This window comes from Xanthomonas albilineans, from assembly GCF_002939705.1.
Taxonomy (GTDB): Bacteria; Pseudomonadota; Gammaproteobacteria; order Xanthomonadales; family Xanthomonadaceae; genus Xanthomonas_A; species Xanthomonas_A albilineans.
Genome location: NZ_MDCB01000004.1, coordinates 111652 through 167093, shown reverse-complemented (window position 1 = coordinate 167093; position 55442 = coordinate 111652). Strand labels below are relative to the sequence as shown.

General features: G+C 63.9%; 52 protein-coding genes, 1 tRNA gene, 2 other RNA genes, 3 pseudogenes and 1 riboswitch (2 of these 59 only partly in view). Of the genes and pseudogenes, 38 read left to right on the top strand and 20 right to left on the bottom strand.

The window, feature by feature from the left end:
• The 4 genes from XalbCFBP2523_RS05445 to XalbCFBP2523_RS05430 form a co-directional block, all read left to right on the top strand.
• Positions 1–4: the 3' end of a thioredoxin family protein gene (locus XalbCFBP2523_RS05445; protein WP_012914727.1), read on the top strand. 329 nt of this gene lie to the left of the window's left edge; 4 of the gene's 333 nt are visible here — the last part of the coding sequence; the start codon falls outside the window, past its left edge; the stop codon is at positions 2–4.
• 445 nt (positions 5–449) lie between these two features.
• A complete protein-coding gene (locus XalbCFBP2523_RS05440) occupies positions 450–1313 on the top strand; it encodes an NAD-dependent protein deacetylase (RefSeq protein WP_045765103.1) in 864 nt (287 codons plus the stop codon).
• Positions 1314–1433: 120 nt separating this feature from the next.
• Complete coding sequence (locus XalbCFBP2523_RS05435) at positions 1434–2531, top strand: NADH:flavin oxidoreductase/NADH oxidase (RefSeq protein WP_045766588.1); 1098 nt, start codon at positions 1434–1436, stop codon at positions 2529–2531.
• A gap of 61 nt (positions 2532–2592) precedes the next feature.
• Positions 2593–3468, top strand: coding sequence for an NAD(P)-dependent oxidoreductase (locus tag XalbCFBP2523_RS05430; RefSeq protein WP_045766589.1), 876 nt, complete (start codon positions 2593–2595; stop codon positions 3466–3468).
• A gap of 226 nt (positions 3469–3694) precedes the next feature.
• Here XalbCFBP2523_RS05430 and XalbCFBP2523_RS05425 read toward each other — a convergent pair whose 3' ends face one another.
• Together XalbCFBP2523_RS05425 and metE are read right to left on the bottom strand one after the other, a co-directional pair.
• Entirely contained in the window at positions 3695–5668 is a 1974-nt protein-coding gene (locus XalbCFBP2523_RS05425; RefSeq protein WP_045765104.1) for a choice-of-anchor X domain-containing protein, read from the bottom strand.
• 227 nt (positions 5669–5895) lie between these two features.
• Positions 5896–8187, bottom strand: coding sequence for a 5-methyltetrahydropteroyltriglutamate--homocysteine S-methyltransferase (gene metE, locus XalbCFBP2523_RS05420; protein WP_045765105.1), 2292 nt, complete (start codon positions 8185–8187; stop codon positions 5896–5898).
• Between the two features lie 211 nt (positions 8188–8398).
• Positions 8399–8652, bottom strand: a riboswitch (cobalamin riboswitch).
• Positions 8653–9067: 415 nt separating this feature from the next.
• Here metE and XalbCFBP2523_RS05415 point away from each other — a divergent pair.
• The 8 genes from XalbCFBP2523_RS05415 to XalbCFBP2523_RS05380 all read left to right on the top strand — a co-directional run bounded on the left by XalbCFBP2523_RS05415 (position 9068) and on the right by XalbCFBP2523_RS05380 (position 17307).
• Complete coding sequence (locus XalbCFBP2523_RS05415; protein WP_045765107.1) at positions 9068–10018, top strand: hypothetical protein; 951 nt, start codon at positions 9068–9070, stop codon at positions 10016–10018.
• A gap of 162 nt (positions 10019–10180) precedes the next feature.
• Positions 10181–11200 carry a tRNA dihydrouridine(20/20a) synthase DusA gene (gene dusA / locus XalbCFBP2523_RS05410; RefSeq protein WP_045766590.1) on the top strand — a complete coding sequence of 340 codons (1020 nt, stop codon included), beginning with the start codon at positions 10181–10183 and terminating at the stop codon, positions 11198–11200.
• Between the two features lie 407 nt (positions 11201–11607).
• Positions 11608–11991: a hypothetical protein gene (locus XalbCFBP2523_RS05405; RefSeq protein ID WP_407070998.1), complete on the top strand. Its 384-nt coding sequence runs from the start codon at positions 11608–11610 to the stop codon at positions 11989–11991.
• A gap of 74 nt (positions 11992–12065) precedes the next feature.
• Positions 12066–12749, top strand: a complete 684-nt coding sequence (locus XalbCFBP2523_RS05400; protein WP_003469280.1) for a response regulator transcription factor — start codon at positions 12066–12068, stop codon at positions 12747–12749.
• 82 nt (positions 12750–12831) lie between these two features.
• Complete coding sequence (locus XalbCFBP2523_RS05395) at positions 12832–14202, top strand: ATP-binding protein (RefSeq protein ID WP_196296891.1); 1371 nt, start codon at positions 12832–12834, stop codon at positions 14200–14202.
• A 139-nt stretch (positions 14203–14341) separates the two neighbouring features.
• Positions 14342–15925 carry a DUF1800 domain-containing protein gene (locus XalbCFBP2523_RS05390; protein ID WP_045765110.1) on the top strand — a complete coding sequence of 528 codons (1584 nt, stop codon included), beginning with the start codon at positions 14342–14344 and terminating at the stop codon, positions 15923–15925.
• Positions 15926–15955: 30 nt separating this feature from the next.
• Complete coding sequence (locus XalbCFBP2523_RS05385) at positions 15956–17146, top strand: DUF1501 domain-containing protein (protein ID WP_045765111.1); 1191 nt, start codon at positions 15956–15958, stop codon at positions 17144–17146.
• A gap of 82 nt (positions 17147–17228) precedes the next feature.
• Positions 17229–17307, top strand: a non-coding RNA gene (locus XalbCFBP2523_RS05380) — sX9 sRNA.
• A gap of 8 nt (positions 17308–17315) precedes the next feature.
• Here XalbCFBP2523_RS05380 and XalbCFBP2523_RS05375 read toward each other — a convergent pair.
• A complete protein-coding gene (locus XalbCFBP2523_RS05375) occupies positions 17316–18104 on the bottom strand; it encodes a M90 family metallopeptidase (RefSeq protein WP_045765112.1) in 789 nt (262 codons plus the stop codon).
• Entirely contained in the window at positions 18071–18337 is a 267-nt protein-coding gene (locus XalbCFBP2523_RS05370) for a hypothetical protein (RefSeq protein ID WP_327196718.1), read from the bottom strand. Before XalbCFBP2523_RS05370 ends, XalbCFBP2523_RS05375 begins: the two co-directional genes overlap by 34 nt.
• A 140-nt stretch (positions 18338–18477) precedes the next feature.
• On the opposite strand from XalbCFBP2523_RS05370, the gene birA reads away from it, so the two are divergent.
• The 10 genes and pseudogenes from birA (at position 18478) to XalbCFBP2523_RS05320 (ending at position 26633) form a co-directional block, all read left to right on the top strand.
• Positions 18478–19455: a bifunctional biotin--[acetyl-CoA-carboxylase] ligase/biotin operon repressor BirA gene (gene birA / locus XalbCFBP2523_RS05365; RefSeq protein ID WP_104629909.1), complete on the top strand. Its 978-nt coding sequence runs from the start codon at positions 18478–18480 to the stop codon at positions 19453–19455.
• The gene (locus XalbCFBP2523_RS05360; RefSeq protein WP_045765113.1) at positions 19452–20192 is read left to right on the top strand and encodes a type III pantothenate kinase; all 741 of its coding nucleotides are present in this window, start codon (positions 19452–19454) and stop codon (positions 20190–20192) included. The genes birA and XalbCFBP2523_RS05360 overlap by 4 nt, the downstream gene beginning before the upstream one ends.
• A 9-nt stretch (positions 20193–20201) precedes the next feature.
• A complete protein-coding gene (locus tag XalbCFBP2523_RS05355; protein WP_045757578.1) occupies positions 20202–21005 on the top strand; it encodes a hypothetical protein in 804 nt (267 codons plus the stop codon).
• Between the two features lie 74 nt (positions 21006–21079).
• Positions 21080–21155 (top strand) — tRNA-Thr (locus XalbCFBP2523_RS05350).
• Between the two features lie 707 nt (positions 21156–21862).
• Positions 21863–21994 (top strand): annotated as a pseudogene (locus XalbCFBP2523_RS17050) (IS1595 family transposase); the annotation flags it as partial.
• A gap of 59 nt (positions 21995–22053) precedes the next feature.
• Entirely contained in the window at positions 22054–23019 is a 966-nt protein-coding gene (locus XalbCFBP2523_RS16285) for a hypothetical protein (protein ID WP_155394537.1), read from the top strand.
• Positions 23020–23657: 638 nt separating this feature from the next.
• Positions 23658–23810: an entericidin A/B family lipoprotein gene (locus XalbCFBP2523_RS05335; RefSeq protein ID WP_012914816.1), complete on the top strand. Its 153-nt coding sequence runs from the start codon at positions 23658–23660 to the stop codon at positions 23808–23810.
• A gap of 122 nt (positions 23811–23932) precedes the next feature.
• Positions 23933–24052 carry an entericidin A/B family lipoprotein gene (locus XalbCFBP2523_RS05330; protein WP_407070999.1) on the top strand — a complete coding sequence of 40 codons (120 nt, stop codon included), beginning with the start codon at positions 23933–23935 and terminating at the stop codon, positions 24050–24052.
• Between the two features lie 199 nt (positions 24053–24251).
• On the top strand, positions 24252–25541 hold the full coding sequence (locus XalbCFBP2523_RS05325; protein WP_045765114.1) for a tryptophan--tRNA ligase: 1290 nt from the start codon (positions 24252–24254) through the stop codon (positions 25539–25541).
• Between the two features lie 159 nt (positions 25542–25700).
• Positions 25701–26633: an MBL fold metallo-hydrolase gene (locus XalbCFBP2523_RS05320; protein WP_045765115.1), complete on the top strand. Its 933-nt coding sequence runs from the start codon at positions 25701–25703 to the stop codon at positions 26631–26633.
• Between the two features lie 391 nt (positions 26634–27024).
• Here the strand turns inward: XalbCFBP2523_RS05320 and XalbCFBP2523_RS05310 are convergent, their stop codons facing one another.
• Entirely contained in the window at positions 27025–27519 is a 495-nt protein-coding gene (locus XalbCFBP2523_RS05310; RefSeq protein WP_045765116.1) for a hypothetical protein, read from the bottom strand.
• 551 nt (positions 27520–28070) lie between these two features.
• Between XalbCFBP2523_RS05310 and rarD the strand changes: the two genes are divergently transcribed.
• The gene (gene rarD / locus XalbCFBP2523_RS05305; protein WP_045765117.1) at positions 28071–28982 is read left to right on the top strand and encodes an EamA family transporter RarD; all 912 of its coding nucleotides are present in this window, start codon (positions 28071–28073) and stop codon (positions 28980–28982) included.
• Between the two features lie 38 nt (positions 28983–29020).
• On the opposite strand, the gene XalbCFBP2523_RS05300 is transcribed toward rarD, so the two are convergent.
• Positions 29021–30163 carry an alpha/beta hydrolase family protein gene (locus XalbCFBP2523_RS05300; RefSeq protein ID WP_045765118.1) on the bottom strand — a complete coding sequence of 381 codons (1143 nt, stop codon included), beginning with the start codon at positions 30161–30163 and terminating at the stop codon, positions 29021–29023.
• A 383-nt stretch (positions 30164–30546) separates the two neighbouring features.
• On the opposite strand from XalbCFBP2523_RS05300, the pseudogene XalbCFBP2523_RS05290 reads away from it, so the two are divergent.
• Together XalbCFBP2523_RS05290 and XalbCFBP2523_RS05285 are read left to right on the top strand one after the other, a co-directional pair.
• A pseudogene (locus XalbCFBP2523_RS05290) lies at positions 30547–31081 on the top strand (DNA-binding response regulator).
• 43 nt (positions 31082–31124) lie between these two features.
• Positions 31125–32912 carry a GGDEF domain-containing protein gene (locus XalbCFBP2523_RS05285; protein WP_230599009.1) on the top strand — a complete coding sequence of 596 codons (1788 nt, stop codon included), beginning with the start codon at positions 31125–31127 and terminating at the stop codon, positions 32910–32912.
• 21 nt (positions 32913–32933) lie between these two features.
• On the opposite strand, the gene XalbCFBP2523_RS05280 is transcribed toward XalbCFBP2523_RS05285, so the two are convergent.
• The 8 genes from XalbCFBP2523_RS05280 to XalbCFBP2523_RS05245 all read right to left on the bottom strand — a co-directional run bounded on the left by XalbCFBP2523_RS05280 (position 32934) and on the right by XalbCFBP2523_RS05245 (position 40858).
• A complete protein-coding gene (locus XalbCFBP2523_RS05280) occupies positions 32934–33509 on the bottom strand; it encodes a cytochrome b (RefSeq protein ID WP_045765121.1) in 576 nt (191 codons plus the stop codon).
• Positions 33506–34597, bottom strand: coding sequence for a catalase family peroxidase (locus XalbCFBP2523_RS05275; protein ID WP_012914826.1), 1092 nt, complete (start codon positions 34595–34597; stop codon positions 33506–33508). The genes XalbCFBP2523_RS05280 and XalbCFBP2523_RS05275 overlap by 4 nt, the downstream gene beginning before the upstream one ends.
• Before the next feature lie 339 nt (positions 34598–34936).
• Positions 34937–35320, bottom strand: a complete 384-nt coding sequence (locus XalbCFBP2523_RS05270; protein WP_045765122.1) for a Na+/H+ antiporter subunit G — start codon at positions 35318–35320, stop codon at positions 34937–34939.
• Positions 35317–35601: a K+/H+ antiporter subunit F gene (locus tag XalbCFBP2523_RS05265; RefSeq protein WP_012914828.1), complete on the bottom strand. Its 285-nt coding sequence runs from the start codon at positions 35599–35601 to the stop codon at positions 35317–35319. The genes XalbCFBP2523_RS05270 and XalbCFBP2523_RS05265 overlap by 4 nt, the downstream gene beginning before the upstream one ends.
• Positions 35598–36101 (bottom strand): Na+/H+ antiporter subunit E, encoded by a 504-nt coding sequence (locus XalbCFBP2523_RS05260; protein WP_045765123.1) that lies wholly within the window; start codon positions 36099–36101, stop codon positions 35598–35600. The genes XalbCFBP2523_RS05265 and XalbCFBP2523_RS05260 overlap by 4 nt, the downstream gene beginning before the upstream one ends.
• A 1-nt stretch (position 36102) precedes the next feature.
• Positions 36103–37671 (bottom strand): monovalent cation/H+ antiporter subunit D, encoded by a 1569-nt coding sequence (locus tag XalbCFBP2523_RS05255; RefSeq protein ID WP_045765124.1) that lies wholly within the window; start codon positions 37669–37671, stop codon positions 36103–36105.
• A complete protein-coding gene (locus tag XalbCFBP2523_RS05250) occupies positions 37668–38027 on the bottom strand; it encodes a Na+/H+ antiporter subunit C (RefSeq protein WP_045765125.1) in 360 nt (119 codons plus the stop codon). Before XalbCFBP2523_RS05250 ends, XalbCFBP2523_RS05255 begins: the two co-directional genes overlap by 4 nt.
• On the bottom strand, positions 38027–40858 hold the full coding sequence (locus tag XalbCFBP2523_RS05245; RefSeq protein ID WP_080928028.1) for a monovalent cation/H+ antiporter subunit A: 2832 nt from the start codon (positions 40856–40858) through the stop codon (positions 38027–38029). Before XalbCFBP2523_RS05245 ends, XalbCFBP2523_RS05250 begins: the two co-directional genes overlap by 1 nt.
• A gap of 212 nt (positions 40859–41070) precedes the next feature.
• Between XalbCFBP2523_RS05245 and XalbCFBP2523_RS05240 the strand changes: the two genes are divergently transcribed.
• A complete protein-coding gene (locus tag XalbCFBP2523_RS05240; protein ID WP_045766593.1) occupies positions 41071–41973 on the top strand; it encodes an SDR family oxidoreductase in 903 nt (300 codons plus the stop codon).
• On the opposite strand, the gene XalbCFBP2523_RS05235 is transcribed toward XalbCFBP2523_RS05240, so the two are convergent.
• Both XalbCFBP2523_RS05235 and XalbCFBP2523_RS05230 read right to left on the bottom strand, forming a co-directional pair.
• Positions 41967–42449: an Mpo1 family 2-hydroxy fatty acid dioxygenase gene (locus tag XalbCFBP2523_RS05235; RefSeq protein WP_045757586.1), complete on the bottom strand. Its 483-nt coding sequence runs from the start codon at positions 42447–42449 to the stop codon at positions 41967–41969. The genes XalbCFBP2523_RS05240 and XalbCFBP2523_RS05235 overlap by 7 nt on opposite strands.
• 315 nt (positions 42450–42764) lie before the next feature.
• Positions 42765–43691: a phosphoribosylaminoimidazolesuccinocarboxamide synthase gene (locus XalbCFBP2523_RS05230; RefSeq protein ID WP_045765126.1), complete on the bottom strand. Its 927-nt coding sequence runs from the start codon at positions 43689–43691 to the stop codon at positions 42765–42767.
• A gap of 137 nt (positions 43692–43828) precedes the next feature.
• On the opposite strand from XalbCFBP2523_RS05230, the gene XalbCFBP2523_RS05225 reads away from it, so the two are divergent.
• The 10 genes from XalbCFBP2523_RS05225 (at position 43829) to XalbCFBP2523_RS05180 (ending at position 51795) form a co-directional block, all read left to right on the top strand.
• On the top strand, positions 43829–44167 hold the full coding sequence (locus XalbCFBP2523_RS05225; protein ID WP_045765127.1) for a J domain-containing protein: 339 nt from the start codon (positions 43829–43831) through the stop codon (positions 44165–44167).
• 9 nt (positions 44168–44176) lie between these two features.
• A complete protein-coding gene (gene rpe / locus XalbCFBP2523_RS05220) occupies positions 44177–44845 on the top strand; it encodes a ribulose-phosphate 3-epimerase (protein WP_012914837.1) in 669 nt (222 codons plus the stop codon).
• 1 nt (position 44846) lies between these two features.
• The gene (locus XalbCFBP2523_RS05215; protein WP_045765128.1) at positions 44847–45329 is read left to right on the top strand and encodes a GNAT family N-acetyltransferase; all 483 of its coding nucleotides are present in this window, start codon (positions 44847–44849) and stop codon (positions 45327–45329) included.
• Positions 45330–45767: 438 nt separating this feature from the next.
• Positions 45768–45845: non-coding RNA, sX9 sRNA (locus XalbCFBP2523_RS05210), on the top strand.
• Between the two features lie 205 nt (positions 45846–46050).
• On the top strand, positions 46051–47526 hold the full coding sequence (gene trpE, locus XalbCFBP2523_RS05205; protein WP_045765129.1) for an anthranilate synthase component I: 1476 nt from the start codon (positions 46051–46053) through the stop codon (positions 47524–47526).
• 209 nt (positions 47527–47735) lie between these two features.
• Positions 47736–48314: an aminodeoxychorismate/anthranilate synthase component II gene (locus XalbCFBP2523_RS05200; RefSeq protein WP_012914841.1), complete on the top strand. Its 579-nt coding sequence runs from the start codon at positions 47736–47738 to the stop codon at positions 48312–48314.
• Between the two features lie 50 nt (positions 48315–48364).
• Positions 48365–49003, top strand: coding sequence for a flavin reductase family protein (locus tag XalbCFBP2523_RS05195; RefSeq protein WP_012914842.1), 639 nt, complete (start codon positions 48365–48367; stop codon positions 49001–49003).
• A 50-nt stretch (positions 49004–49053) separates the two neighbouring features.
• Positions 49054–50112 (top strand): anthranilate phosphoribosyltransferase, encoded by a 1059-nt coding sequence (gene trpD / locus XalbCFBP2523_RS05190; RefSeq protein ID WP_045757590.1) that lies wholly within the window; start codon positions 49054–49056, stop codon positions 50110–50112.
• A 169-nt stretch (positions 50113–50281) separates the two neighbouring features.
• Positions 50282–51076, top strand: a complete 795-nt coding sequence (gene trpC, locus XalbCFBP2523_RS05185; protein WP_045765130.1) for an indole-3-glycerol phosphate synthase TrpC — start codon at positions 50282–50284, stop codon at positions 51074–51076.
• Positions 51073–51795, top strand: a complete 723-nt coding sequence (locus XalbCFBP2523_RS05180; RefSeq protein WP_045765131.1) for a haloacid dehalogenase-like hydrolase — start codon at positions 51073–51075, stop codon at positions 51793–51795. Before trpC ends, XalbCFBP2523_RS05180 begins: the two co-directional genes overlap by 4 nt.
• A 38-nt stretch (positions 51796–51833) precedes the next feature.
• Here XalbCFBP2523_RS05180 and XalbCFBP2523_RS05175 read toward each other — a convergent pair whose 3' ends face one another.
• Entirely contained in the window at positions 51834–51989 is a 156-nt protein-coding gene (locus tag XalbCFBP2523_RS05175) for a hypothetical protein (protein WP_249027712.1), read from the bottom strand.
• Between XalbCFBP2523_RS05175 and XalbCFBP2523_RS16760 the strand changes: the two genes are divergently transcribed.
• Positions 51982–52221 (top strand): hypothetical protein, encoded by a 240-nt coding sequence (locus XalbCFBP2523_RS16760; RefSeq protein ID WP_170064223.1) that lies wholly within the window; start codon positions 51982–51984, stop codon positions 52219–52221. The two genes, XalbCFBP2523_RS05175 and XalbCFBP2523_RS16760, sit on opposite strands and share 8 nt — an antisense overlap.
• Positions 52222–52611: 390 nt before the next feature.
• Here XalbCFBP2523_RS16760 and XalbCFBP2523_RS05165 read toward each other — a convergent pair.
• Positions 52612–52815, bottom strand: a pseudogene (locus XalbCFBP2523_RS05165) (transcriptional regulator Crp); the annotation flags it as partial.
• Positions 52816–52957: 142 nt separating this feature from the next.
• On the opposite strand from XalbCFBP2523_RS05165, the gene speD reads away from it, so the two are divergent.
• Positions 52958–53752, top strand: a complete 795-nt coding sequence (gene speD, locus XalbCFBP2523_RS05160; protein WP_012914848.1) for an adenosylmethionine decarboxylase — start codon at positions 52958–52960, stop codon at positions 53750–53752.
• 422 nt (positions 53753–54174) lie between these two features.
• Here speD and XalbCFBP2523_RS05155 read toward each other — a convergent pair whose 3' ends face one another.
• The gene (locus tag XalbCFBP2523_RS05155) at positions 54175–54687 is read right to left on the bottom strand and encodes a hypothetical protein (protein WP_012914849.1); all 513 of its coding nucleotides are present in this window, start codon (positions 54685–54687) and stop codon (positions 54175–54177) included.
• A gap of 193 nt (positions 54688–54880) precedes the next feature.
• Positions 54881–55442 carry the 3' portion of a 2-polyprenyl-3-methyl-6-methoxy-1,4-benzoquinone monooxygenase gene (coq7, locus tag XalbCFBP2523_RS05150; RefSeq protein WP_045765133.1) on the bottom strand. 80 nt of this gene lie beyond the right edge of the window, so the window shows 562 of its 642 coding nt (coding positions 81–642); the start codon falls outside the window, past its right edge — the gene reads right to left on this strand; the stop codon is at positions 54881–54883.

Genomic DNA, 55442 nt, shown 5'->3' with positions numbered 1-55442 from the left:
GTGAGTCTGCCGCGCGTGCGCGCTGCCGCTGGTCGTTAACGGCCTGGTCTGTCGTGCAAGCAGCGCTGCTGCTGTGAAGTGTCGCCACCGTTTCAGTAGGTGTCCGGACCGCAGCGCATCCTGCAACTGGTCTGGCACGATGTCGCATTGAAGGTGCGCTCATGCCGGCGTCAACGTTTGTCAATGCTCGCGTCGGATCGCTGTTCAGCGCGATGCACCGACAGCCTCACGTCGGCACGCCGCCGCTGGCCCCGGTGCGGTTGCGCAGGCCCAGTGACGGGGTGGGATCGTCTGGCGCCGCAGCGCAACGCTGCATCGCGCGCGTCTGCGGCGATGGCGAGGGGACTTGCGTTTGCGCGTCGCATGCTAAAGATAGAGACGGGCGTAGCGTCGTCGATCGGCTCGGCTGACGCCTTGCAGCGCCCCATACCATTCCCGGGAGCTGCACCATGCCCCAGTTGCTGCAGGATCCGTCCGACCCCACGCATGCGGTGACCACCGCGCTGGAGGCGTTCGTTGTGCGCCACCGTCGCCTGTTCGTACTCACTGGCGCCGGCTGCAGCACCGATTCTGGCATTCCCGATTACCGCGACGTCGCCGGGGAGTGGAAGCGCACGCCACCGGTCACCTATCAGGCGTTCATGGGCGAGCTGGCGACGCGGCAGCGCTATTGGGCGCGTAGCCTGATCGGCTGGCCGCGCTTCGGCTATGCCCAGCCCAACGCGACGCACGCCGCATTGGCGCACCTGGAGGCGCGCGGGCAGGTCGCGCTGCTGCTGACTCAGAACGTGGATGGCTTGCACCAGGCCGCCGGCAGCCGCGCGGTCATCGACCTGCACGGCCGTCTTGATGTGGTGCGTTGCATGCAGTGCGAGCGGCGCATGCCGCGCGAAACGTTCCAGCAGCAGTTGCTGCAGCACAATCCGCATTGGGCGACGCTGCAGGCCGGGCAGGCGCCCGATGGCGATGCCGATCTGGATGGCGTGGACTTCGCCGCGTTCGTGGTGCCGGCGTGTCCGCACTGCGGCGGCATGCTCAAGCCGGACGTGGTGTTCTTTGGCGAAAATGTCCCGCGCGAGCGGGTGACCAGCGCATTCGCGCACCTACAGCAGGCCGACGCCATGTTGGTGGTGGGTTCGTCGTTGATGGTCTATTCCGGCTTCCGCTTCGTGCAGGCTGCGGCCAAGGCGGGCGTACCGATTGCCGCGATCAATCTGGGCCGTACCCGCGCTGACGATCTGCTGGATCTGAAGGTGAACCAGCCGTGCGCGCAGGCGCTGGCGTTCCTGTATCCGGCTGCTGGCTTGGCGTAGCCCGATGTGTTGCGAATCCAAGCACGAACTGATCCATCGGCAGTGGTTGATCGGTCGCCGTTGTAGGCGTGCAATAGCTGTTTGCCCGGATCGTGCGGGCGCCTTTTGCGGAATGCCATCGTGAGCCTGTTGTTTTCGCCCCTCGCACTGGGGCCGTTGTCGCTGTCCAATCGCATCGTGATCGCGCCGATGTGCCAGTACGCCGCCGATGCCGGCCGTGCCAATGACTGGCATCTTCAACATCTGGGGCAACTGGCGCAGTCCGGTGCCGGATTGCTGATCCTGGAGGCCACGGCGGTGGAGCCGTGCGGGCGCATCACGCCGGCCGATCTGGGGCTGTGGGACGACGCCACCGAGGCGGCGTTACGCGAGGTGTTGACGTCCGTGCGGCGTTGGTCGCCGATGCCGCTGGGGATCCAGCTCGCTCATGCCGGGCGTAAGGCCTCCACGCACAGGCCCTGGGACGGCGGCGCTGCGATCGCGCCGACCGAGCCGAATGGCTGGCAGACCGTGGCGCCATCGCCGCAGCCCTTCGCTGCCGATGACGCGCCGCCGCAGGCGCTGGACCTGGCGGCTATCGAGGCGATCGTCGCCGCGTTCGTTGCTGCGGCGCGGCGCGCCGAGCGACTCGGTTTCGCGCTGATCGAATTGCATGCTGCGCATGGCTACCTGCTGCACCAGTTCCTCTCGCCACTGAGTAATCTGCGCGAAGACACCTACGGCGGCAGTTTGGACAACCGCATGCGCCTATTGCTGCGCGTGCATGCAGCGGTGCGTGCGGCGGTATCGTCCACGATTGCGGTGGGCGTGCGCATCTCGGCCACCGATTGGGTCGAAGGCGGCTGGGACGTCGCTCAAAGCGTGGTACTGGCGCAGGCGTTGCAGGCGCAGGGCTGCGATTATTTGCATGTGTCCAGTGGCGGACTGGACCGTCGCCAGCGGATTCCGGTCGCGCCCGGCTACCAAGTGCCGTTGGCCGAGACGTTGCATCGCGCTGTGGACATGCCGGTGATCGCGGTGGGTCTGATTACCGAACCGCAGCAGGCCGAAGCCATCCTGGCCGAAGGCCGCGCCGATGCGATCGCGTTGGCCCGCGGCATTCTCTACGACCCGCGCTGGCCCTGGCATGCCGCTGCGGCGCTGGGCGCCACCTTGCGTCCGGCACCGCAGTACATGCGTTGCGCGCCTTATGCGGCGCGCAGCCTGTTCGATGCATGATGCGCTTGGGCTGGGCCATGCCAGTCGTGGTCAGCCTCTGGATTCCTTCAAGGAGCATGCAATGAATATTGGGTTTCTCGGCCTGGGAACGATGGGTCAGCCGATTGCGCACAATCTGTTGCGCGCCGGGCATCCGTTGACCGTCTGGAACCGCAGTGCGGGCGCGGCGCAGCCGTTGGTCGAGGCTGGCGCGCAACTGGTCGCGCGACCGGCCGAAGCCGTGTGCCGGCCGGTGTTGTTCTCGATGTTGGCCGACGATGCGGCGGTGCGCGAGACGCTGCTCGAACGCGGCGCACTGGATGCACTGACCGCCGGCAGCGTCCACGTCAACATGGCCACGATTTCGGTTGCGCTGGCGCGCGAACTTAGCGCGCTGCATGCCGAGCGCGGTGTCGCGTACCTGGCGGTGCCGGTGCTGGGGCGTCCTGAGGTCGCCGCGGCCGGCCAGCTCAATTTACTCGCTGCCGGCGATGCCGACGCGCTGGCGCGGGTGCAGCCGCTGCTGGACGTGGTTGGACGCAAGACATGGTACTTCGGTGCGGCGCCGGAGCAGGCCAACGTGGTCAAGCTGGCCGCCAACCTGTGTCTGGCCAGCGCGATCGGCACCATGGCCGAAGCGGCGGCGCTGGTGCGCGGGCATGGCGTGGAGGCGGCCGAATTCCTGGGCATGTTGAGCGGCAGCGTGTTCGCCGCGCCGGCTTACCAGATCTATGGCGACATGATTGCGCAGCAGCGTTACAGTCCGGCCGGCTTCAAGGCCACGCTGGGGTTGAAGGACGTGCGTTTGGCCTTGAGTGCGGGCGAGACTGGACATGTGCCGATGCCGTTGGCCGCGGTATTGCGCGATCAGTTCATCGAGGCGATCGCGCATGGCGATGGCGACTTGGATTGGTCGGCGTTGGCCAAAGTGGCTGCGCGTCGTGCTGGGCAGGCGTAAAGACCGATTTTCAGTATGTCTTGGCGACGTAGAACACATCATGTTCGCGTCGAGTGGCAAGCACGGTGGTTGGCGCTGATCGAGCCCGAACGCAGCGAGGCATGGTGCGCCGCTATGTCGAACAGCCGCATCCTGCTTAATGGTCAGCGCCCGGTGGTGGTGTGCCGGGCGCTGGACCGGGGAATCGGAATGCGCCAGCGTGGCGCACTCCGATTCCGCCCGACGGTCAGCGTGCCGCGCTGGCGTTCATCGTCGCGTTGCGGCTGGCATCCAGTGACTGTGCTGGATAGTTCATGCCGGTGGTATGGCATTCGCCGGTGGTGTGGCCCATGTTGACGCCACCGGGCAACTGTCCGTTGACTTTTTCGACGACGCCGTCATTCGGATCGCTCAGTACCATTTCCGTGCTCTTGTCGCAGTAGCTGTCGTACCACCGCTTCTTGGTGAACGAGGTTGTGTAGTAGTTCACTTTCGCACGTGCCGAATTGGGAATGCCGGCCAGCCATGCCTTGGCGCCATCGTATGTCATGTCCCTGTTGGAACCGCAACCCTGGCCGAAGTACTTGCCTCCTGCGGCCAGGATGCCGGCCAGATTCGTGCCCTGGTAAGGCGTGCCCACAGATTGCATCAGCAGGCCGTCGCTGGCGTTGTCCAGGCCGCTCCAGTAATAGGCGTACAGATGCAGCGCGGCCATGCCGCCCTGGCTATGCGCGATGGTGCCGAAGGAATGCCATTGGCTACCGAACTGCCCAAGGAGCTGCGCGAATTGGTCGTTGCTGCGATTCTGGTTGATGTCCAAAAACAGCGCCGCATTAGTGAACTGCTCCAGCGGCCATACCTTGCCGTCCGAGCAGTAGCCGTGTACCAGCACCAACTTCTGCCCGGTTCCCTGCGGTTCCGTACTGGCAACTGTGCGCAGGGTCGCCGGGCGTTCGCCCATGCGCATGCTCTCGTCGATCGCACCACCGCGGGCGATGCTGTCGCTGCGCAATGCCGGCAGTGTCAGCGCCAGCGTGTCATGCGTGGCCAGAGGCACGAAATTGTCCGGATCCTCGACACGCAGATTGCGCAGGGTGAATGGCCCGCGCGCGTCGGCACGCACGATCCAGCGTTCGTCCACGCTCAATGGCAAGCGTCCGTCCTGCGGTGCGATCATGCCACCGAGCCAGGCGACCGGCACCGCCTTGCCGTTGCGGCCGGTGCCCCACAGTTCGCCGAGCACGCGATAGTGCGTCGGCGTTTGAGCGCCTCCGATCCGCACCGGAATCGGCAGGGTTAGCCGTGTGCCGGGCTGTGCGCTGGCGACCACCGCATCGGTTGCGATGCGCAGGGTCGTGTCCAGCACCGGCAGTACATGCTCGCTGGTGCGGACGAAGGCCTGGCCGCTGGCGTCGTGGCCGTGTACCACCACCTGCGCGATGTAAGTGCCGCTTGCCGTCGCCGGGAAATCACCGGCATACACGCCGTCGCTGGCGGCACCATCGCCATGGCGGCCGTCGTCGGCCATCGGCCACTGACTGACCGTGCCATCGGGCGCGATCACCCGCAGTTGCGCGTTGTCGATGCGTCCTGCGCTGGTGCTGTTGCCGAGCGCGATGGCGCCTTGTGCGTCGATGCCGCTGAGCAAAGCCGTTATGCCGATGCGCTGACCGCGCTGCAGTTGCCGGCGGTCGCTCGGATACGAGGCCAGTTGGGTGCGTGCGTCGCCTTCCAGCAGCACGTAGCCGCGTTGCGCGGTGTTGCTGTCCGCTTGCAGGGTCAAAGTCCAGTCGCCATTGGCTGCGCTGTCCACGTGGTAATCGCGCGTTTGCACAGTGGCGTTGCCAGTGCCCAGGCGACTCGTCTGCGCGCTGGGAGTCAGCACGGCGTTGGTCGCGTTGGTCGCCGTTGGCGCGATCAGGCGGGGCTGCCAATCGTGTCCGTCGGAGAGGACGAGAAAATGTAATTGGCCGTTCTCCACCGGCAGCGTGGCATGCCACTGCGCGGGGCTGCCGCTATGCGCAGGGGAGAATTCCACTGGCAGTAGCGCGCTTCTGGATAGGATTGCGGTTTCTGCCGGCGCTGGCGCGCGCATCTGCGCGAACTCTTCCGGCGGGCCGGCCAATTGTTTCGGGACCAGTTCGGCCGCCTGCAGCGCGGTGGCGGGAATGATGAGACACAGGATGCAAGCAGCGGATAGTTTTGGACGTTTTACTAGCATGATGTTCTCTCCAGGTGAGGGGGAGAATCACATGTGGATGCAGGAAATACGGCATGTCGCCACCGTCGGCACGGCTCCGGGCACGCTATATGCTCATCGCTCCGTGATTCGGCCTCGTTATAACAGGCCGATTGTGATGGGCAAAAGATGTAGCGTCGTCATCGTTCTGTGTGCAGACAGGGCTGTTCGATGATGCCCGGCGCAGTGCTGCGCCGGGCATCGTCACCTCACGCTGCCTGGGCGTGTTGCGTGCGCAATTGCTGCGCCGCCTCCACCATCGCCTTGAGCGCACTGCGCGTCTCCGGCCAGCCGCGGGTCTTTAGGCCGCAGTCGGGGTTGACCCAGATGTGCTGCGGGTCCAATACCGCGCGGGCTTTGTCCAGCAGTTCCACCATTTCCCGGGTGCTGGGGACGCGCGGGGAATGGATGTCGTAGACGCCCGGGCCAATCGCATTCGGATAGCTGTAGCGCACGAACGCATCGAGCAACTCCATGCGCGAGCGCGAGGTCTCGATCGAGATCACATCGGCATCCAACGCTGCCACCGATTCGATGATGTCGTTGAATTCGGAGTAGCACATGTGGGTGTGGATCTGAGTCGTATCGCGCACGCCGGCCGCGCTGATGCGGAAGCACTGCACTGCCCAGTCCAGATACGCCTGCCAGTCCGCACTGCGTAGCGGCAGGCCCTCGCGGAACGCGGGTTCGTCGATCTGAATCACGCCGATGCCGGCGGCTTCCAGGTCGCGAACCTCATCGCTTAACGCCAGTGCGATCTGCCGGCAGGTTTGTGCGCGTTCCTGGTCGTCGCGCACGAACGACCACTGCAGCATCGTCACCGGGCCGGTCAGCATGCCCTTCATCGGCCGATCGGTCAGTGACTGCGCATACTGCGACCAGCGCACCGTCATTGGCGCAGGACGTTGCACGTCGCCGTAGATGACCGGTGGTTTCACGCAGCGCGAACCGTAGCTCTGTACCCAGCCATATTGGGTGAAGGCGAAGCCGTCGAGTTGTTCGCCGAAGTATTCGACCATGTCGTTGCGCTCGAACTCGCCATGCACCAGCACGTCTAAACCGAGTTGTTCCTGGATACGGACGCAACGCTCGGTTTCCGCGGCGATGAAAGCATCGTACTCGGCATCGCTGAGCTTGCCCGCCTTGTGCTGCGCACGCGCCTGGCGCACCTGCTCGGTCTGTGGGAACGAGCCGATGGTGGTGGTCGGATAGGCCGGAAGTTGCAGTGCAGCCTGCTGCGCCTGCTTGCGTTTTGGATACGGCGTTTGACGGTGTCCGGCATCCTCGTTCAGCGCGGCCAGGCGCTGTGCCACGTCGGGGCGGTGTACGCGCGTGGAGGCGCGCCGCGCTGCCAGGGCATCGCGCGCGGCGGCGAGCGCCGTCTGTGCCTGCGGCAGGTCGTCCAGCGCATCGGCCAGCGTGCGCAGTTCCTGCAGTTTTTGTTTGGCGAACGCCATCCAGGTGAACAGATCCGGATCCAGGCGGGTTTCTTGCTGCAGATCCACAGGGACATGCAGCAGCGAGCACGATGGTGCCAGCCACAGTCGTTCGCGCCCGAGATGGCCGGCGGCATAGCGTGCCAGGGTCAGCGCGTTGTCCAGCGGCGTGCGCCACACATTACGGCCGTTGACCAATCCGGCGGACAGGATGCGGTCAGCCGGCAGCGCCTTCAGCACGGCATCCAACTGCGCCACGCCGCGCACCAGATCCACATGGATGCCGTCCACCGGCAGCCCTATTGCCAACTCGAGGTTGTCGCCAAGCTCGCCGAAATAGGTCGTCAACAGCAGCTTTGGTCGCGGCTTCCCCGCCAGGAACGCATAAGCACGGCGGTAGGCATCGTGTGTAGCCTCGTCCAGGTCCAGCACCAGGGCGGGCTCGTCGATCTGCACCCATTCCGCGCCGGCCGCTTGCAGCTTCTGCAGCAGTTCGGCATAGACCGGCAGCAGGCTATCCAACAGCGCCCAGCGGTCGCTACCGTCCACTGTCTTGGACAGCGCCAGGAACGTCACCGGCCCGATCAGCACCGGCCGGGTGAGGATGCCCTGTGCCTTGGCTTCCAGGAAGTCGCCCAGCGGCTTGTCGCCGCGCAGACGGAAATGCTGATTGCGCGCCAGCTCCGGTACCAGATAGTGGTAGTTGGTGTCGAACCACTTGGTCATTTCCAGCGCGTGCAGATCCAGGCCGTTTTCCTGTGTGCCGCGCGCCATTGCGAAGTAGCCGGCCAGCGGGTCGGCGTCTGCGAGCGCGCGATAGCGCTGCGGGATCGCATCGAACAAGAATGCGGTGTCCAGCATCGTGTCGTACAGGCTGAAGTCGTTGCTGGGTGGTACGTCCACTCCGACATCGCGTTGCAGTTGCCAGTGACGCTGGCGCAGTTCGCGCGCGGTGTCCTGCAGTTGCGCGCTGTCGGTTTCGCGGCGCCAGTAGCGTTCCAGCGCGCGTTTGAGCTCGCGCCGCGCACCGATGCGCGGGAAGCCGAGATTGGTCACGATCGTCATGTTGCGTTTCCTCATTGCATTCATTGGCATTGAGGAACGAAGGAACCGCGCGTCGCGCGTCCGCTTACACGAAACGCTCGCCACACCAGCGACCTTCGCCCCCGCGGGCGAACCGGTACCATGCGGGAAGGAGGAAGACGCGGCGCGGCGCGGGGCCACGTCACGGTTCCAGCCGCCTCCCCGCGGAGGTGCCAGGTCGAATCGGAGGACGCATTGTCCTCCGGCCGGGGCCGGTATTCGGGCTGATGGACGTGCGCACCGTACCGGCTGCGCGCCTACTGTCCGTCGCTTCCCAGGCCGGCATGCGCCGGCCCAGTGCCATTGACGGAGGTCGTTTCCATTCACCGCTGCGGGGCAGCTCCGGAATGGGCGGGCGCTTGCGGCGCCCGCTTTCACCGGATTCCCGTTTAAATCCATCCCTTCATCCGAATGAAGCGATGGATACCTTCGGCGAGCGCACCATAGGCCGAATTTGGCCGGCGGTCAAGCGCCATCGCCGTGGTGCCTGCCGTGGTGGTGAGCGTCGGTCCGGCAACGCACGCACCGACCGACCCGCTCGTGCGCCATTGCGCCGCGGTTGCCGGCAGCATGCGTTTGTTCAAGTTTGAAGAATTGGTTGAGAGTTGGCGGAGGAAAAACACCCCGGGTCAAACGCGATGTCTCTGCAATCGGGCAGTCTGTTGCACTGTTATGCGCATGGAATGGCAGTGAAAAGGCCTGAGACGATAGGTCGATTGGCACAGGGCGGCCTGCATTGCATCGGATATGTTGGCAGTGCTGCGATGGGCGCACGCACGCACGGATGGGTGCTGTCTTGGTCGGCAACTTACATGACTTGTCACGTCGGGTGGGTGCGTCTTTCCAACACAGGTAACCTTTCATGCTCAATGCGCTTTTTCTCCGTTCCGGCGTGTGTGTGTCTCTTCTCGTTGCGGCCATCACCGCAGGTGCCACGACGGCTGATCCGGCCGCGGACAAGTCGGCGACGGTGCCATTCGTGTACCGCAAACTCGGTGGCGCCACGCGCCCGGTTATCAACGTGCAGTTGAACGGGCATCCTTACCAGATGATGGTGCATTCGAATGCGTCGTTTTACATGCAGTTGGTCCATCGCGTCGCTAAAGAGGTAGGAGTCGGGGATCTGCAACATCGGGGGACTTACGGAATTCAGGAGCCGGGCAAGCTCAGTCCGCTCGGACTCGACGGCGGTAGATTGAACCTGCTCACGATGGGCAAGGCCAACGCTGTGAACGTGCCGGTGTCTGTTTTCGAGACGCCAGAGCCTAAAAACGGCGTGGGAATGCTGGGGATCAAATGGATCGCCGCAAATCGCGTGGTGCTGGATTATCCCGGCAAGCGTGTGTTGGTGAGTCCCGAGGCCATGCAGACGTCGACCCTGCGTGCAAGCTTGCTGACCAAGGGATATGTGGCCGTGCCCATGCAGTTCGACAAGGAGCAAGAGCGTTATACCGTCAGAGCGGCGCTTGGCTCGGTGGAGCGGTCGATGACCGTCAGCACGGTCGGGGAAGTCGACATCGACCCGGAATTCGCGAGTCAGGCCGGTGTGGAAAAGTCCGAGGAGAGCAAGCTAATGTCGGGCCCCAAGGGGGCGCAAAATTACGCTTATCTGACCAAGCATCCGGTTGTTGTGCGGATTGGGGACTGGTCGTCCAAGCCCACGCAGGATGCATGGATCGAGGATCAGTATGCGTATATGAGCCAGCCTCGCCCAACTGGGGAGGCGCTGGGCGGGATGCTGGGAGCGGATTTCCTAGTAAACGCGGGGGCGGTCATCGATTTTGGAAACAAGACGCTCTACCTGCGCAATTAGCCGTGGGAGCGGCGAAAGCCGCAGTCGATCCGGCTGCGGCAATCTCCGGCGGGAATGCGCGCTCACCCCGCCGGCGTTCATGGCGAAGGTGTAAGCTATTGATCCCAAAGTCAATGATTCAGCGTTGCGGCGTGCCGCCGACAACACCGCCCCGCCGTGCCGATCACGCTCCCGTCCCCAACCCTTGACCTGCCCGCGCGCTACGCCGCATCGCTGCGCCTGTCGGTTGCCCCGATGATGGATTGGACCGACCGCCACTGTCGGGTATTCCACCGGCTGCTGGCGCCGTCGGCGCGGCTGTACACCGAGATGGTGCATGCCAATGCGGTGGTGCTGGGCGATCGCGCACGGCTGCTGGATTACGATGCCGCCGAACACCCGCTGGCGTTGCAGTTGGGTGGCAGCGATCCTGCGTTGCTGGCGCAGGCCGCGCGGATCGGTCAGGACTGGGGCTACGACGAGATCAATTTGAATTGCGGCTGCCCGTCCGACCGGGTCCAGGCCGGGCGCTTCGGCGCCTGCCTGATGCGTGAGCCGGGCTTGGTGGCCGAGTGCGTGGCGGCAATGGCGGCGGCGGTGGACGTGCCGGTGACGGTGAAGTGTCGGCTGGGGGTGGATCAGGACAACGACGAGGCTGCATTCCTGGCGTTTGTCGATCACGTGGCGGCGGCGGGATGCCGCCATTTCGTCGTACATGCGCGCAACGCCTGGCTGCAGGGCCTGTCGCCCAAGGAAAACCGCGAAGTGCCGCCGTTGCGCTACGACTGGGTCTATCGGCTCAAGCGCGAACGTCCGCAATTGCATGTAGTGCTGAACGGCGGTCTGGCCGACGTGGAAACGGCGCAGGCGCAGTTCGCGGCGGTCGATGGGGTCATGCTGGGGCGGGCGGCCTATCACGACCCTTACGTGTTGCATCGGCTGGACGCCGCCCTGACCGGCGCGGCGCTACGACCACGCGCGGAATTGCTCCGTGCACTGCGGCCCTACGTGGAGGCGCGTTTGGCCGAGGGGCTGGCGCTCAAGTACATCGCTCGGCACCTGCTCGGGCTGTTCCATGGCCAGCCTGGTGGCCGTGCCTTCCGCCAGGTACTCAGTGAGGGCGCACATCGGTCTGGTGCGGACTGGGCGCTGCTGGAGCAGGCGCTGCCGGTCACCGAAGGCGTGCGTTGCGTGGCGGCCTGATCGTAGGCGCTAAACCCACCGTTTGTTCGGGGCCTGGTGGGCTGATGGTGTATTCACGGGCTGTCGTGGCTGTGTTCCGCACGCCACTGGCACGCGCGACCTGTGCGCTCTTTCCCCCTCTATTCCGTTGCTGCGTTCAGGTTGCTGCGTTCTCCGGCGATCCCGTGCTCTGTGCCCGCAAACCCCTGCACAGAGGGGCACTGGCGGCGTGACGGTGCTCTTCAGTTGTGACGACGGGAATTCATTTCACTGAACCAGTTGGAGGTGTGATGGGAAAGTTCAGACCGGATTCACCCCGAAAAATCAAGAATTTGCCTCAGATTTGACGACACCATCGCTTTCCTGAAAGGTGCCAGATTTCACAAATTTTGAACGTCCCCGATCAGTCCGTTAGGATGCCCGTCGTGATCTTCTCCGTTCTACGCCATTGCCGTTTCGCCGCCGTGATTGCGCTTGCGCTCGCGTCGGCTGCTGCTGGTCACGACCGGGGGCCGCAGCAGTCCACTCCAGGGGCGGTCATTCCCTCGGAGCCGGATCCGGCGCGGGGTCGCGAATCGGCAGGCAGTTCGTTGTCCGATGCGGTGCGTCGGGTGCAACGGTCCACTGGCGGACAGATACAGATCCTGGGGGCGGAGCGTGTGCCGTTCGATGGCCACGACATCAACCGGGTCAAGTACATGGATGGACGAGGACGTGTGCGCTATATGGACGACCCGCAGCCCGCTCGCGCGCCGCCGCAGGCAACCAGACCCAGCGAGCCGGACCAACCACCACACGACGATCACCCGTGAGTGTGGATAGTCTGTTCAGCCTGTTTACACCCCGTTCCGGCCATCGGCCATCTGTCAGTCACTAGGGAGAGTTCATGCGTATCCTTCTGGTCGAAGACGAAGCTCCGTTGCGAGAGACCCTGGCCGCTCGCCTGAAGCGCGAAGGCTTTGCGGTGGATGCTGCGCAGGATGGCGAGGAAGGCCTGTACATGGGCCGCGAGGTGCCCTTTGATGTGGGCATCATCGACCTCGGTTTGCCGAAGATGTCGGGCATGGAGCTGATCAAGGCCTTGCGCGACGAAGGCAAGAAGTTCCCGGTGTTGATCCTCACCGCGCGTTCCAGCTGGCAGGACAAGGTCGAAGGGCTCAAGCAGGGCGCGGACGATTATCTGGTCAAGCCGTTCCACGTCGAAGAGTTGCTGGCGCGGGTCAACGCGCTGCTACGCCGTGCCGCCGGCTGGAGCAAGCCGACCCTGGAATGCGGCCCGGTCGCGCTGGATCTGGCGGCGCAAACGGTCAGCGTCAGCGGCAGCAATGTCGACCTGACCAGCTACGAGTACAAGGTACTCGAGTACTTGATGATGCACGCCGGCGAACTGGTCTCCAAGGCCGATTTGACCGAGCACATCTACCAGCAGGATTTCGATCGCGACTCCAACGTGTTGGAGGTGTTCATCGGGCGCTTGCGCAAGAAGCTGGATCCGGACGGCGAACTGAAGCCGATCGAGACCGTGCGCGGTCGCGGTTATCGGTTCGCGATTCCGCGCACCGAAGGCTGATTGCAGCCGCCTGCGAGCAAGCCAGGGAAGCGACCGCGTGGCGCCACGATCCAGTTGGTACAAGCGCTGGCGCCCACGTTCGTTGCAGGCGCGCCAGCTGCTCGCCGCCAGCCTCAGTCTGGTGGCGTTCCTGGCGGCTGCGGGCTACGCGCTGGATCAGGCCTTTGCCGACACTGCATTGAGCAACCTGCGCGAGCGCCTGAAAAACTACGCCACCGCCTACGCCAACAACATCGACGTGGCCCGCGACGGGTCGCTGTACATCAATAACGACAAGCCGCCGCCCGATCCGCACTTTGATCGCCCCGGTAGCGGACTGTATGCGCAGATCGTAATGCCCAACGAGCGCTGGATTTCGATGTCCAGCGAAGGCCCGCTGCCGCCGCGTGGTGGCATGCTCGAACCGCGCCAGGAAACCTTCGACGGCCCCTGGCAGATGACCCAGATCGATGGCAGCGTAGGCGAGGTGTATCGCTACGGTATCGGCCTGGCTTACGTGCGTCGCGACAAGGAAACGCCGGTCACCATCTACATTATGGAGGACACGCGCGCGCTGGGTGCGCAGTTGCGTGTGTTCCGCGGTCGGGTGTGGTTCAACCTCGGTGGTGCCGGCTTGATCCTGCTTGTGTTGCAAGCCTTTATCTTGCAGTGGAGCTTGCGGCCGCTGCGGCGGGTGATCAACGAACTGACCAAAGTGCAGCGCGGTGAGGCAGTACGCATGGGCGATCGCCACCCGCGCGAACTGGAGCCGCTGACCGACAGCATCAATGCCTTCATCGAGAGCGAGCGCGAGAATCTGGATCGCCAGCGCAACACCCTGGCCGATCTGGCACATAGCCTGAAGACCCCGCTGGCGGTGCTGCGCACACAACTCGACAGTGGTACGCAAGGTGAGGAACTACGCGAGGAACTGGATGCGCAACTGCGGCGGATGAATAACCTGGTTTCCTATCAGCTCGCCCGTGCCGCTTCCAGCGGCCACAAACTGTTCTCCGCGCCATTGCCGATCGAGCCCAGTGCCGAGGAAATCGTGCGTGGGCTGGAAAAGGTCTACGCCGCCAAGGGCGTGCTGTGCGAGTTCGACATCGAGCCGAGCGCACGGTTCCATGGCGAACCTGGCGACTTGCAGGAATTGCTTGGCAATCTGCTGGAGAACGCGTTCAAGTGGGCGCGCCGACGGGTGCTATTGACTGTGCGCCCGGCGCCAGCCGCCGGCAGCCGCCGTGCCGGTCTGGTGATTGCGGTGGAGGACGATGGTCCCGGTATCGCTCCGGAAGAAGTGGTACATATCCTGCAGCGCGGTGTGCGTGGCGATGAACGCGTGCATGGCCACGGCATTGGTCTGGCGATCGTCCAGGATCTGGTCAAGGGTTACCGTGGCGAGCTGCAGGTGAGTCGCTCCGAGGAATTGGGCGGCGCCAGTTTTCTGGCGACCCTGCCGCCTGGTTTGTAGCCGCGCAGACCTTGGGTCCTGTCTAGGTGAATCCCGTGGAAATGAATGCGAAATTTCCGACAGCGACTTAACCCAGCAACCTTGCAGGCGCGGATACTGCGCCGACTTTCAACCCGTTTTCCCGACTAGGAGCATCCACATGCCCGAGTTTCGGCATCGTCCTGTCGCATCGCGCTTGCGCGTGCATGGTCGACGTGTATTGCGTAAGACCCAGCGATTGGTGCTATCGCTGCTGCTGGTGCTGTTTACGGTGGGTGCCATCGCGGCCAGCCAAAAGTTACTTGAGCGCGATGATGCGCGTTGGCTGCAATCGATGACCAACGGCCTGGACGGCCCCAGCGTGGCACAGTTCCAGCGCGATGGACGCAAGCGCTTCCTGCGCGCGCAATTACAGGCGCCCGATGGCGATGCGACGTTGCCTGAGCCGGTGCGCGCGGAACTGGACGGCTACGAGGCATTGCACACGCCGGTGCAGGAGTTGCTTCGGCAGCAGGCCGCCGCCCAGGAGGCGATTAAGGCGATGCCCGACGGCGATGCCAAGGTCGCGGCGAAGAAAGCGACTCAGCATCACGCCGATTTGCTACTGATGCAGACACGGCAGGCGCAAGTGCTGCGCGCGGTGTATGCGACTGACCAATTGCGCGAACAGATGGTGTGGTTCTGGCTCAACCATTTCAGTGTGTTCGCCAACAAGGGCCGGTTGCGCTGGACGGTGGCCGACTATGCCGACAACGCAATCCGTCCGCATGCGTTGGGCAAGTTCTCCGATCTGCTGCTGGCAACGTTACAGAGCCCAGCGATGCTGGAATATCTGGATAACGCCCAGAACGCCAAAGGCCGGGTCAACGAGAACTATGCCCGCGAGTTGATGGAGTTGCATACGCTGGGCGTGAACGGTGGCTACACCCAGCATGACGTGCAGCAACTGGCGCTGATCCTCACCGGCGTCGGCATCGTTCCCCCCGACCGTGCTGCACCGCCGAAGCTGCCGCCGCCGCTACAGTCGCAGTACCTGCGCCGCGGTGCATTCGAATTCAATCCGGCGCGACACCAGCCAGGCGATAAAACGCTGCTCGGTCAACGCATCGCCGGTGGTGGTTTCGATGAGGTCGAACATGCGGTGCAACTGATTGTGCGTCAGCCTGCGTGCGCGCAGTTCGTGTCGCGACGCTTGGCCGAATCTTTCGTCGCCGACGATCCGCCGCCGGCGCTGGTACAGAAAATGGCGCGGACCTTCCAACATCGCGATGGCGATATCGCAGCGGTGCTGCAGGTCATGTTCACCGCGCCAGAGATGACAGCCGGATCGCCACACAAATTCAAGGATCCATATCGCTTCCTGGTGTCCGCGCTGCGCCTGGCCTACGACGGGCAGATCATCGTCAATCCGCAGCCGTTGCTGGGATGGTTGAATCAGATGGGCGAGCCGAGTTTCGGACGCGTTACTCCCGATGGCTGGCCATTGCAGTCCAGTGCATGGAACAGTTCGGGGCAGCTGGCGCAGCGCTTCGAGATCGCACGCGCGATCGGTAACGGCAACACCCAGTTGTTCACTCGCGATGGACAGCAGGGGGGTGGCTTTCCGCAACTGAGTTCGCCGCTGTACTACCAGGCGATCGAGCCGCAATTGAGCACTGCCACGCGCCAGGCATTGGCACAGGCGCGTTCCCCGCAGGAATGGAATGAGTACCTGCTGGCTTCACCCGATTTCAATTACCGTTGATTTGCGACTAACGTTGTCCGGAGATTCGTCATGCATCGCCGCCATTTCCTGCTCGCGTCTGCTTCCGTCGCGGCCAGCTTGCCGTTCGCCGGGCGTCTGTTCGCTGCGCCAGCACCCTCGCCACGTCTACTGGTCGTGTTCCTGCGTGGCGGCTACGACAGCAACAACCTGCTGGTGCCGTATGCCAGCGACTTCTACTACGCTTCGCGACCGAGCCTGGCGATCGCGCGTCCAGACCCTGCCAACCTGCAAAGCGCCATTGCATTGGATACGCAATGGGGCTTGAATCCACGCTTGCGCGACACCTTGCTGCCGCTGTGGAACGATAAGCACTTGGCATTCGTGCCGTTTGCCGGCACCGACGATCTGTCGCGCAGCCATTTCGAAACCCAGGACAGCATCGAGGCCGGGCAACCGGCGGGACGGCGCAGCGACTACCGGACCGGATTTCTGGCGCGTCTGTCGCAGGTAGCCACCGGCATGCCGTCGATCGCCTTCACCGATTCCCTCCCGCTGAGTTTCCAGGGCGGTCGCGATATTCCCAATCTCTCGCTCAAGCGTAATCCGACGCCTGCTTTCGACCAGCGTCAGGCCGACATCCTGGCCGGGATGTACCACGGCACACCGCTGGCCAGCGCCGCGCACGATGGCCTGGTGCTGCGTCAGCAGGTTTCGCAGGCACTGCGCGACGAGATGCAGCAAGCCAACCGCGGTGCCGCCAGTGCGCGCACCTTCGCCGAGGAGACCCGCCGTATCGCCACGCTGATGCGCGAGCGCTATCGGCTCGGCTTCGTCGACGTCGGCGGTTGGGACACGCATGTCAACCAGGGCAGTACCGATGGCGCGCTGGCCGACAACCTGACCAACCTGTCCGAAGGTTTGACCGCCTACGCCGATACGCTCGGCCCGGAATGGCGCAACACCGTGGTGGTGGTGCTGTCAGAGTTCGGCCGTACTTTCCGCGAGAACGGCAACAAGGGGACCGATCATGGCCACGGCACCACCTATTGGGTGATGGGCGGTGCGATCAATGGCGGTCGCATCGCTGGCGAACAGGTGGCGGTGAGCAAGGACAGTTTGTTCCAGGATCGCGACTATCCGGTGTTGACCAATTATCGTGATCTGTTCGCCGGACTGCTTGGGCGCATGTGGGGGCTGTCGCTGACACAACTGCAGACGGTGTTCCCGCAGGCGCATGCACGGGATCTGGCGCTGGTTTGATCGATGCAGGCCGTCCGCTTAGAGTCGCTAATAAAACGACGGCGTCGCCGCCGGACGGGCGCGGGCACTGCTCGGAATCCTCATGCACCACCTGTACGCTACTACGGCTCCTGCGCGCTGTCCGCGCCCACCCGACAGCGACTGGCGACGTTTTGTTAGCTTCTCTTAGTTAGTCGGTGGCGAACGGTGAGGGGCCATAGAACCGTTGCAGGTGCGCGGCCACATCGGGCATCGCGCGCTGCAACCGTTGCGGTGCGCAGAAGTGGTATTCGCTGACCACGGCAAAGAATTCTTCCGGCGCCTCGGCGGCGTAGGCGTCGATTTCGCTCGCGCGACCGCGGTCCACACGTTTGCAGAAGGCGTCGTAGTTGCGTTGAAAATCCGCTGCCCACTGTCGCTGCCATGTGCGCGGCAACAGGGGCGTGCCATCCAGTACGCCGTCGAGCGCATCGAGCTTGTGGGCCATCTCGTGCACCGCCACGCAGTAGCCGGCACGCGGATCGTCCAGGTCGGCTTGCACGTCTGCCCAAGACAGGATCAGTGGACCGTTATCCCAGGATTCGCCGATCAATTCGTCTTCCCATTCGTGTAGCACCCCTGCGGCATCGACGTGGCTGCGTTGCACCCGGAACGCATTCGGATACACCAGCAACTGCGACCAGCCGTGCAGGCCGCTCGCACCGAACTCCAGCAGTGGCAGACAGCACAACGCAGCGAGCACGCTGCATTGGGGTGCATCCAATTGCAGGCCACCTAGCGGCGAGATGGTTTTGCGATGCAGGAATTCGGTGGCGAGCCCGCGCAGGCGCTGTTCGCGCGGGGTATCCAGCGACGCCACCCATGCACAACGATGCCGGACTTCCCTCCATAGCGTCTCGTCTATGGCTGCACGCGCCGGCCATCGCGCACGCAGCCAGCGTGAGATCAGCGGAACATCCCCGGCAGGAAGCTGTGCCACTTGGGCATGCGCAGATGCGGCATTAGGTCGCCGCCACCGCCATCGGATGCGCTGGGCTTGTCGGTAGCGGCGCGCGCGCGCGGCGCGGTTGCCGGGCGTATCTGCGCCTCGTCCATATCGGTCGCGTCGTTGTAGGCGCAGTCGCTGTGTTGCTTGTCGGCCATCGCATTGGACGCGTGAGCGACAACGAGCAGAAACGGCAGCAAGATCAGACAGGGCAGTAGACGGCGCATCGTCGGCATCCGGTGCGGGCGGCGGTGACCGTCGATTCTAACGCGATTTTCACCTGCTGCATGGAACCGCGCTGAGCGTTCCCGCATACTTTTCCGCTCCTAGGTCGCGCCCTGACGGGTGCCAGGATTGAAACGAGGCGATGGAACCTGCGTTGGACGAGCGCGAACTACTGGCCCGGCTCAGCCAAGGCCGTCTTTCCGGCGATGCCCTGGCCCGCTCGTGCGGGTTGACCCGGGCTGCAGTGTGGAAGCGGATCCAGGCACTGCGCGCAGCTGGCGTGGAGATCGATGGTCGCGCCGGCGAAGGCTATGGCCTGGCGCGGCCGTTGGAGTTGCTCGATGTCCAGGCCATCCGCGCTGGGCTGGTCCCGGCGGCACACGAAGAGCTGGCCAGCCTGGAGGTCGCCTGGACCCTGGTGTCCAGCAACACGACCCTGCTGGCGCGGCCGGTCCCGGCACATGGCTGCGAGGTGCTGCTGGCCGAACGCCAGACCGGTGGCCGTGGGCGCCGTGGCCGGGGCTGGGCTTCGCCGCTGGCGGCGCATCTGTACTTGTCCGTGGCCCGTGGTTTCCAGGGGGGGCTGGGGCGGCTGGGCGGCTTGAGTCTGGCCGCTGGTGTGGCCGTGGCCGAGGCACTGCATGCCGCCGGTTTCGCCACGGTCGGGCTGAAATGGCCGAATGACCTGCTCGCCGACGGCTGCAAGCTGGGTGGTCTGCTGGTGGAAGGGGGGGGCGAATTCGCCGGGCCGGCGCGCGCGGTGATCGGCCTGGGCTTGAATGTGCGCATGCCTGTGGCCAGCGCTGCGGCGATCGATCAACCCTGGACCGATCTCACCACGCTGGCCGCCGCGACGGTATCGCGCAACGCCATCGCTGCGGTCGTGGTGTCGCATCTGCTGCCAGCGCTGGCGCTGTTCGATGCCCAGGGTCTGGCGCCGTTCCTGCCGCGCTATGCCGCGCTGGACCTGTTGGCCGGGCGCGCGGTGCGTATCGACGATGGTGGTGTGGCGCACGAGGGAGTGGCGCTTGGGTTGGCCGAGGATGGCGCGTTGCGGGTGGCGTTCGCCGATGGCGAACGGCCGCTGCATGCCGGTGATGTCAGCGTGAGGCCGGTATGAGCGATTGGTTGTTCGACCTGGGCAATTCGCGTTTCAAATTCGCCGCGTTGGAGCACGGCCATGTAGGGACGGTGCAGGCCTGGCCGCACGGCGCCGAGGCGATGGAGATGGCGGCGGTGGCGGCCTTGCCACGCGGCGCGACCGCGTATGTCGCCAGTGTCGCGGCACCCGCCCTGACGGCCGTGGTGTTGGAGGCGCTGGAGGCCCGCTTTGCACAGGTGCAGGTAGTGCGGACGGCGGCAGTCTGCGCCGGCGTGCGCATTGCCTATGCGCAGCCGCGTTCTTTGGGTGTGGATCGTTTTCTGGCGTTGCTCGCCGCGCATGGCCAAGGCGACGTGCTGGTGGTCGGTGTCGGTACCGCGTTGACCATCGACCTGCTCGATCGCGATGGCCTGCACCGTGGCGGCCGCATTGCACCGTCTCCGACCACGATGCGTCAAGCCCTGCAACACCGCGCCGCGCAACTGCCGGCCGACGGCGGCGCATATCACGAATTCGCCGCCGACACCGCCGATGCATTGGCGTCGGGGTGCGATGGCGCCGCGCTGGCGCTGATCGAGCGTAGCCTGCAATATGCCGATGCGTTGCTGGGGCGGTGGCCAAGGCTACTGTTGCATGGCGGGGGCGTATCGACCCTGTTGCACGCGCTGCCGACGGCGGAGCTGCGTCCTTCGCTGGTCCTCGAGGGACTGGCGCTGTGGGTGCAGGCGCATGCTGTAACCAGGGACGCTCGGTAGAATCTGCCCATGCTCGTTCGCGCACTGCTCGTCGTCCTGACCATCCTCAATCTTGGGGTCGCGTTGTGGTGGGCGATGCAACCGCCGGCCCCGCGGACCACTCCGTTGCCGGCATTGCCGGTCGGGGTGGCGACATTGCAATTGGTGCAGCCGCCATTCGCTGTGGCACCTGCACAGCGTTCTGAATCCCCGGCGGCGAGTGTCACAACGGCTGGAGACGCCACGCTGCCGGTGCCGTCGGCGCCTGCGGTGTTCGCTGGCACCGAGAAGACGGTCGCTGCCGGCGCCGCTGCGGTTCCGTCGCCTTCGGCCGCTGCCGCTACGGAACAAGCGGTTGCGACGCCTGCGCCCGCCGCACCTGTCTGTCTGAGCCTGGGGCCCTATGCGGACCGCGCCGCCGCCGAGGCCGCACTTGCCGCGGTGCCGGCGACGCAGGCGCATCCGCACCTGCGTGAGTCCACCGACAGCGGTACCACCACGTTCCGTGTGTTGCTGCCGGTCATCGGTGGCGAGGACGGCCTCAGGGTCGCCGCCGAGCGCATCGCCGCCGCGGGCATTCGCGATTACTACCCGATTCGCCAGGGCGAGACCGGCAACGCCATCGCCCTGGGCCAGTACCGCAGCCGCGAAGGCGCCGAACGGCGCCTCGTCGAACTGGCCCGCTCCGGCGTCAACGCCGACCTGATTCCCGGCAGCGGCCGCACGCACTGGTGGCTGGACTTGCGTGCCGACTCCGCAGCGCAGGCGGCGATGCTGCGCTGGCACCTGGGTCGTGTGCGGCAACGCCCGTTGGATTGCGCCACGTTGCGCTAGAATAGCGCGTGCAGCTCACCACCGCGCGCCAACCGGGCATACTGCGCCCTCTCGCACGTGGTTGGTTCTTCATTGCCGCTTTAGCTCAGTCGGTAGAGCAACTGATTTGTAATCAGTAGGTCGTCCGTTCGATTCGGACAAGCGGCACCATACCCCCCTTTTTCGGCCACCGCCAAAGCTCCCCGTAGCGACACGATTTCTTGCGTAATCAGTGAGTTACTGGAGGCGTGAATTCCGTTCTGACCCGCAGTGACCCGTATCGAAAGGCACACGGGCACACGGAAAGGCACACAATGGGGTCATGGCATCCATCCGACCCCTTGGCAATCCGATACCGCGTGTTCGTCAAAGTAGACGGTCGGCGCGCGACCAGAGTGTTCGACACGAAGCGCGCGGCGCTTGCATGGGCACAGACAGGAGGCAGTGCTGACCGGCACGCCTTCGGGCGGTGCGGGGGCGTACATCGACGTGTTCGGCTACACCTATGAGCGTTGAGTAGGGAAACCCCGACCCCACGACGCGGTGATCCCTGATTGAGCCGGGGAGCCGTCTACGCGATCTTGCGCATGGCGGACGCGGGGCCATAGATGGCCGCTCAACCCGCGTGGCGCTTGAGCAGCGCCGAGCCGGCTTGTGCCGGCATGCTTGCATCAGAACCCCAGCGATGAAGTTAGCGATGGCCGCTTAGCTCCACTTTTGACGATTGCTAAAAATAGGGGGAGATTACCGCTCTTGGTTGTCTACAAAATGCTGGCATGTCCAGTGTAGCTCGCAATGCGTTGCTGCTATTGGGTGAGTAGGTTTTTCATGGACGAATACTTCAGCCCGCCCCGTCGTAGCATCTGGTCGAGACGTAATGGCGCTTCAACCGTCGCTTCGATCTGGCCGCCCTGGTGCTGCGACTGCTGGTGGCCGCAGCACGGATCACGTCATGGCCCGAACGTCACTTGTGCGATGTGCCGCTCTTCCCCGCTGAAGTAGCGGGCTAATCAGGAAAGTATTTCTTCTGGCTATGGTTGAATTTCTGAAAATAAACCACTGGAGTTTTATGAAAAGCGTAATCATTTCAGTGTGTTTTTTGGGCCCTTTATTTTTTTCGTCTATTGCTGATGCGCAAGTTGTTGCCAAAAGCTGCGAGGGGTGCAGTGAAAAGCAGTTGTTTCAAGTCGTTGCTAAATGTAGTGCCGGTAGTACTTATGTTGCGGATTTTTCTAATAATGCACTCTATAACGCTTGTTCGTATATTGATGTTAATGATGTTAAGCCTTATACTCGCACGCCTGCGGTTCAGTATAATGCGGTCAATCAGGATTATCAGAGAGTCTTCAATGATTATCATCAGGTTTACATCAATAATGGTCGATCACTTGGTTACACTGCTTACCTTCATGGCACTCTATCTGTATCGTCTTCCCAAGACTATTTTATGAGTCGCTATGTCTCCATCTTTTTGGATTCACTTATTTCAACCGCTCAAGCGCAAAGCTCTTCCAGTGATAATGGCTATATTAACGCTTATGATACCGTAGTGTCGGTGCAGGCGAACCAGAACGTGATTAATCGCTTGACAAGTCAGGCTTTCAGTGCGCCGTCGCTATCTGAAGCAAACCCCGGATTTGGTCCTGGCCTTGTCGGGGCAATAGCTCAACTAGAAAACGCTTTTAACTCAAGTCTCATAAATTTCAGTAATTTTAATGCGACTTACATCGTTGAATTTCCCGACGGTAGTCAGCGCACTTATCGGGTTGATTTTCAGGCCCATAGCTACGCTGCTGTTCCGGGGACCGCTCGTGATTCTCACGGCAATATAATTGCAGAAAACAAGGCAATGGTCAGCAATGGAAGTTCCATCGCAAGGTATAATTTCACAGGTGATCCTGGTTATGACCGAACAAATTTTATTCATCTGGCTCAGGGCTTTGGGGCCCAGGGTGATTTTAGTCAGGCGATGAACTGGGCTGGTGCAGAATGTTTCTGGGATGGTACAACGCTCAGTTGCTCGGAGAGTAGGTAGTGTCAGGGATAAATAATTTATGGGTCTTTATTCTTTGGATTCTGCCTTTGTTGTATGTATGTTTTTCGCGAAAGTCTGTGGGGCGTGTTAAATTTATTTGGATAGTTCTTGTTTTCTTTTTTTCATACTTTGCATTAATATTTTATATTTTATCAAGGCCGCGCAACGTCAATCGGGATTGATTTTATAAGGGCCGCCCTGCCATTTAGGGCGGCCCTCTTTAGGGGGCTGAATAATTCCAAATTTCGAGGTTTAAACCGCCCTGGCTTTCCCGGAGGCTGTTTGGTTTGAGTCACGCTGCTTCGCGCAGCGCGGGCTGTTGCCGATAGTAAGCCGCCTCGGCTTGCGCTGGCGGTATGTTCCCGCTCGGCCCCAGCAGTCGTTGGTGGTTGGGTAATCCCCTCAGTGTTGGATCACCGCAACCTGACGTCTGAACTGCCGGCGGACTTGATCGAGAGCCTGTTTGGCAAATCGACCCCGATGCGCGACTGATGCAGTGCCGGAGGCCGAAACTGAATGGCGTTTGGGTTCATTCACCTGAAATCCACAGTCGTGACGGCACATTCGCTCGCAGGCGGTAGCGCGGCGGCGCCCATCGTCATGGCCCAGACCATCTTCGATTGCAAGAGGAATTCCCGATGAAGCGACTGACTACCCTGATGATGCTGACCCTGTTCTGCGCTGGCCTGCTGAGCGGCTGCAACACTGTCGCTGGTGCCGGCAAGGATATGCAGAAGGCCGGCGAGAAGGTGGAGGACAAGGCCCAGGATTGCAGCGCGGGCAAGTGCTGAGTGTCTCGGTCATGCGCGGCGGCAGACTGTTGCGCACGACCGGTACACGATTCCGCGCGGTGATAGTGCCGCGTTCCATGACCAAGTAAGGAGTGAATTTTATGAAGCGTACGTTTGCGTGGATGCTGTTGGCGATCTTCTCGGCGGGCCTGCTGTCCGCTTGCAACACCGTTGCCGGTGCCGGCAAGGATGTGCAGAAGGCTGGCGAGAAAGTCGAAGACGCGGCTGCCAAGAAGAACTGAGCGGCGGACTCGACGATGAAAACGGGTCGGCTTGCCGGCCCGTTTTTTTGTCATGGGCCTGGTCTCTTGCGTGGCAAGCAAGACTATGGCTAGACGCGATGCGCTGCCGCGTTGGCGCCGCGATTGAATCGGTCACGCGCCGGAACGCGCGCGTGCGCTGCGGTTAAACTCGTCGGGTTTCCCTCGGCTTCCATTCCGCATGACCACCCGCGTTCTCACCGGCATTACCACCTCTGGCACGCCGCATTTGGGCAACTACGTCGGCGCGATCCGTCCTGCGCTGCAGGCCAGCCGGCGTCCCGGCATCGAGAGTTTCTTTTTTCTGGCCGACCTGCACAGCTTGATCAAGGCGCAGGACCCGATGCGTACCCAACGCTCGACGCTGGAGATCGCCGCCACCTGGCTGGCCGCCGGCCTGGATCCGGCCCAGGTATGGTTCTATCGCCAGTCGGACGTGCCGGAGACCAATGAGCTGACCTGGTTCCTGACGTGCGTCGCCAGCAAGGGCATCCTCAACCGTGCGCATGCCTACAAGGCCGCGGTCGACAAGAACCGCGCCGATGGCGAAGACGAGGATGCTGGCGTGACGGCGGGCTTGTTCATGTATCCGGTGCTGATGGCCGCCGACATCCTGCTGTTCAAGGCACAGCAAGTGCCGGTGGGCCGCGACCAGATCCAGCACATCGAGATGGCGCGCGATTTTGCCCAGCGCTTCAACCATGTTTATGGTCGCGACTATTTCACTTTGCCCGATGCGCTGATCGACGAACAGGTGGCGACGCTGCCGGGACTGGACGGTCGCAAGATGAGCAAGAGCTACGACAACACCATCCCGTTGTTCGCGCCGTGCGAAGAACTGAAGAAGCGCGTGTTCGCCATCGTGACCGATTCGCGCGCGCCCGGTGTGCCGAAGGACACCGAGGGTTCGGCGTTGTTCCAGCTGTACCAAGCCTTCGCCAATGTCGAGGAGACTGCCGCGTTCGCGCAAGCCTTCGCCGACGGCATCGGTTGGGGCGAGGCCAAGCAGCAGCTGTTCGAGCGCATCGATGTCGAGATCGCGCCGATGCGCGAGCGCTATGACGCGTTGATGGCGCGCCCGGAGGCGATCGAAGCGACCTTGCGCGACAACGCGCAGCGCTTGCGCGCGCGTTACGCCACGCCGTTCCTGGCCGAATTGCGGCATGCGGTGGGATTGCGCGATTTATCGCAGCGCGACGCCGTACCGAACGCGACGGCCACTAAACAGGCGCTACCGAGTTTCAAGCAGTACCGCGAAGGTGACGGTCAGTTCTATTTCAAGTTGCTTGATGGCGAGGGCACGTTGTTGTTGCAGAGTACGGGCTTCGCTTCGCCGCGCGATGCTGGGCAGACCATCGCCGCACTCAAGCAGGTTACGCAGGCCGATGCGCTGCAGGCGATCCCGGTCGTCCTGGTGGCACCCGCCGAAACGGCAATGCAGGCGTTGCAGCGTCTGCGTGAGGCGGGGTGATCGCAGCGTCTGTCTGGCAGCGGAGTCGGCCCCGATGCGGAAGTCGGATCGGGGTTGAAGCCTCGCCTTAAAATGGGTGTTTCTGCTGCGTTGGGTTGGGCTGTCAATGCCACCCATGCGGCCTAGAATGGGCCTTTCGCACAGCCACTGTCTTACGCCATGCCACGCGATCCCAGCATTCATCTCGTCGATACCGGTTTCCAGCGCGCGCAGTTCGATGCTGCCTATCTGATGGTGGAGCAGGGGCGCGGAGCTTTCGTCGATTGCGGTACCAGTCATGCCGTACCGGTGTTGCTGCACGCGCTGAAGTGCGCTGGCCTGGCGCCGGACGAGGTGGACTGGCTGATCCTCACGCATGTCCATCTGGATCATGCTGGTGGCGCCGGTGCGCTGCTGCAGCGACTGCCGAATGCGCGCCTGTTGGTGCATCCGCGCGGCGCGTCGCACATGATCGATCCGGCGCGGCTGATCGCGGGCGCCACGGCGGTGTACGGCGAGGAGGAGATGGCGCGCAGTTATGGCAGCATCGTGCCGGTACCGGCCGAGCGCGTGGTCGTTGCCGAGGATGGTCATCGGTTGCGGTTGGGCGCGCGCGAATTGCTGTGTATCGATACGCCCGGCCATGCCCGCCATCATCTGTGTGTGGGGGATGCGCGTAGCCGCAGCTGGTTCACCGGCGATACCTTCGGGCTGTCCTACCGTGAATTGGACAGCGCGCGCGGTGCGTTCGCGATTCCGACGTCCTCGCCGGTGCAGTTCGAGCCGGAAGCAATGCGCGTCTCGATCCAGCGCATCCTCGATTACGTGCCGCAGACCCTGTATCTGACGCACTACGGCCCTGTGGAAGGCGCGGCGCCGCTGGCGGCGGAGCTGTTCGAACAACTCGATGCGATGGTCGCGATTGCCCGTGGCTGCGACGGCCGTCCTGATCGTCATCGTTGTCTGGTTGCCGCATTGACCGCGTTGTACCTGGAGCGCGCACGCATGCACGGTTGCTCGCTGGACGATGCCGGAGTGGAGCGCGTGCTGCACATGGACATCGAACTCAATGCGCAGGGGCTGGGGTGTTGGTTGGATCGTCTGGCAGGTTGAGTGGCGCCATGCGCGCTGCGCAGGTAATGATCTCACCGCGCTCTGTCTGCCGGCGCCGTCACGTTCTACACTGTGCTGCCCACTCGTCGTCAGGTCGTGATCGTGAACCCGATGCGCATGTTGCTGCTGTCCGCCGCTCTGTTCATGGGAGGTGCCGCACAGGCCGCCAACGATGCGTCAGTTGGAGAAGGCGGCAGCGAGATAGATGCCGCGGTGCCATCGGCCTATGATTCGGACGAGTGCGGTGGATCCGTCCCACTAGGCTAGAAAGCCATCGCCTCTGGCCATCTTCGTTCGGTCGCCTCCCTGCTCCCTGCTGCTTGGCCAAGCAGTAGTCGCCCCCCGGCGAGGACCGAAGGAGGGCTCTCGCCGAAGTGCTGCGTCGACCGGCTCAGGCAGTGGTGGAAATCAGACCGCCCACGATGCCCTGGTTGAGCAGATCGCCGACGACGGCACCCGTCAGGTTGGGATTTTCTTTAAGCGCGGACGACAATGCCGGGGTCAACGTGTTCTGGCCAGTGAACACGCCTGATGCGTTATAGATGCCGGGTGTCGACGGAGGGTTCCCGATGCCATCCAGAATGCCCTGGGAGTAAGACTGGTTTGCCTGATTTTGGTTCAGGTCGGGCGAGGTGCCGTCGGCCGAACCAGCACTGACGATGGTATTGAACAGACCGGCCGCAGTGTAGGTGAGGCCCTGTTCGGCAGGCGAAGAAGTGCCGAGGCTGAGGATCACCGACGCATCCGATGACAGCGAGACGGCTTGCTGCACGGCCGCAGTGTCATTGCTTGCCTGGACCGTGTTACCGAACGGGTTCGTTGTAGCGGTGGCGAATGGGTTTGGTGCGCTACCTACCGACGGCAGTGAAGTATCGATGCTGGCCATGGTAGTTCCGAAATGAAGGATATAGGGCTGAAATACGCCCATGACAATGAATGGATTATTAATGGATGGATGGTGAGTCGGCAGACCCGGCGAGGGCTGGGAAGGCGCCGGTCTGGCATCGTCGCCAGACCGGTCCAGTGCTTTTGTGTTGCTGGCCTGGAACGTGTGATGTACTTCGAAAAGTTGACTGCGAAGTTATCTGGAGTGCGTTGAGACAAGGCCAGTCACGTAAGTTTGGCGCGCGCCAATATGGCGTACCGTCGGGCTGGCCGTCAGTGCCACGCTGCATGCGTCGCGCGGGTTGACTTGGCCATGGCAAGGACGGCATCAGCAGCATCGCGCTAGGCACGGCGGATGACCAACGCATCTGGCTTCAACGTGCGTCGTCACAAGCCCTAGAATTCGAGGCCATCTTCTTCGTTCATGTCGTTTGCGTATGTCATCTCTGTTCGCTTCGGTTGCTCCTGCGCGCGCGAGGCTTTCCGCGGCTGTTGGTCTGTTGTGCAAGTTCTGGCCGGTGCGGCGGTGATCTCGGTGGCGAGGACATGGCGATGAGCGTTGCCGAGCACGACTTGCGGCGCGGTGTATGGATGACTGCTGCGACCTTCGCGCTGTGGGGCGTGGCGCCGCTGTATTGGCATTTGCTCAAGGCGGTGCCGTCTGCGCATATCATCGCCCACCGCGTTGTGTGGAGCGCCATGTTGGTGGTGGCCTGGCTGCTGTACAGCGCACGCCTGCAGTGGTGGCGGCGCATCGCCGCGCAACCGCGTGCGCTGGTCACGCTTGCGTTCAGCAGCTTGGCGATCGCCTTCAACTGGGGCCTGTACATTTGGGCGATCAATGCCGGGCATGTGATCGAGAGCAGCCTTGGTTATTTCATCAGTCCGCTGGTCAACGTGTTGCTTGGGGTATTGGTGTTGCATGAACGCCTGCGTCGGCTGCAATGGTTGGCGGTGGCCTGTGCTGCGCTCGGTGTGGCTTGGCTCACTGTCGATGCAGGCACGCCGCCTTGGGTCGCGCTGGGTCTGGCCTGCTCGTTCGGACTGTACAGCCTGCTGCGCAAGCTGGCGCACGTGGATGCGGTGGCTGGATTGGGCGTGGAAAGCGTGTATCTGTTCCTGCCGGCCCTGGGCTTCGTGCTCTGGGGCGAGGCCGGTCACGGCGGCGGGTTTTTGGGCGCCTGGGGCTGGCGCGACGACGTGCTGTTGATATGCGGCGGTGCGGTCACGGCGGCGCCGCTGATCGGTTTCGCCTATGGGGTGCGGCGCATTCCATTGTCGCTGATCGGATTGCTTCAGTACATCTCGCCAAGTTTGCAGTTGCTGCTGGGTGTTTGGTTTTTCGGTGAGCCCTTCGATGCTGACCGAGCGCTGGGCTTTGCTGCGATCTGGATCGGGCTGCTGCTGTTCGCTGGCGAGAGCGTGTGGCGCTCGGGGATCGGGCGGCGCCGCGGAGCGGCATAGAGGGTCGATACGGATGATCGCGGGAGGCGATTCTGCGCTCAACTTCGGCTGGTGTTCACGGTCGGGGTGACGGTGAACTGCTGGGTCGCATCCACGCGTGGCGGCAGCGGCTGCGGACAGTCGCCGTCGTGGCGTGGCGCTGGTAATTCGGCGAACCAGTCTTCTATCGTTGGCGCCAGTAGATCCAGCCGCATCGGCAGGCTCAGGTGATTCTCGCCGGGCATCTCCAGGTAGTGCGCACGCGGCGCGTCCAGTGCCAGCAATCGGCCGTGCGCAACCGGGATATGTTGGTCGGCACTGCCATGCAGCAGTAGCACGCAGGCGGTTGCGATGCGTGCTGCGGCGGTGACGTCGACTTGGTCCAGATTCAGCGCCAGACGTTGATTGGCGCTGGCGATCACCGCGTCCAGGTTTTGATCGCCATAGCGCCACCGCGCCAGATCCATCGCGGCGCTGGCCATCCAGCCGCGCGGGTGACTGGCGAGCATGTGCGGGATCATGTCGCGGATACCGCGGCCTGCGTTGGCGAAGGACTCCAGCGCCACCACACCCTCGACCGCGTTGCCGAGCTTTTGCGCGGCGAACAATGCGGTGGCCGCGCCGTAGGACACCCCGAACAGGTAGACAGGCCCCTGCACTTCGCCGCGCGCGCGCAGGGCGTGGATCGCCGCGACCACGTCATCGGATTCGCGGGTGCCGTAGCCGGCCGGCCCGCCGCCGGAACGACCGTGGTTGCGCAGGTCGATGCTGATGCTGCGGTAGCCAGCTTGAGCCAGATCCAGCGACCATGGCAGCAGCGAGTCGCCGTCCATCATCCAGCCGTGCAACAGCACCACGGTGCCGCGCGGCGCTAAGTGTGTCCCGGGCACCGGTGTCGCCACGTCCATCGCGAAGTCGGCGTGTTCGTGGCCGTTGGCGTTGCGACTGGCGTGTTCGTAGCGGTAGCGCATGCGGTAATCGCCTGGGTCGATCGCGCGCCAGAAGATCGGGATGCCGCCCGGCACCACCACGTGTCCGCTGCGATTGGGGAGGGTCGCCAGCAGGCTTTGGATGCGTTCCTCGTCCATCAGCGGCGATACGCCACCCGGTGCGACCAGACGGTCGCTCAGCGAGGTGGAGGAGCAGGCGCCCAGGCACACGCTGGCGCAGAGGACAAGCAACAGGCACAGGCGCGACGACATGGCGGTAACGGAAATTGAAACAAATGGCTGCGCAGGCTACTCCCTGGGAGGGGGGCTGCTCTACCGTGTTTTCATGACCAAAAGATGACGCATCGCCTATTGGGCCAGGCCGTGAGCACGATCTTGGACCCCGCGCCGGGTCGCTGGAGCGCGCCCAGGGAGGTGGTGATCGGCAGCCGTGCGGCGCGCAGCGCCGGGAGACGGGGCGCCGACAAGGCCAATGCCCAGGGCGCATTTCAGCTCCGGTCCACAGCAGCGTGGCCGTTGGTGGCCGTTGATCGGAATGCTGCGCTTGGCTGAGCGCTGAAGTCGTTACGGCCCTACAATGCCCACACAGGGACCGGCGGTCCCTGTTCGATTCGGTGTTAGCGGAGGACCAGGCAATGGTGCGTGGCGCATTGGGAACCCTACGACTGGACCTGGAGGCGGATATCGACGTCGCCGCCAGAGTGGCCGACGGCGAGGTCGCGTGTCGTGTGCTGCATGCGCGGTCGCCTGATCTGCCGGTCATTGACATCGAAACGTCCGAGTTCAGCGGACTGGAAATGGCTCTGCGCATTCAGCGTCAGCAGTTGCTGGTGCGTGTGGCCATGGTCACTCCCTTTGTCAGTCCGGGCTTGCCGGGCTTGCTGTGGCGCGAGTGGTGGGTCGGTGCGATCCGTCAGGTGTATCGCGGGGCCGCGCGCGCGATCCAAAATTGGCACTGGACGCTTGGTCCGAGCGAGGCAGATTCATACAACCACCGCGAGCGTCGGGTTCTGCGCCTTGCCGGCGAAGGTGCCATGGCCCGCGACATGACAGCCACGCCCGGTTTCTTGTGTGCCACCGGGGGCAATTGTTTGTTCGAGGCGATCGGCAATTGGCGTCGGCAACTGTATCGAAGCGGCGCGGCTGGCGCTTCACAAGGAGGCGATATGATTCGATCTGGGTTTGCTCTTGGAACTCATCTGGCGGTTTGCGCATGATCCCGCATTTTGGTCTTGGTCCGGAGGACGACGGGCCTTCTCTCTCTCCGCGCGTCGACGTCATGTCCTGCGCGACGATCAATCGCTATGGCGTGCCGCTGGCGTTGCTGTTGTTGATCGGGATCAGTGCCGCGCTGTTGTTGGGGAGTCAGCGCTTTCTCGCCGATGCCGCTTCGGTGGAGCGCAGCAACCAGGTCGTTGCCGGGATCAATGTCCTGCAATTCAACCTCAGCGATTGCGACGCCGCGTTGCGCGGTTTCCTGCTGCTGGATGACAACGAGGATCTGGTCGATTTCCACCGTTGCGAGCAGTCCCTGCCGTCGCGTCTGCAACAACTCTCCACCCGGCTGCAGGACAATCCCGCGCAATTGTCGCGACTGCGTTTGGTTCAGGCCCAGATCCGCGAACGCATGCAAATCAGTGAGCATGCGATCGCGCGCCTTCAGGTCAATGACGCGACGATGCGGCCGGAGATGGCGCGCGTTCGCCAGGCCGGCACGCTGTCGCAGGCCACGCGCCGCAATACGGATGCAATGCTGCACAGCGAGCGCGACCTGCTCGCGACACGCATGCTTGCCACTGCTGATAGCGCCGGCATGCTACGTCTCTTGGCCTTTGGTGGCATCCCCGGCGTGTGCGTGCTCACGCTCTGCTTGTATATGCTGCTGCGCCGCGAAATCGGTCGTCGGACTCAGGCCGAGCGTCTGGGTCATCATGCCAACGCGCTGCTCGTGGGCACTGTGCAGCAAATGCAGCGCACCGAACAGGATCTGCGCACGCTCAACCGCTGCAGTCGCGGGCTACAGAGTTGCGTGCAGCAAGATGAAGCGGTCGAGGTCGCACGGCAGGCGCTCGAGCGCCTGCTCGGTGCGGCTGGGTGCAGCGTGTACTGCACCGATGCTGCTGGCGAGCAGGTGGTGTGTGTCGCCCATTGGGGCATGGACGCGGCATGTGCGCCATCGCTGTCGCTGGAACGTTGCGAGAGTCTATGCCGACGCGCTACCCAGGTGATGCAGCCCGGCGCAACGTCGCTGTGTGCACAAACCTCCGATGTCATCTGCGACCCCGCGCAAGCGCTTTACGGCGCTTGTGTGCCGATGATCGTACAGGGCGAACGGCTGGGGATGATCCATCTGTCCAGCCCCAACCTTGCCGTGCTGGAGCGGCTGAACCTGGTCGAGGTGGTGGCCGAGCAACTGGCGATGGCGCTGCATAATCTGCATTTGCGCCATCGCCTGCGCACGCAGTCGATTCGTGATCCGCTGACCGGGCTGTATAACCGGCGCTATCTGGAGGAGTCGCTGCTGCGCGAACTATCGCGCTGTGCGCGTCGGGATCTGCCGTTGGCACTGATGATGTTGGATTTGGACCATTTCAAGGCGCTCAACGACCGCTTTGGTCATGCTGGCGGCGACGCGTTGTTGGCTTCCTTCGGCCAGTTGCTGGGGGGGCTGGTGCGACCGGAAGATATCGCCTGCCGTTACGGTGGCGAGGAGTTCACGGTGATTCTCCCGGGGGCCGCCGCAGACGTTGCGCAACGACGCGCCGAACAGATTCGCGCGGCGGTCGAGCAGATGCAGGTACAGCATCATGGGCAAATGCTGCCCTCGATCACGGTGTCGATCGGCGTGGCGGCTTATCCGGAGCATGGCAGTACCGGCGAGGAACTGCTGTGCTGCGCCGACGCAGCGCTTTACTGTGGCAAGCGTAGCGGTCGCAATCGAGTCGCATCGGCTGTGACCGAGCGGAACGTGAACGACAATCGCCAGCTTGCGTCATCGTAGGCGTTACCGTGCGTTGTGCGACTATGTCCGCTCGGGTGTTGCCGTTGGCCTAGCCACTGCTGCGCCGCGTGCCATGCTTGCGAACACGTCGTCCCGGCGTATCCAGGCATGGAACAGCGCCGCGCACAGATGGCCCAACACCGTGGCGAACAGTAGATAACCCAGCCAGCCATGCGCGCAACGCAGCCCCGCGTACAGCGCCGGGTTGTGCGAGACGATCGCTGGCAGGTGTACGCCCGCCCATAGCACGATCGGATAGCCGCCAGCCGAGAGCATCGCCCAGCCCAACAGCGGCATCGCCAGCATCAGCGCATACAGCAAGCCGTGCGAGGCATGTGCGGCGATCTTTTGCCAGCGCGGCAGGTCGGCTGGTAGCGGCGGTGGGCGGTGCCGCAGACGGTTGCCCAGGCGTACCAGCGCCAGCAGCCCGATGGCGATGCCCAGCGGGCGGTGCAGGTCGAGCAGCCAGGGTCGCTGCGACACCGAGGCAACCATGCCGACGCCGACGAACAGCATGGTCAGAATCATCGCCGCCATCAGCCAGTGCAGCACGCGCGCGGTAAGGTTGAAGTGTTCGGATCGGTTGCTAGGGTTCATTGTGCAGTTCCTTTTTGGCCGATGGCATCCGGTGCCTGGCCGCGAGCGATCTCGCGCTCGCGGCGGTTGAACGACTGTGCGTAGACCGCCGATCGCGCAGCCAGAATCGGGTCGCCGGAGCCAGCGATGCCGTGCGGCAGGATCAGTGGGTCGTAGTTGAGATCGCGGCATGGGCCGGTGGCTTGCGGTTCGGCATGGTCGAGCACCAGCGTGCCGGCAACCACATTCTGCCGCGTCGGTGGCCAGGAGCGCGACGGATCTTCGATTGGATCGCCGGGTGCGGCCACGGTTATCACCAAGTCCCAGCGCAGCGGGCCGTGCGCCAGCCGCGTCTGCAGATCCTCGCCGAGAAAATTCGCATCGACCAGCGCGCGCTGCGCCGCCGACAAGGGCACGAACGGAGTATGCGGGCGCATCGACCAGCGCACGTAGCGGCTGCTGCCATCGGCCGCGGTGAAGCGGAAGGCGTTGACGCTGTTGTACTCGGTATTGGCCCAACTGTTCGACCATGGTGCGCTCATGGCCCATGCTTGGAACATGTGCGCTTCCGGATAGCGTTGCAGGAACGCGGCCATCTTCGCGGGATCCGGTTTGCCGGTTGCCGGGTCGGGCTGTGACGCCTGGATCTGTGCCATGAAGCCTTCCGGCGTGGCGACCACGAAGAACGGAAAGTTGTTCATCGCCATGCGCCATTCCTGGCCGTCGTCGCTGCGCAACTGCAGGGCCATGCTGCGCACTCGCGCTTGGCCATCGGCCCCGTGCGGGTCGCTGCCGCCAATCGACAGGCGGCCCAGTACCGGTACCGAGGCTTGGGCGAACACCCTCGCTTCGGACAAGGCCTGACCTTGGCCATTGCTCTCGAAGTGGCCGCTGACGCAGACCCCCTTGTTGTGTGCGCGGCGGAAGCCGGGATGCGGTGGACCACCGGCTTCGAGGGCATCGGTCATGTGCTGGGCGGTTAGCCGTTGCGGTCCGCCGAGCCAGCCTGCGCTCCAGGCGAAGGCGGCGGCGAGTGCAACGGCGATCGTGGCGATGCCAGCCAGCGCCAGCCAGGGGCGTTGCGGCGGCGTCGGATCGGGGTGGGGCATGTGCAGCTCCTGTGGTGATGGGGGTGACCTGGCTGGATGGCGCAATGACGTTGTGTCGCAGTCGTGCCTACGACAAAGCCATGCCAGTGGCGACGCGGCATTCGGGCCCCGTTTTACACCGATTCGGACGAACGCATGGCGACAATTGCTTCATCCGTGCCGATGTCTGCACTTCGCGCATGATCGATTGCCTGCCATCGTGTTGCGGTACGCTGGTGCAAAGCCGGTGGCGGATATCGCCCGGTGCCTGGGGTTGCTGGTAACGCGCCGGCTTGTTCAAGCCGCGGTGCGGATCGGCGTCAAGGCGGCATCGGGTCGGGTGCAATCGTCAGCAGCAGGCTAGGGCAACGGTGGCTGTTGTTTCGTTCGGGTCGACATCGGCAGCCGTTTTTGATCGGCGTCGCCACTGCCGGGCGTCGGTGGGCGTTCTGCCAGCATCAGCGACAGCGCAGCCTTGGCCATCATGTGCGCGCTGATCGGTGCGGTGATGAACAAGAACGCGGTGATCAACAACTCGCGTGGCTGCGGGTCTTGCCCCAGGAACAGGTGATAGCCCACCGAGGCAAGCAGGATGCAGCCCACGCCCAGTGTGCTGGCCGTGGTCGGCGCGTGTAGGCGCTTGAAGAAGTCCGACAGTCTCACCAGCCCCAGCGCACCGATCAGGATGAAAAAGCAGCCGACGATCAGCAGTAACGCCAGCGCGATGTGCAGCAAGGCGTTCATTCGACGATGTCCCGACGCAGTACGTATTTGCTCAACACCACGGTACTGCCGAAGCCGAGCATGGCAATAATCAACGCCGCTTCGAAATACACCGGCGAATCCAGGTACATGCCCAATAGCATCACTTCGGCGATCGCGGTGATCGATAGCATATCCAGTGCCAGGATACGGTCGGGCAGGGTCGGGCCGCGCAGCAGCCGCCACAGCGCCAGCAGCATCGCCAGGGCCACCATGTGCATGCACACGACGATGGTGGTGTCGATGAACATGTCGTGGGTCATGGGAAGATCTCCATCAATGGCGCCTCGTAGCGCGTCTTGATTTGTCGGATCAGACGCTCGGCATCGTCCAGGTGCAGCACATGCACCAGCAGGTATTTGCGGTCGTCCGACAACGCCGCCGAAACCGTGCCTGGGGTCAGGGTAATCATGCTGGTCAGTGCGGCGATGCCGTGGATGTTGGCGATATCCAGTGGCACCCAGACGAAGCCGGGGTGGATCAGTGTCTGCGGTCCTAGCACTTGCAGCGCGACCATCACATTGGAACGCACGATGTCCCAGGCCGCCACGCACAGCATCCTCGGCACCGGACGCAGCGTGCCGATGCGAGCGAACTCGCGGTCCAGGCGCGCGGCGAACAGCGGCACCGCCACGCCGAGTCCGCCGCCGAGCAAGAGTTGACTGGGGCTGACGCTGTCGCTCATCAGTAGCCAAAACGTGGTGACGGTGAGACTCAGCGGCCAGGACGGGAACAGCCTGCGCGACCAGGAGGAACGGACCATCTCAGGGCTCCCGCAGAACTGGTGCCGTGGCGCGCAACTGGGTGACGTAAGCGGATGGACGCAACACCTGCGCGGCGATGGCGTCGGTGTAGCGCAGCAGCGGTTCGGCTGCCAACGTCATGGTCATGCCGTAGCCGAGTAGCAGCAAGGTGGCGGCGATTTCCAGCCGCCGCCCCAGCGCCATGCGCGGGACGGGGATGAGCGCTGGCAACTGCGCAGTGCCGTGATCGACCGTGTTCTGGTGGCTGGGCACGTGCCAGAACAGTCGCACACCGCTGCGGCTCAGGCCCGTGATGACCATCAGGCTGCTAAGCAACACCGTGGTCCATACCGGGGCAGTGAGCGCCGCTGGCGTGGCGCCGAGCAGTGCGACCTTGGCCAGGAAACCGGACAGTGGCGGCAGCCCGGCCACCGAGATCGCCGCGATCAGGAATAGCAGCCCTGACAGCGTTTTCTCCGGCAGCGTGGCGATGCGGCTCTTGCGGTCGCCTGCATGGCCGCCACGCCGCCGGATCAGCTCGGCGATCATGAACAGTGCCGCGGCCACGAAGCTACTGTGCGCCAGGTAGTACAGGCCCGCGCTGAGCATGCCGGGTCGCTGCAACGCGAAGGCGACAAACAGCGTCGCCGCCGACACGATCACCAGGTAGCCGATCAACACCCGCAGGCGCACCGCCGCCAGCACGCCGAGCGCACCCAGCAGCAGCGTGGCCAGGCCCAGCCACAGCAGCCAGTCGCCGCCGTAACCATGCAGCATCGGCGCCTGGCTGCCGAGCATCAGCGTACTGACCCGCAACATCGCATACAGGCCAACCTTGGTCATGATCACGCACAGCGCCGCGACGGCTGCCGGCGCCCGCGCATAGGTTTCCGGCAACCACAGATACAACGGTAGCAATGCGGCCTTGGCGCAGAACACCACCAACAACAGGCCGATTGCGGCTTTGATCAACGCCACGTTCTGCGCCGGTGCCTGCGACACGCGTTGCGATAACTCGGCCATGTTCAGCGAGCCGAGCAGTGCGTACAGCAACCCCAGCGCGATCAGGAACACGGTGGAGGACGTGACGTTGAACACCACGTAATGGAACCCAGCACGCAGGCGCAGGCCGCGACCGCCACTGAGCAGCAGGCCGTAGGAGGCGATCAACATCACCTCGAAGAACACGAACAGATTGAAGATATCGCCTGTCAGGAATGCGCCGTTGAGGCCGACCAACTGGAACTGGAACAGCGCATGGAAATGCGGCGCACGTCGATCCCAACCCGCGCAGGCGTGCAGCAGGCAAGCGGCGGCGAGCAAGGTGGTGGTCGCCAGCATCCACGCCGACAGGCGGTCGGCCATCAGCACGATGCCCAGCCGCGCCGGCCAGTCGCCCAGCAGATAGGCGTGGACCTGACCGTCGCCGACCTGCGCGCACAGCGTGGTCACCGCTGCGGCCAGCGCCGCCAGCGCGGTCCACGCCAGCAGGCGCTGCAACCTGCGGCCGGCGCGACGCCGCTCCAGGAACAACGACAACCCGGCACCGAGCAATGGAATCAGAATCGGCAGGATCAGCACATGGCTCATGGCGCATTCTCCTCGTCCTGATCCGCGCGCGCATCGACATGATCGCTGTGGTTGTCGCCACGGTTGCGCAGCGCCAGCACGATGCTCAGCGCCGTCATCGCGAAGGCGATCACGATCGCGGTCAACACCAGCGCCTGCGGCAGCGGATCGGCATGTTCGGCCAGGGTCGGCGCGATGCCGTCGCGCAGCACCGGCGGCCTGCCCTGTTTCAGCCGACCGCCAGCGAAGATCAGCAGGTTGGTGGCGTAGGACAGTACGGTCATGCCCAGGATGACATCGAAGCTGCGCGCGCGCAGCAGCAGATACACTCCCACCGCCGTCAGCACGCCGATCGCGCTCGCCAAGGCCAGCTCCATCAGTGCATTTCCCCGGTGATGGCCGAGCGTCGCGTCGGGTCGATGCGCCCGCGATGTGCCTCGCGCATGCGCGATGGCATGATCGTGCCCAACATCGACAGGATCAGCATGGTGCCGCCGAACACCGCCAGAAACACACCGGTATCGAAACCCAGCGCGCTGGTCAACGACACCTCGCCGATCAGTGGCAGCGGCAAGTCGAGGTGGCCGCTGGTCAGCAATGGCGCGCCGAACAACAGCGCGCCCATGCCGCTGAGTGCTGCCAGCACCAGGCCCAGCGCGATGCAGCGGATGTAGTCCAAGCCGAAGCGCGACTCCACCGAAGCGGCGCCCTGGATCACGTACTGCATCAGCAGCGGCACTGCCAGCACCAGCCCGGCGATAAACCCGCCACCGGGCGCGTTGTGTCCGCGCAGAAACAAAAAGATCGACACGGTGAGGGTGAGTGGGAACAACAATTGGGTCAGATCGGCCGGCACCGGCAGCGTGATCGGTGGGCCGGGCATGAGGGTTTCGGGCGCCATCCGCACACCTCGCAACAGCGCGTGCACCACCAGCGCGGCGATCGCGAACACGCTGATTTCGCCGAAGGTATCCAAGCCACGGAAGTCCACCAGGATCACGTTGACCACATTGCGTCCATACGCCTGCGGCAGCGCGCGTTGCAGCAGTTCGCCGGCCATGCTCGACGCCGGGCGGGTCATCACCGCATACGCCAGCAGGGCCATGCCGACACCGGCGGCGATCGCCAGTGCCGCATCGCGCAACTGCGGCCAGCGCCGTGGTTCCGGCGGCGACACATTGGGCAAGTAGTGCAGCCCCAGCAGCATCAACACCAGGGTGACCATTTCCACCAGCAATTGGGTCAGTGCCAGATCCGGTGCCGATAGGAACACGAAGACCAGGCTCACGCCCAATCCGCTGCCACCGACCACCACCACGGCCAGCAGGCGCTGGCGATACAGGCGCAGCGTGGCCAATGCGCTGCCGACGATCAACCACCACAGCGCCCATCCCAGCGGCGGCATCGGCTGCGGTGGTGTCCACGACGGCCATGGCGGCGGCGTCGCGACGAACGGCGCCGCCGCGACCACCACGGCGGCCAACAGCAAACAGCGCAGGCTGCGCTGCAGGCGGCCATTGACGAGTAGCCGGGTGGCGCGCGCGGCCAAGGTTGACAATGTCTGCATATGCCAGTGGAACAGGCGTTTGCCCAGCGAACGGCGCACCTCGGTGTATAACGCCGTCAGTCGGCGCAGGCCGAAGTACAGCGTCACCCCGCCGATCACGCCTGCGAGGCTCATCGCCAGTGGCGCGTTCCAGCCGTGCCACAGCGCCAGGCTGTAGTCGGGTAGGGCGTCGCCGAGGATCGCGCTGGCGGCGCTGCGCAACACCGGCGCCACGGTCAGCGCCGGTACGGTGCCGACCGCTACGCAGACCAACACCAGGATCGCCACTGGAATCTTCATCCAACGCGGCGGCTCATGCGGCATCGTCCGCAGGTCGCGTGGCCCTTCGCCGAAGAACGTCTCGTAGACGAAGCGCAGGCTGTAGGCCACACCGAACACGCCGGCCAGCAGCGCCGCGCTGGCGATGAACACGCGCATCGCTGCCGGTCCGTTGGCGCCCAGCGCCTCGGCGAAGAACATTTCCTTGGACAGAAAACCGTTGAGCAGCGGGATACCGGCCATTGCCAGTGCGGCGATGATCGCCAGCGTGCTGGTGATCGGCATCCAGCGGCGCAGCGCGCCGAGCCGGCGCATGTCGCGGGTGTGGGTCTCGTGGTCGATGATGCCCGCAGCCATGAACAACGAGGCTTTGAATACGGCGTGATTGAGCATGTGGAAGACGCCAGCGACCACCGCCATCGGCGTGGACAACCCGAACAGCATGGTGATCAAGCCCAGATGCGAGATTGTCGAATACGCCAGCAGGCCTTTCAGATCGTGCTGGAAGATCGCCAACCAGGCGCCCGTGAGCAGGGTGATCGCACCGATGCCGCTGACCGTGTAGAAGAACAATGCGCTGCCGGCCAGCGCCGGATGCAGCCGCGCCAGCAGGAAGACGCCTGCCTTGACCATCGTCGCCGAATGCAGATATGCCGACACCGGCGTTGGCGCCGCCATCGCCTGCGGCAGCCAGAAATGCAGCGGGAACTGCGCGCTCTTGCTGAAGATGCCGAGCAGGATCAACCCCAGTGCCCACGGATACAGCGCGCTGGCGCGGATCGTCTGACCGGCGGCGAGTACGGCGTCGAGCTGATAACTGCCGACGATGCGACCGAGCAGCAGCACGCCACCGAGCAACGCCAGGCCGCCGCCGCCGGTGATCACCAGGGCCATCTGCGCGCCGTCACGCGCGTCCTTCCGATGCGACCAGAAGCCGATCAACAGGAACGAACTGATGCTGGTCAATTCCCAGAACACCATCAGCAGCAGCAGATTGCCGGCCAGCACCATGCCCAGCATCGCGCCCATGAATAACAGTAGGTAGGCATAGAAGCGCGCCGCGTTCTCGCGCGCGCTCAGGTAGTAGTGCGCATACATCACCACCAGCGTGCCGATGGCCAGCACCAGCCCGGCGAACATCCAGGCCAGGCCATCCAGGCGCAGCGAAAACTGCAGCCCGATCTGCGGCAGCCAGGCGTGATCGCTGCGGACGATGTCGCCTTGCAGGACAGTCGTGGTCAACGTGCCCAACAGCACCAGCCCGGCCAGTGGTGCGATCGCCGCGACCCAGGCCAGCACAGCCCGTGTTCGATGGCGCAAGACGACCACGCTGGCCGCTATCAGGAACGGCAGGGCCAACAGGATGATGAGGATGGGCATCATGCAGGGAATGCGCGATTCGCGTGCAGAGGACCGAGTGTAACAGGCAGGTTATGGCGCTGACCGAGGTTGGAGTGGCTCGCATGCACGCGCATTGGCGCTCCGACTCGCAGCGCGCGATGCGTCTGCGAGCGTTGTGCCGCAAGAAATTGGGCGTGGTGGCGTGCGCTGGTTATGCTGTGGCGATGACCGATGCGCCAGCCTCCGCTGTCCCCATGCAATATCCTCCCGCGTTGCCGCGTATCGCACTGGTGTTCGGCGGTAGTGGTCAAATCGGCGAACCGCTGTTGCATGGGTTGCTCGCCGCCGGCTGGCAGGTGCATGCCTACTCGCGGACCATCCAGCCTTCACGGCCCGGCCTGCATTGGCACTTGGGCGAGCTGGGGACGCTGTCGATGCCGCCGTTGCCAGTGGATGTCGTCTTCAGTTGCGGGCCGCTGGATGCGTTCGCGGATTGGTATCAACGCGTGCCGGTGCATGCGCCGCGCGTGGTTGCGTTCGGCTCCACCAGCCTGGAGGTTAAGCGCGATTCGCTGGATGCCACCGAACGCGATGTCGCCCGCCGCTTGCGCGAGGCCGAAGCGACACTGTTTGCGCTGGCTGCCGCGCGCGGCGCCGCCGCGACGGTGTTACGACCGACCCTGGTCTACGGCGCTGGTCGCGACCGTACCTTGAGCGCGATTGCGGCGCTGGCGCGGCGCAGCGGTTGGTTCGTGCTGTCGCGCAGCGCCTGTGGCCTGCGGCAGCCGGTGCATGTGCAGGATCTGGCCGAGGCGGCGCTGGCGGTGCTGGCGTCCGCGACCACGCATGGCCAAAGCTATGCGTTGGGTGGCGGCGAGACACTCCGTTATCGCGACATGGTGCACCGCGTGCTGGCCGTGTTGCAGCCGCCGGCACGGTTGCTGTTGTTGCCGCATGCCGTCTTCGCGCTGCTGTTGGCGTTGGCGCATGCGTGCGGTCGCTTGCGTGGCATGAATCGCGCGGCCTTGCAGCGCATGCGCGAGGATCTGGTTTTCGATCTGGCGCCGGCGCGGCGCGATTTCGGCTACGCGCCGCGCGCGTTCGCCCCGGATGCAGCCATGCTCGGCGTGACGTCCGGAGCTGCCGTGCGTCAGTAGCGCCAGCGCATGTGTCGGTACAGCTTGGCCAGCACCCAGGCCGGGCCGATCAGCAGCGCCATCGCATCGGTGCAGAAATTGGGCCGGCGGCCTTCCAATGTGTGCCCGATGCATTGCGCGATCGAGGCCAGCATGAGCACCGCCAGCGCCATCCAGCGCAATCCTTGCAGCCCCAGATGCGCTTCCAGCAGCCGGCACAGGCAGCCGTAAAAGAAGAACACGGCGAGCATGCCGTAGCCCAGCGGTCGTGACAGCCGGTTGTAGTACATCCACGCGGCGAACATGCCCAGTGCCGCCCACACTCCGCTTTGGAACCAGCTAGCGCCGACCGGTATGCACCACAGCAGCGCCACGACCGCCCATAGAATCCCCGGCACCGCGATCACGTGGATACGCTGGTTGGCGGCATTGCGGTGAGCGTCGGAATAGTGGGCGAAATATCGGTCGATCGGGCGCGCGTAGACGGTGGTCTCCATCTTTCCTCCGAGGAACCGGATCAGCATAGCGTCATCGACGCCGCGATGCGCAGACAGCGCGCTGTGGCGTCGGCGCGTGCGACCGATGGGAAAGGTGTGGCCGTTCGCGACGTGTCGCAGATCCGCGCGTTGTCCGGAGAAGCGTGTTGGAGCTAGTGCCGATCCGGTGGTTGCCATGGTCAGGAACGAAGAAGTGCAAGCCGTGGCGAGATCATCGCCGGTTCCGGGCCGATCCGCTCATGCGGAGGAGTATGCGTAGCGCTGCCGCGTCCGCATGCGTGACGTCGTCCACGCGCCGGCGTAGGGCGACGCCGTTCAATCGACCGAAATGCCCGCCAGCCGCTGCAGTGCCTCGGCGTATTTGCTTCGGGTACGCTCGATCACGTCCTGCGGCAGGCGCGGGCCGGGCACTGTCTTGCCCCAGTCCAACGTTTCCAGATAGTCGCGCACGAACTGCTTGTCGTAGCTCGGCGGGCTGCTGCCAATTTCGTATTCGTCGGCCGGCCAGTAACGCGAGGAGTCCGGGGTCAGCATCTCGTCCATGATGTACAGGCGGCCATCGAGGTCGGTGCCGAATTCGAACTTGGTGTCCGCCAGCAAGATGCCGCGCTCGGCGGCGAAGTCGGCGGCGAAGCGGTAGATGCGCAAGGTGGCGTCGCGCACGCGCTCGGCCAGTTCGGCGCCCACGGTCTTGACCATCGCGTCGAAATCGATGTTTTCGTCGTGATCGCCGACGGCGGCCTTGGTCGAGGGGGTGAAGATCGGTTCGGCCAGTTTCTCGGCCTGGCGCAGGCCATCGGGCAGTTCGATCCCGCTGACCTTGCCGGTGCGCTGGTAGTCCTTCCAGCCGCTGCCGATCAGATAGCCGCGGGCGATGGCTTCCACCGGCACCGGCTTGAGCTTGCGGGTCACCACCGCGCGTTTGGCGTACAGCGCGGTGTCCACGCCCTCGGGCAGCACCGCGGCGACATCGATGCCGGTGAGGTGGTTGGGCATCAGGTGCTCGGTCTTCTTGAACCAGAAGTTGGAGACCTGGCATAGCATCTCGCCCTTGCCGGGAATCGGGTCGGGCAGCACCACGTCGAAGGCGGACAAGCGGTCGGTGGCGACCATCAGCAGGTAGTCGCCGGCCGGGGCGTTGGCGGGCAGGCGGTCGCGCGGCAGATCGAACACGTCGCGGACTTTGCCGCGGTGACGCAACGGCAGGCCAGGCAGATCGGATTGCAACAGCGTGGTGGACACAGACGCTCCTACGGACTTCGCAATGGCCACCGTCTCGGGACCCGGCGGGCCCGCGGCGGACGGCGGGCCGCGTAGTGTAAGGCTGGAAAGACCCGCTGTGCCGTAAAATATACCGTCCTGTCCACCGAGCCCGCCCTTTGTCCAAGCCCTGGTACGGAAAACTGCTCGGCGCCATTGCCGCGGCCTTGCTGCTGCGGCCCACGCCTGTGCTTGGCGCATTTATTGGCTTGCTGATCGGACATGCTTTCGACGCGGACTGGTTCAAACTGTCTCAGCGCGAAGATCCGTATCGCGAACTGGGCCTCACACGCGATGCGACCGACGCGGAAATCGAACTTGCTTATCGCCGCCTGATGTCCCAATACCATCCCGACAAGGTCGCCAACGCCAGTCCAGAGTTGCGCGCCAGCGCCGAGAAAAAGGCCAGCCAGCTCAACACGGCTTACGACCGGATTCGCCTACTGCGCAAACGCTGAGATCCCGCCATGTCCGATTGCATCATTGCCCCATCCATCCTGTCCGCCGATTTCGCCCGTCTTGGCGAGGAAGTGGATGCGGTGCTGCGCGCCGGCGCCGACTGGATCCATTTCGATGTCATGGATAACCATTACGTGCCGAATCTGACCATTGGTCCGATGGTGTGCAAGGCGCTGCGCAAGCACGGGGTGACCGCAGCGATCGACGTGCATTTGATGGTCGAGCCGGTGGATCGGCTGATTCCCGATTTCGCCGAGGCCGGTGCCAGTCTCATCAGCTTTCATCCAGAGGCCAGCCGCCACGTCCACCGCAGCATCCAACTGATCAAGTCGCATGGCTGCCAAGTCGGGCTGGCGCTCAACCCCGCGACCCCGTTGGAGATCCTCGACTGGGTGCTGGACGATCTGGATCTGGTGTTGGTGATGTCGGTCAACCCGGGTTTCGGCGGGCAGACGTTCATTCCCTCGGCGCTGGACAAGCTGCGCGCGATCCGCACCTGCATCGACGCCAGCGGCAAGCCGATCCGGTTGGAGATCGATGGTGGGGTCAAGCCGGAGAATATCGCCGCGGTTGCGGCCGCCGGCGCCGACACGTTCGTTGCAGGCTCGGCCATCTTCAACGCGCCGGACTACGCCGAGGTCATCGCGCGGATGCGCGCGGCGGTGGCGGCGCGCTGAGATGGCGGTGGTGCAGATCCGCCCGGCGCTGGCCGCAGATGCCGCGCTGATTTTGCGCATGATCCGCGACTTGGCCCGCTACGAGCGCGCCGAGGACGCGGTGCAAACCGACGAAGCCAGCCTGCGCGCCAGTCTGTTCGGTCCGCACTCGCGTGCGTATGCGTTGATCTGCGAAGTCGATGCGCAGCCGGCCGGTTACGCGGTGTATTTCTACAATTATTCCACCTGGCTCGGGCGCAACGGCCTGTATCTGGAAGACCTGTACGTGGATCCCGCGCATCGCGGTCTCGGTGCCGGCAGGGCGTTGTTGCGGCATCTGGCGCGGCAGGCGGTGGCCGAAGGCTGCGGTCGTTTCGAGTGGTCGGTGCTGGATTGGAACCGCCCGGCGATCGACTTCTATGAAGCAGCCGGCGCGCAGGCGCAGGACGAATGGACCGTGTATCGCTTGCAGGGCGAGGCACTGAGCAGGTTCGCGGCCGGTTGAGCGCTGCTGACCTGCTGCGCATGAAAAGCAGCGACGTGCAAAAAGCAGGAACCGCATGGTTGCCCGTGCGGTTCCTCTAGAAATAATTGGAGGCTGATCCTGCCTCCATCCATCGTCCCTGCTATGGCCTTCCATGTTCCGGATTGTTGGTGACGCAGGTATGACAGCGTGCGGCATGCTGTCCTATCGATTCCCAATCCGCCTCATGCCTTGTCGGCGAAGCACGTGGCATGGTCCGCGCAGGCGGCGCATGGCAGCAGCGCATTGGTCTTTGATTTTCAGGTGGCGCGGTGGTCGTTGCGCGCCGCGCCGATGTCCGCGCCCGTACCGCAGACGCGGTTCCGTCGGCCATGATCCGCCTGAGCCGCTGCGCCTAAGAGTGGCTAACAAAACGACTATGTCGCCGCCGGGCGGGCGTGGGCAGTGCTCGGAATCCGCATGTACCCCCTTTGTACACGGCGGTTCCTGCGCGCTGTCCGCGCCCCCCCGACAGCGACTCGCGACGTTTTGTTGGCCACTCTAAACAGCCATTGCCACGTGCCCGCCGTCGCACAATCGACCGTGCCGTCTGCAACCGTTGCCACTCGCCGCAGTTGCGGTAAAGTAACTGCCATGTCCAGCTTGACGACCCCGCGTTCCTTCACTTCGGCTCGCCGTGCGTGGCGATGGTGGCCTGCAGCCGTCGTCCGTCCCGTCACCGCGCCCCGGAAGGAAAGCCGTTTTGATCACCCGCGAGCAGTTCCAGCACTACGCCGCTGAAGGCCACACCCGTATCCCTGTCGTTCGCGAAGTGTTGTCCGATCTGGACACGCCGTTGTCGGTCTATCTCAAGCTCGCCGACGCCCCGCATACCTATCTGTTCGAATCGGTCGAGGGTGGCGAGCGCTTTGGCCGTTATTCGATCATCGGCCTGCCGGTGCGCCGCGTGTACACCTTTCGTGGCCACACGCTGGAGGTGCGCGACCACGGCAATCTGGTCGAGCGGCGCGAGGTCGCCGATCCGCTCGCCGAGGTCGAGGCACTGCGCGTGCAGCACACGGTGCCCAGGATCGAGGGCGTGCCGGGCTTCACCGGCGGCCTGGTGGGGTGGTTCGGTTTCGAGTGCATTGGCTATATCGAGCCGCGTCTGGCGGGGGACGTTGCTCACGACGAATTGGACACGCCGGATATCCTGCTCATGCTGTCCGAAGAGGTCGCGGTCTTCGACAACCTCAAGGGCCGCCTGTACCTGATCGTACACGTCGATCCGTCCGTTGCCGACGCCTGGGAGATGGCGCAAGCGCGGCTCGACGCGCTTACCGCCACGCTGCGCCAGCCCGGTGCCGGTTATCCCGCGCCGCTGGCGCGCGACGTCCTCGACGAGCGCGATTTCGTCTCCGGCTTTACCCGCGAAGGCTTCATCGCCGCGGTGGAGAAGTCCAAGGACTACATTCGTGCCGGTGACATCTTCCAGGTAGTGCTGAGCCAGCGCCTGAGCGTGCCGTTCAACACGCGTCCGTTGGACGTGTACCGCGCATTGCGCGCGTTGAACCCGTCGCCTTACATGTATTTCATCGATGTTGGCGACACCCAGGTGGTGGGTTCCTCGCCGGAAATTCTGGTGCGCCTGGAAGCCGGGCAGGTCACCGTGCGCCCGATCGCCGGCACGCGCCGGCGCGGCAAGACCGTGGAAGAAGACCTCGCGCTGGAAGCGGAACTGCTCGCCGATCCCAAGGAGCGCGCCGAGCATTTGATGTTGATCGACCTGGGCCGTAACGATGCCGGTCGCGTCTCGCAGGCGGGGAGCGTGGCGGTCGGCGAGCGCTTCGTGATCGAGCGCTACAGTCACGTCATGCACATCGTCAGCGAAGTCACCGGCACGCTGTTGCCAGGACTCAGCTACGCCGACGTGCTACGCGCGACCTTCCCCGCCGGCACCGTCAGCGGCGCGCCGAAGATCCGTGCGCTGGAGGTCATCCGCGAGTTGGAGCCGATCAAGCGTAACGTGTATGCCGGCAGCATCGGCTACCTCGGCTGGCACGGCGATGCCGACACCGCCATCGCCATCCGCACGGCGGTGATCAAGCATGGCCGCCTGCATGTGCAGGCCGGTGCCGGCATCGTCTACGACTCCGATCCGCAGGCCGAATGGGACGAGACGATGAGCAAGGGCCGCGCGCTGTTCCGCGCGGTGGCCGAGGCGGCGAAGGGTCTCTAATGGAAATGACATTCAGTGAGAGACTGGGTTTTAAGGCACCTCATGCCTTGGCCCAGGTCGAATTCGCAACCCTATGGATATACCAGCCAAGCCGACGGTATTTGGCATGCCTTGATGGGTGAAGCCAACATCACGCAAGCCGACGCGCGCTATTTTCTGATGACATGCAGTGCATTCGTGAATTTACTTAAGACAAAGAAGGCCAGCTGATGCTGTTGATGCTCGACAACTACGACAGCTTCACCTACAACCTCGTGCAGTACTTGCAGGCGCTTGGCGCCGAGGTCAAGGTGGTGCGCAACGATGCGCTCAGCGTGGACGAGATCGAGCGCCTGGCGCCCGAGCGCATCGTCATCTCGCCCGGTCCATGCACGCCGAACGAGGCCGGGGTGTCGCTGCAATTGATCGAACGGCTCGGCCAGCGCACGCCGATCCTGGGCGTGTGCCTGGGTCACCAGAGCATCGGTCAGGTCTACGGTGGGCAGGTGGTGCGCGCCGGCACCATCATGCACGGCAAGACCTCGCGCATCCGTCACCAGGGCCTGGGCGTGTTCGCCGGTCTGCCCGATGGCTACGAGGCCACGCGCTACCATTCGCTGGTGGTGGAGAAGACCACGCTGCCGCAGTGCCTGGAAATCACCGCCTGGACCGAACACGCCGATGGCAGCATGGAAGAAATCATGGGCCTGCGGCATCGCCAGTTCCCGGTGGAGGGCGTGCAGTTCCATCCCGAGTCCATCCTCACCGAGCATGGTCACGCCTTGTTGAAGAATTTCCTGGAACGTTGAGTCGCCGCGCCGGCACCGCGTTCCTTCCCGTCACCGCCGGATGCCTATCGATGCACGATCGTACCGAGACCTTCCACTTCTACGAACCGGCTCATGGTCATGGACTGCCGCACGATCCGTTCAATGCCATCGTCGGGCCACGGCCAATCGGTTGGATCGGTTCGCGTGGTGCCGACGGCGTTGCCAACCTGGCGCCTTACAGTTTTTTCAACGCCTTCAACTACGTCCCGCCGATTGTCGGTTTCGCCAGCATCGGCTGGAAGGACAGTGTCCGCAACATCGAGGCCAGCGGCGAATTCACCTGGAACCTGGTCACGCGCGTACTGGCCGAGGCGATGAACGCCAGTTCCGCGGCGGTCGCGCCGGAGGTTGACGAGTTCGCTCTGGCTGGGCTGGCCGTCGCGCCCTCGCGGCTGGTCGGCGCGCCGCGGGTCGCCGCCAGTCCGGTGAGCTTCGAATGCCGGCTCAGCCAGTTGCTGCCGCTGCAGACCGCGCGCGGTGAACCGATCCAGACCTGGCTGGTGCTCGGCGAGGTGGTCGGCGTGCACATCGCGCGCAGCGCATTGCAGGACGGGCTCTACGATCCGGCCGCGGTCGGCACCCTGCTGCGCGCCGGTGGACCGGCCGATTACTTCGAGGTGCTCGCGCAAGGGCGGTTGCGCCTGGAGCGGCCCGCTCGCCCGGGCTGACCCCAGTGACAGCTTTTCTCCCTCTTCGGACAGCAACAGATCTTTCCTCCATGACCATCACGCCACAGCAAGCCCTGCAGCGCACCATCGAGCACCGCGAAATCTTCCATGACGAGATGGTCGGGCTGATGCGGCAGATCATGCGCGGCGAGGTATCGGCGGCGATGACCGCGGCCATCCTCACCGGGCTGCGGGTGAAGAAGGAGACGGTCGGCGAGATTGCCGGTGCGGCGCAAGTGATGCGCGAGTTCTCGCGCACAGTAGACGTCGCCGACCGTCGCCATATGGTGGACATTGTCGGCACCGGCGGCGACGGTTCGCATACCTTCAACATCTCCACCTGTGCGATGTTCGTCGCCGCCGCGGCCGGGGCCAAAGTGGCCAAGCACGGCAATCGCAGCGTCTCTTCCAAGTCCGGGAGTGCCGATGCGCTGGAAGCGCTGGGCGCGGCGATCGAGCTGCAACCGGAGCAGGTGGCGCAGGCGCTGCGCGCCACCGGCATCGGTTTCATGTATGCGCCGGTGCATCATCCGGCGATGAAGGTGGTGGCGCCGGTGCGCCGCGAGATGGGTGTGCGTACCATCTTCAACATCCTCGGACCGCTGACCAATCCGGCCGGTGCGCCGAACATCCTGATGGGGGTGTTTCATCCGGATCTGGTCGGCATCCAGGCGCGAGTGCTGCACGAACTGGGTGCCGAGCGTGCGTTGGTGGTGTGGGGCCGCGACGGCATGGATGAACTGTCGCTGGGAGCCGGCACCCTGGTCGGCGAGTTGCGCGATGGTCAGGTGCGCGAATACGAACTGCATCCGGAGGATTTCGGCATCGCCATGTCGGCCAGCCGCAACCTCAAGGTGGCCGATGCTGACGAATCGATGGTGATGCTGCGTAGCGTGCTTGATAACGTCCCCGGCCCGGCGTTGGACATCGTCGCCTTCAATGCGGGCGCGGCGTTGTACGTGGCCGGTGTGGCCGCCGACATCGCCGCCGGTATCGCCCTGGCCCGTGCCGCTATCGCCGACGGCCGCGCCCGCGCCAAGCTGGAGGCGTATGTGGTGTGCACGCGGGAATTGGTCCAGGCCAGGAACCTGGGGTCCGAGGCCCACTGAGAGCCCTCTTCGCCCATGCAGTTGCGTTCGCTGCAGTACCAGAATCGTGCCGCACGCACTTGCGGTAGGCATGAGATCTTCTACGCTCTTGCGAGCCGCGAGTCCTGGCTTGACTGCCGCTTACGTCCCGCATCGCCGATAATCCTTCCTCTCCACAGGATCCCAACGCATGAGCGACATTCTCCGCACCATCCTCGCGCGCAAGACCGAAGAGATCGCCGAACGCAGCGCACGCGTACCGTTGGCCGAGCTGGCCGCGCGCGCGGAGGCCATGCCGTCCACGCGCGGGTTCGCGCGCGCCCTACAGGCCGCCATCGCCAACGGCGACCCAGCGGTGATCGCCGAGGTCAAGAAGGCCAGCCCATCCAAGGGCGTGATCCGGCCCGACTTCCATCCGGCCGATATCGCGGTCAGCTACCAATTCGGCGGTGCTGCCTGCCTGTCGGTGCTGACCGACGAGGATTTCTTCCAGGGTCACGATCGCTACCTGCAGCAGGCGCGTGAGGCGTGCACGCTGCCTGTGCTGCGCAAGGATTTCACCATCGACCCATACCAGGTATACGAGGCGCGCGCGCTCGGCGCCGATTGTATTTTGCTGATCGTCGCTGCGCTGGACGACCTGCAATTGGCCGAGCTGTCGTCGCTGGCATTACAGTTGGGGATGGATGTGCTGGTGGAAGTGCATGACATCGACGAACTGGAGCGCGCCCTGCAAGTACCAGCGCCACTGATCGGCATCAACAATCGCAATCTGCGTACCTTCGAAGTGTCGCTGCAGACCACCTTGTCGATGAAGGACGCGGTGCCGCGCGATCGCCTGTTGGTCACCGAGAGTGGCATTCTTGGCGCAGCAGACGTGGCGACGATGCGCGCTGCCGGCGTGCATGCCTTCCTGGTCGGGGAGGCATTCATGCGTGCGGAGGAGCCTGGAGAAGCGCTGCGCCAGTTGTTCTTCTCTGCATGAGTGCGCCGTATTCAGTCCCGCACGCCGACGCGCCGGTGGTGGTGTTCGACTTCGATCACACGCTGTACGACGGCGACTCCGGCAGTCACCTGTTCGCTTGGTTGATCCGGCGCAATCCGTTGCGCCTGATCGCCGCGTTGTTGGCGACGCTCTTGTTGGGGCCGCTGGTGGTGATGTTGCCGACCCGCCGCACTGGCATTTCCGGCTATGTGTGGATCGCCAGTTTCGGCCTGCGTCGCGTGCGGGAGTTCAACGTCATCATCGATCAGTACGTCCTGCGTCATCAGGTGCAGATTCGGCAGCGACTGCTGCCGCAAGCGCTGGAGGTATTCGCCCGGCACCGTGCCGCCGGCGACCGGGTGGTCGTCGCCACCGGTGCGCCGCCGGAATTGGCGCGGGCGATTCTTGGCTTCGTCGCGCACCAGGATGTGCCGGTGATCGGCAGCCTGATCGCTCCGCGGCTGGGCGCGGTCGTCGCGACCCGCCATTGCCACAATCAGGAAAAGCTGCACATGCTGCGCGAGCTCGGCTATGGCGCTATCGCCAAGGCCTATTCGGACAGCATCGCCGACTTGCCGCTGCTGCAAGCGGCCGTCGCGCCGGTGGTGGTCAATCCCAAGACCTCGGCGGTGGCGGTGTTTCGGCGCACCTTGCCGTCCGGCACGCCGATTTTGAACTGGGGATGCCGCGATCGCGCCGGCGACGCGGTTAGCGCGTGATTGCCGCGAGACGGCAGCCCAGCGTTTGACGGTGTTGCTCAACGGTCGCGTGCGGAATAGGCGCTGTCGCTCGCCACCAGGGCTTGGTGGATCGGCCCGATCCACTGCCCGTGGTCGATGTCGTAGGTACCGAAGCTGCCTTCGAATTGCCAGTATGCCCAGGCGGAATTGCGTTTCTCCGCGGCGTTGACCACATCGATCTTGGGCCGGGGTCTGGACGTTTTGCGCGAGCAGGGAGTGGGCATCCGCCGGTTCACTGCCGTCGCCGTCGGCGTCGGCGTCCAGCACGGCATGTTGGCGCTGAAGCCTCGCGCGGGGCATGAGGAACTTCGCGCCGTGAATGCGCGCGTTCTCGCGCGCAACATGATCGACACCGCCATGGCAGGCACAGGTGTACTTGAAGGCTCGGATCAACGTGCCAGTTAACGCGATCCGTGGGTTGGGTGTCGCGATGCCGCAGGCCATCCCTGGCGTAGCAACAGATGTTTGTCGACATGGCCTAGGGCCAGATGTGACTGCCCGGAGACGCCGTTGGTGACGACTTCAGCACTGTCCAAGCGGGCCCTGATGGTGGCCCGCGGCCAGCCCCAGGCCGAGCAGCACCTGGCAAAAGAACAGGTCGAAGGCCAGGCACATTGTGTTCTCAAGCAACTGCGCCAGCCAGCAGTCCGGTCGGAACGAAGCTAGTAGAACGTCTCGTTCAGTCGTATTTCGGCGGGAGTCTGGGTGCGTCCAGCGAACGAGGCATGCCGATCAGCGCGCGCCGTACAGCACCACGGTCTTGCCGCGGGCGTGCAGCGTGCCGTCGACCTGCAGCTTCTTCAGCACAATGCTAACCGAGCCGCTGACCACGTAGTACAGGGTGCCGGCGGGGTCGCCAGGTCTGAACACGTCGGTCCGCGCCGGATAACGGCGACGGTGGCTATGGGCTAAAAAGCGATCAATGGTGGCGTTGTCCAACGTCAGAGGACTTGGAGCGATACGCACTGGTGTTGCAATGGTGGCGTTTCCGGGACTCATGTGGGTTTCAGCTACGGCGTGATTCGTGAAGCTTAACGGGACGCGTTCGCGCCGGCAAACATGGGCGTACGACACATTTCGCATTGCGTGCATTTAGCCCATAATCTTGTGCATCCCCCGTGAAATTTAAAGGACCCACACCGTGGTCAAGCCGTTGCCTCGCCTGAGGTTACAAGGTTTCAACAACCTCACTAAGGCGTTGAGCTTCAACATATACGACGTCTGTTATGCGATTTCTGAAGATGAGCGTCAGCGTTATATCGAATATATCGACGAGCAGTACGACGCCGATCGTCTGACCCAGATTCTTACCGATGTGGCCGAGATCATCGGCGCCAACATTCTCAATATTGCACGCCAGGATTACGATCCGCAGGGCGCGTCGGTGACGATGCTGATTTCCGAGGAGCCGGTCATCGACAAGAAGGCGGCGGGCAAGGAAATCATTTCCGATGCCGTGGTTGCGCATATGGACAAGAGCCACATCACTGTCCATACCTACCCCGAAACCTATTCACAGCACGGTATCGCCACGTTCCGTGCTGACATCGATGTCGCGACCTGCGGGGTGATTTCGCCGTTGAAGGCGCTCAACTATCTGATCGAGAGTCTGGAATCGGACATCGTGATCATGGATTACCGTGTGCGCGGCTTCACCCGCGACGTGAAGGGCAAGAAGCACTACATTGATCACAAGATCAATTCGATCCAGAATTTTCTGGCGAAGAACATCAAGTCGCGCTACGAAATGTTCGACGTCAACGTGTATCAGGAAAACATGTTCCATACCAAGATGCACCTGAAGGACTTCGACTTGGATCAGTACCTGTTCGAGGAGAAAGCCAAGAATCTATCTTTCAAGGAGCGCATGCGTATCGAAGCGCTGCTCAAGCGCGAGATCGAGGAGTTGTTCCACGGCCGCAATTTGGTCGAATAAGTCTCGGTATCGGGGTTATGCAAGAGCGCATTTGCGCGCTGCGGGTTGCCGACAGGGCTCCGAGGTGCCGCGAAAGCGTGCTGTCGCCACTGTATTTGTCTACGATCAGAGACGGCGCGCCAATTTTTCCTGCCGCTTGCCAAGGGTGTGTGGGGCATCGGCGCAGCTCTCTGCGCGAAGGATGGCGGCGGTTTCGCTTTGCTGCTGGCCGGGTGCCGTGAGGCCGGGGCGTTTGGCGGCTCCGGTCTGGGGATTGCTGCGCGATCTACTGGGGTCGCGCTCTGTGGCAGGTGAGGCGTGGCCGCGGCTGCGTGGGGCATTCGGCGACAGTGTCCTGGCGGCGGTGCGTTGGGCTTGCATCCGGTGGGCGCGGGGCGACTAGCGTAATCGGCCTGAAGTGGGTGCTTTGCCGAGTGCCGGTTTCAAGCGATGGGCATCCGTTGCCACCGGGCGAGTAGGCGGCCGATCAGCAAGCGGTGCGCGACCACAGCCAGCAGCGCGGTGATCGACAGCGCGATGATGACGCGGGTGAGCATGCCGCCCAGATTGCCGGCGTGCTGCAGCTGGTCGAGCCGCCCGAACTGCGATGGATCGGCGTTGGCATAGGCGATCTCCACGGTGGCGCCGTCCAGCAGCAACGGTGCCGCTTCAGCGCCGCTGGCTTCGAACGCGCCGTTGTGCAGCCGTCCCCTGCTCTGGAATAAATAATGAAAGCGATAGCGCACCAACGGCCGGGCCTGCATGCCGAAGGCGCCATCGGCGATCACCGGGACAGTGGCCACCGAGTGGTCGCGCAGGATCGCGCTGGCGTGGGCATAGTCGCCGAGCAACTGATAGAGCAGCACGCCACTGCAAAGCGCGAACAGGCTGGCGAACAGCAGGCGGGAGAGCCGGCGGATCAGCAGTGAGTGCGAGTGGAGCGTGGCTGCGGGCATGGTGGTCGGCGGGTGGAGCCCACGCCGAAGGCGCTAGACACGGAAAATGCGGCAGATGACAAGCGACGCAGGGGATTGCCCATCGGGAGCATGTCGTGCGTTTGCGCGAAATCGGTCAGCATTTGTTCACTTTAACCCGAATCTGCTGGCAATACCAGCTGGCGCTATTGCTTGCCGCCGCTGGCGGTCATGGTCACAGTCGATAGGCGACCGCCTTCATCAGCCGCGACGCGGCGGCCATCATGGTGGGGATCGGAACGGGCAGGTGGCGCGCGCCGGCGTGCTCGGCATGCTCGGCATGGCGTGCCTCGTCCACTTTCATCACTGTCAGAATGTCGCGGCTGCGCAGGTCGGCTGGTGGCAGCGTCTGTAGGTGTTCGTCCAGATGCGCCTCGACCTGGCGTTCGGTCTCCACGACGAAGCCCAGGTTCCAGCCATCGCCACGCAGCCCGGCCAGCGTGCCGATCGCGTAGCTGCCTGCATACCAGAGCGGATTGAACAGGCTCGGGCGGCTGTCCAGTTCGCGTAGCCGCTTCGCGCACCAGGCTAGATGATCTGTCTCTTCCTGTGCCGCTTCCAGCAGCTGCGCACGCGTGGCCGGGTCGCGGGCGACCGCGGCTTGACCGAAGTAAAGCCCCTGTGCGCAGACTTCGCCGACATGGTTGATACGCATCAGCCCGGCCGCGTGCCGGCGCTCGTCCGGGGCCAGCACCACGTCGGCGCTGGTCCCGGGGTAGGGCCGTTGCGCTGGCGGA

Coding starts and splice junctions, on each gene's coding strand:
- XalbCFBP2523_RS05440 (WP_045765103.1), top strand. CDS start 450: ATGCCCCAGTTGCTGCAGGATCCGTCCGACCCCACGCATGCGGTGACC.
- XalbCFBP2523_RS05430 (WP_045766589.1), top strand. CDS start 2,593: ATGAATATTGGGTTTCTCGGCCTGGGAACGATGGGTCAGCCGATTGCG.
- XalbCFBP2523_RS05425 (WP_045765104.1), bottom strand. CDS start 5,668: ATGCTAGTAAAACGTCCAAAACTATCCGCTGCTTGCATCCTGTGTCTC.
- metE (WP_045765105.1), bottom strand. CDS start 8,187: ATGACGATCGTGACCAATCTCGGCTTCCCGCGCATCGGTGCGCGGCGC.
- XalbCFBP2523_RS05415 (WP_045765107.1), top strand. CDS start 9,068: ATGCTCAATGCGCTTTTTCTCCGTTCCGGCGTGTGTGTGTCTCTTCTC.
- XalbCFBP2523_RS05400 (WP_003469280.1), top strand. CDS start 12,066: ATGCGTATCCTTCTGGTCGAAGACGAAGCTCCGTTGCGAGAGACCCTG.
- XalbCFBP2523_RS05390 (WP_045765110.1), top strand. CDS start 14,342: ATGCCCGAGTTTCGGCATCGTCCTGTCGCATCGCGCTTGCGCGTGCAT.
- XalbCFBP2523_RS05385 (WP_045765111.1), top strand. CDS start 15,956: ATGCATCGCCGCCATTTCCTGCTCGCGTCTGCTTCCGTCGCGGCCAGC.
- XalbCFBP2523_RS05370 (WP_327196718.1), bottom strand. CDS start 18,337: ATGCGCCGTCTACTGCCCTGTCTGATCTTGCTGCCGTTTCTGCTCGTT.
- birA (WP_104629909.1), top strand. CDS start 18,478: ATGGAACCTGCGTTGGACGAGCGCGAACTACTGGCCCGGCTCAGCCAA.
- XalbCFBP2523_RS05360 (WP_045765113.1), top strand. CDS start 19,452: ATGAGCGATTGGTTGTTCGACCTGGGCAATTCGCGTTTCAAATTCGCC.
- XalbCFBP2523_RS05355 (WP_045757578.1), top strand. CDS start 20,202: ATGCTCGTTCGCGCACTGCTCGTCGTCCTGACCATCCTCAATCTTGGG.
- XalbCFBP2523_RS16285 (WP_155394537.1), top strand. CDS start 22,054: ATGAAAAGCGTAATCATTTCAGTGTGTTTTTTGGGCCCTTTATTTTTT.
- XalbCFBP2523_RS05335 (WP_012914816.1), top strand. CDS start 23,658: ATGAAGCGACTGACTACCCTGATGATGCTGACCCTGTTCTGCGCTGGC.
- XalbCFBP2523_RS05330 (WP_407070999.1), top strand. CDS start 23,933: ATGCTGTTGGCGATCTTCTCGGCGGGCCTGCTGTCCGCTTGCAACACC.
- XalbCFBP2523_RS05325 (WP_045765114.1), top strand. CDS start 24,252: ATGACCACCCGCGTTCTCACCGGCATTACCACCTCTGGCACGCCGCAT.
- XalbCFBP2523_RS05320 (WP_045765115.1), top strand. CDS start 25,701: ATGCCACGCGATCCCAGCATTCATCTCGTCGATACCGGTTTCCAGCGC.
- XalbCFBP2523_RS05310 (WP_045765116.1), bottom strand. CDS start 27,519: ATGGCCAGCATCGATACTTCACTGCCGTCGGTAGGTAGCGCACCAAAC.
- rarD (WP_045765117.1), top strand. CDS start 28,071: ATGAGCGTTGCCGAGCACGACTTGCGGCGCGGTGTATGGATGACTGCT.
- XalbCFBP2523_RS05300 (WP_045765118.1), bottom strand. CDS start 30,163: ATGTCGTCGCGCCTGTGCCTGTTGCTTGTCCTCTGCGCCAGCGTGTGC.
- XalbCFBP2523_RS05285 (WP_230599009.1), top strand. CDS start 31,125: ATGATCCCGCATTTTGGTCTTGGTCCGGAGGACGACGGGCCTTCTCTC.
- XalbCFBP2523_RS05280 (WP_045765121.1), bottom strand. CDS start 33,509: ATGAACCCTAGCAACCGATCCGAACACTTCAACCTTACCGCGCGCGTG.
- XalbCFBP2523_RS05275 (WP_012914826.1), bottom strand. CDS start 34,597: ATGCCCCACCCCGATCCGACGCCGCCGCAACGCCCCTGGCTGGCGCTG.
- XalbCFBP2523_RS05270 (WP_045765122.1), bottom strand. CDS start 35,320: ATGAACGCCTTGCTGCACATCGCGCTGGCGTTACTGCTGATCGTCGGC.
- XalbCFBP2523_RS05265 (WP_012914828.1), bottom strand. CDS start 35,601: ATGACCCACGACATGTTCATCGACACCACCATCGTCGTGTGCATGCAC.
- XalbCFBP2523_RS05260 (WP_045765123.1), bottom strand. CDS start 36,101: ATGGTCCGTTCCTCCTGGTCGCGCAGGCTGTTCCCGTCCTGGCCGCTG.
- XalbCFBP2523_RS05255 (WP_045765124.1), bottom strand. CDS start 37,671: ATGAGCCATGTGCTGATCCTGCCGATTCTGATTCCATTGCTCGGTGCC.
- XalbCFBP2523_RS05250 (WP_045765125.1), bottom strand. CDS start 38,027: ATGGAGCTGGCCTTGGCGAGCGCGATCGGCGTGCTGACGGCGGTGGGA.
- XalbCFBP2523_RS05245 (WP_080928028.1), bottom strand. CDS start 40,858: ATGATGCCCATCCTCATCATCCTGTTGGCCCTGCCGTTCCTGATAGCG.
- XalbCFBP2523_RS05240 (WP_045766593.1), top strand. CDS start 41,071: ATGCAATATCCTCCCGCGTTGCCGCGTATCGCACTGGTGTTCGGCGGT.
- XalbCFBP2523_RS05235 (WP_045757586.1), bottom strand. CDS start 42,449: ATGGAGACCACCGTCTACGCGCGCCCGATCGACCGATATTTCGCCCAC.
- rpe (WP_012914837.1), top strand. CDS start 44,177: ATGTCCGATTGCATCATTGCCCCATCCATCCTGTCCGCCGATTTCGCC.
- XalbCFBP2523_RS05215 (WP_045765128.1), top strand. CDS start 44,847: ATGGCGGTGGTGCAGATCCGCCCGGCGCTGGCCGCAGATGCCGCGCTG.
- XalbCFBP2523_RS05200 (WP_012914841.1), top strand. CDS start 47,736: ATGCTGTTGATGCTCGACAACTACGACAGCTTCACCTACAACCTCGTG.
- XalbCFBP2523_RS05195 (WP_012914842.1), top strand. CDS start 48,365: ATGCACGATCGTACCGAGACCTTCCACTTCTACGAACCGGCTCATGGT.
- trpD (WP_045757590.1), top strand. CDS start 49,054: ATGACCATCACGCCACAGCAAGCCCTGCAGCGCACCATCGAGCACCGC.
- trpC (WP_045765130.1), top strand. CDS start 50,282: ATGAGCGACATTCTCCGCACCATCCTCGCGCGCAAGACCGAAGAGATC.
- XalbCFBP2523_RS05180 (WP_045765131.1), top strand. CDS start 51,073: ATGAGTGCGCCGTATTCAGTCCCGCACGCCGACGCGCCGGTGGTGGTG.
- XalbCFBP2523_RS05155 (WP_012914849.1), bottom strand. CDS start 54,687: ATGCCCGCAGCCACGCTCCACTCGCACTCACTGCTGATCCGCCGGCTC.